The 57671-nt window shown below is 62.6% G+C and carries 52 protein-coding genes and 1 riboswitch (1 of these 53 running past the window's edge); of the genes, 24 read left to right on the forward strand and 28 right to left on the reverse strand.

What is annotated here, in order from left to right; genetic code table 11:
- Positions 1–269: 269 nt before the first annotated feature.
- A complete protein-coding gene (locus tag L981_RS04280) occupies positions 270–4280 on the forward strand; it encodes an AAA family ATPase (protein ID WP_043612047.1) in 4011 nt (1336 codons plus the stop codon).
- On the opposite strand, the gene L981_RS04285 is transcribed toward L981_RS04280, so the two are convergent.
- From L981_RS04285 to L981_RS04300, 4 genes are all read right to left on the reverse strand, one after another.
- Positions 4281–4781, reverse strand: coding sequence for an NUDIX hydrolase (locus L981_RS04285; RefSeq protein ID WP_197067094.1), 501 nt, complete (start codon positions 4779–4781; stop codon positions 4281–4283).
- Positions 4782–4986: 205 nt separating this feature from the next.
- A complete protein-coding gene (locus L981_RS04290; protein ID WP_043612049.1) occupies positions 4987–5940 on the reverse strand; it encodes a substrate-binding domain-containing protein in 954 nt (317 codons plus the stop codon).
- Positions 5941–6003: 63 nt separating this feature from the next.
- The gene (locus L981_RS04295; protein ID WP_043612051.1) at positions 6004–7014 is read right to left on the reverse strand and encodes an ABC transporter permease; all 1011 of its coding nucleotides are present in this window, start codon (positions 7012–7014) and stop codon (positions 6004–6006) included.
- Positions 7015–7087: 73 nt separating this feature from the next.
- Complete coding sequence (locus L981_RS04300; RefSeq protein ID WP_043612053.1) at positions 7088–8614, reverse strand: sugar ABC transporter ATP-binding protein; 1527 nt, start codon at positions 8612–8614, stop codon at positions 7088–7090.
- 162 nt (positions 8615–8776) lie between these two features.
- Here L981_RS04300 and L981_RS04305 point away from each other — a divergent pair, with 162 nt between their 5' ends.
- Together L981_RS04305 and L981_RS04310 are read left to right on the forward strand one after the other, a co-directional pair.
- Complete coding sequence (locus L981_RS04305) at positions 8777–9799, forward strand: LacI family DNA-binding transcriptional regulator (RefSeq protein ID WP_043612055.1); 1023 nt, start codon at positions 8777–8779, stop codon at positions 9797–9799.
- Between the two features lie 138 nt (positions 9800–9937).
- Positions 9938–10237, forward strand: coding sequence for a PRC-barrel domain-containing protein (locus L981_RS04310; protein WP_043612058.1), 300 nt, complete (start codon positions 9938–9940; stop codon positions 10235–10237).
- A gap of 157 nt (positions 10238–10394) precedes the next feature.
- On the opposite strand, the gene L981_RS04315 is transcribed toward L981_RS04310, so the two are convergent.
- A complete protein-coding gene (locus L981_RS04315) occupies positions 10395–10787 on the reverse strand; it encodes a helix-turn-helix domain-containing protein (protein WP_052201579.1) in 393 nt (130 codons plus the stop codon).
- Between the two features lie 215 nt (positions 10788–11002).
- On the opposite strand from L981_RS04315, the gene L981_RS04320 reads away from it, so the two are divergent.
- Entirely contained in the window at positions 11003–11452 is a 450-nt protein-coding gene (locus L981_RS04320) for a GFA family protein (RefSeq protein ID WP_052201580.1), read from the forward strand.
- A gap of 73 nt (positions 11453–11525) precedes the next feature.
- On the opposite strand, the gene L981_RS33195 is transcribed toward L981_RS04320, so the two are convergent.
- Positions 11526–12170, reverse strand: a complete 645-nt coding sequence (locus tag L981_RS33195; protein ID WP_052201581.1) for a TolC family protein — start codon at positions 12168–12170, stop codon at positions 11526–11528.
- Between the two features lie 98 nt (positions 12171–12268).
- Positions 12269–13072, reverse strand: coding sequence for a TolC family protein (locus L981_RS35940; protein ID WP_082005884.1), 804 nt, complete (start codon positions 13070–13072; stop codon positions 12269–12271).
- Between the two features lie 12 nt (positions 13073–13084).
- Between L981_RS35940 and L981_RS04330 the strand changes: the two genes are divergently transcribed.
- Complete coding sequence (locus tag L981_RS04330; protein ID WP_043612059.1) at positions 13085–13294, forward strand: DUF2892 domain-containing protein; 210 nt, start codon at positions 13085–13087, stop codon at positions 13292–13294.
- The gene (locus L981_RS04335; protein ID WP_043612061.1) at positions 13291–13809 is read left to right on the forward strand and encodes an RNA polymerase sigma factor; all 519 of its coding nucleotides are present in this window, start codon (positions 13291–13293) and stop codon (positions 13807–13809) included. The genes L981_RS04330 and L981_RS04335 overlap by 4 nt, the downstream gene beginning before the upstream one ends.
- 47 nt (positions 13810–13856) lie before the next feature.
- On the opposite strand, the gene L981_RS33205 is transcribed toward L981_RS04335, so the two are convergent.
- The 7 genes from L981_RS33205 to L981_RS04370 form a co-directional block, all read right to left on the reverse strand.
- The gene (locus L981_RS33205; RefSeq protein WP_082005885.1) at positions 13857–15242 is read right to left on the reverse strand and encodes a HAMP domain-containing sensor histidine kinase; all 1386 of its coding nucleotides are present in this window, start codon (positions 15240–15242) and stop codon (positions 13857–13859) included.
- Positions 15239–15910: a response regulator transcription factor gene (locus L981_RS04345; RefSeq protein WP_043612064.1), complete on the reverse strand. Its 672-nt coding sequence runs from the start codon at positions 15908–15910 to the stop codon at positions 15239–15241. The genes L981_RS33205 and L981_RS04345 overlap by 4 nt, the downstream gene beginning before the upstream one ends.
- A 434-nt stretch (positions 15911–16344) precedes the next feature.
- A complete protein-coding gene (locus L981_RS04350; protein WP_052201592.1) occupies positions 16345–17283 on the reverse strand; it encodes a DUF3313 domain-containing protein in 939 nt (312 codons plus the stop codon).
- A 414-nt stretch (positions 17284–17697) separates the two neighbouring features.
- A complete protein-coding gene (locus L981_RS04355) occupies positions 17698–18045 on the reverse strand; it encodes a DUF1801 domain-containing protein (RefSeq protein WP_371258821.1) in 348 nt (115 codons plus the stop codon).
- A 71-nt stretch (positions 18046–18116) separates the two neighbouring features.
- Positions 18117–18968 carry a GyrI-like domain-containing protein gene (locus L981_RS04360; RefSeq protein ID WP_043612068.1) on the reverse strand — a complete coding sequence of 284 codons (852 nt, stop codon included), beginning with the start codon at positions 18966–18968 and terminating at the stop codon, positions 18117–18119.
- A 343-nt stretch (positions 18969–19311) separates the two neighbouring features.
- The gene (locus L981_RS04365) at positions 19312–21426 is read right to left on the reverse strand and encodes a carboxy terminal-processing peptidase (protein ID WP_043612070.1); all 2115 of its coding nucleotides are present in this window, start codon (positions 21424–21426) and stop codon (positions 19312–19314) included.
- Between the two features lie 128 nt (positions 21427–21554).
- Positions 21555–22448, reverse strand: a complete 894-nt coding sequence (locus tag L981_RS04370) for an AraC family transcriptional regulator (RefSeq protein ID WP_043612173.1) — start codon at positions 22446–22448, stop codon at positions 21555–21557.
- A 721-nt stretch (positions 22449–23169) separates the two neighbouring features.
- Here L981_RS04370 and L981_RS04375 point away from each other — a divergent pair.
- From L981_RS04375 to L981_RS04385, 3 genes are all read left to right on the forward strand, one after another.
- Complete coding sequence (locus L981_RS04375) at positions 23170–28065, forward strand: putative Ig domain-containing protein (RefSeq protein WP_052201584.1); 4896 nt, start codon at positions 23170–23172, stop codon at positions 28063–28065.
- A gap of 90 nt (positions 28066–28155) precedes the next feature.
- Positions 28156–29781: a SulP family inorganic anion transporter gene (locus L981_RS04380; RefSeq protein WP_197067096.1), complete on the forward strand. Its 1626-nt coding sequence runs from the start codon at positions 28156–28158 to the stop codon at positions 29779–29781.
- Positions 29778–30395 carry a ParB-like protein gene (locus L981_RS04385; RefSeq protein WP_043612072.1) on the forward strand — a complete coding sequence of 206 codons (618 nt, stop codon included), beginning with the start codon at positions 29778–29780 and terminating at the stop codon, positions 30393–30395. The genes L981_RS04380 and L981_RS04385 overlap by 4 nt, the downstream gene beginning before the upstream one ends.
- A 31-nt stretch (positions 30396–30426) precedes the next feature.
- Here L981_RS04385 and L981_RS04390 read toward each other — a convergent pair whose 3' ends face one another.
- The 6 genes from L981_RS04390 to L981_RS04415 all read right to left on the reverse strand — a co-directional run bounded on the left by L981_RS04390 (position 30427) and on the right by L981_RS04415 (position 35361).
- Positions 30427–31233 (reverse strand): class I SAM-dependent methyltransferase, encoded by an 807-nt coding sequence (locus tag L981_RS04390; protein ID WP_052201585.1) that lies wholly within the window; start codon positions 31231–31233, stop codon positions 30427–30429.
- Positions 31230–31667 (reverse strand): pseudoazurin, encoded by a 438-nt coding sequence (locus L981_RS04395; protein ID WP_043612074.1) that lies wholly within the window; start codon positions 31665–31667, stop codon positions 31230–31232. The genes L981_RS04390 and L981_RS04395 overlap by 4 nt, the downstream gene beginning before the upstream one ends.
- Before the next feature lie 11 nt (positions 31668–31678).
- Positions 31679–32440, reverse strand: a complete 762-nt coding sequence (locus tag L981_RS04400; protein ID WP_043612076.1) for an ABC transporter ATP-binding protein — start codon at positions 32438–32440, stop codon at positions 31679–31681.
- Positions 32437–33489, reverse strand: a complete 1053-nt coding sequence (locus L981_RS04405; protein ID WP_043612078.1) for an iron ABC transporter permease — start codon at positions 33487–33489, stop codon at positions 32437–32439. The genes L981_RS04400 and L981_RS04405 overlap by 4 nt, the downstream gene beginning before the upstream one ends.
- On the reverse strand, positions 33486–34502 hold the full coding sequence (locus tag L981_RS04410) for an ABC transporter substrate-binding protein (protein ID WP_052201586.1): 1017 nt from the start codon (positions 34500–34502) through the stop codon (positions 33486–33488). The genes L981_RS04405 and L981_RS04410 overlap by 4 nt, the downstream gene beginning before the upstream one ends.
- A gap of 149 nt (positions 34503–34651) precedes the next feature.
- Positions 34652–34845: riboswitch (cobalamin riboswitch) on the reverse strand.
- Positions 34846–35037: 192 nt separating this feature from the next.
- Positions 35038–35361, reverse strand: coding sequence for a helix-turn-helix transcriptional regulator (locus tag L981_RS04415; protein WP_043612080.1), 324 nt, complete (start codon positions 35359–35361; stop codon positions 35038–35040).
- Between the two features lie 172 nt (positions 35362–35533).
- Between L981_RS04415 and L981_RS04420 the strand changes: the two genes are divergently transcribed.
- Together L981_RS04420 and L981_RS04425 are read left to right on the forward strand one after the other, a co-directional pair.
- Positions 35534–36235, forward strand: coding sequence for a DUF899 domain-containing protein (locus L981_RS04420; RefSeq protein ID WP_043612082.1), 702 nt, complete (start codon positions 35534–35536; stop codon positions 36233–36235).
- A 288-nt stretch (positions 36236–36523) separates the two neighbouring features.
- Complete coding sequence (locus tag L981_RS04425; protein ID WP_156133960.1) at positions 36524–37912, forward strand: hypothetical protein; 1389 nt, start codon at positions 36524–36526, stop codon at positions 37910–37912.
- Positions 37913–37980: 68 nt separating this feature from the next.
- On the opposite strand, the gene L981_RS04430 is transcribed toward L981_RS04425, so the two are convergent.
- Positions 37981–38481, reverse strand: a complete 501-nt coding sequence (locus L981_RS04430) for a DUF1801 domain-containing protein (RefSeq protein WP_043612087.1) — start codon at positions 38479–38481, stop codon at positions 37981–37983.
- 306 nt (positions 38482–38787) lie between these two features.
- Between L981_RS04430 and L981_RS04435 the strand changes: the two genes are divergently transcribed.
- The 6 genes from L981_RS04435 (at position 38788) to L981_RS04460 (ending at position 44101) form a co-directional block, all read left to right on the forward strand.
- Entirely contained in the window at positions 38788–39252 is a 465-nt protein-coding gene (locus L981_RS04435) for a hypothetical protein (RefSeq protein WP_043612090.1), read from the forward strand.
- Between the two features lie 683 nt (positions 39253–39935).
- The gene (locus tag L981_RS04440; RefSeq protein ID WP_043612092.1) at positions 39936–41024 is read left to right on the forward strand and encodes a porin; all 1089 of its coding nucleotides are present in this window, start codon (positions 39936–39938) and stop codon (positions 41022–41024) included.
- Between the two features lie 197 nt (positions 41025–41221).
- Positions 41222–42025 carry a GntR family transcriptional regulator gene (locus tag L981_RS04445; RefSeq protein WP_043612094.1) on the forward strand — a complete coding sequence of 268 codons (804 nt, stop codon included), beginning with the start codon at positions 41222–41224 and terminating at the stop codon, positions 42023–42025.
- A gap of 168 nt (positions 42026–42193) precedes the next feature.
- Positions 42194–42784, forward strand: a complete 591-nt coding sequence (locus L981_RS04450) for a TetR/AcrR family transcriptional regulator (RefSeq protein ID WP_043612097.1) — start codon at positions 42194–42196, stop codon at positions 42782–42784.
- Positions 42785–42834: 50 nt separating this feature from the next.
- On the forward strand, positions 42835–43317 hold the full coding sequence (locus L981_RS04455) for a Rid family hydrolase (protein WP_052201587.1): 483 nt from the start codon (positions 42835–42837) through the stop codon (positions 43315–43317).
- A gap of 154 nt (positions 43318–43471) precedes the next feature.
- On the forward strand, positions 43472–44101 hold the full coding sequence (locus L981_RS04460; RefSeq protein ID WP_043612099.1) for a flavodoxin family protein: 630 nt from the start codon (positions 43472–43474) through the stop codon (positions 44099–44101).
- A 31-nt stretch (positions 44102–44132) separates the two neighbouring features.
- Here L981_RS04460 and L981_RS04465 read toward each other — a convergent pair whose 3' ends face one another.
- Together L981_RS04465 and L981_RS04470 are read right to left on the reverse strand one after the other, a co-directional pair.
- Complete coding sequence (locus L981_RS04465) at positions 44133–44567, reverse strand: helix-turn-helix domain-containing protein (RefSeq protein ID WP_052201593.1); 435 nt, start codon at positions 44565–44567, stop codon at positions 44133–44135.
- Between the two features lie 116 nt (positions 44568–44683).
- Positions 44684–45586 (reverse strand): LysR family transcriptional regulator, encoded by a 903-nt coding sequence (locus tag L981_RS04470; protein WP_043612101.1) that lies wholly within the window; start codon positions 45584–45586, stop codon positions 44684–44686.
- Positions 45587–45750: 164 nt separating this feature from the next.
- Between L981_RS04470 and L981_RS04475 the strand changes: the two genes are divergently transcribed.
- The 5 genes from L981_RS04475 to L981_RS04495 all read left to right on the forward strand — a co-directional run bounded on the left by L981_RS04475 (position 45751) and on the right by L981_RS04495 (position 51429).
- A complete protein-coding gene (locus tag L981_RS04475) occupies positions 45751–46953 on the forward strand; it encodes an MFS transporter (RefSeq protein WP_082005887.1) in 1203 nt (400 codons plus the stop codon).
- Between the two features lie 284 nt (positions 46954–47237).
- Positions 47238–48578, forward strand: a complete 1341-nt coding sequence (locus tag L981_RS04480; RefSeq protein ID WP_043612103.1) for a sugar ABC transporter substrate-binding protein — start codon at positions 47238–47240, stop codon at positions 48576–48578.
- A gap of 66 nt (positions 48579–48644) precedes the next feature.
- Positions 48645–49676, forward strand: coding sequence for an aldo/keto reductase (locus L981_RS04485; protein WP_043612104.1), 1032 nt, complete (start codon positions 48645–48647; stop codon positions 49674–49676).
- Positions 49673–50617 carry a carbohydrate ABC transporter permease gene (locus L981_RS04490; protein ID WP_082005888.1) on the forward strand — a complete coding sequence of 315 codons (945 nt, stop codon included), beginning with the start codon at positions 49673–49675 and terminating at the stop codon, positions 50615–50617. The genes L981_RS04485 and L981_RS04490 overlap by 4 nt, the downstream gene beginning before the upstream one ends.
- A complete protein-coding gene (locus L981_RS04495; RefSeq protein ID WP_043612107.1) occupies positions 50614–51429 on the forward strand; it encodes a carbohydrate ABC transporter permease in 816 nt (271 codons plus the stop codon). Before L981_RS04490 ends, L981_RS04495 begins: the two co-directional genes overlap by 4 nt.
- 17 nt (positions 51430–51446) lie before the next feature.
- Here L981_RS04495 and L981_RS04500 read toward each other — a convergent pair whose 3' ends face one another.
- From L981_RS04500 to L981_RS04510, 3 genes are all read right to left on the reverse strand, one after another.
- The gene (locus tag L981_RS04500; protein ID WP_371258825.1) at positions 51447–52352 is read right to left on the reverse strand and encodes a DUF3313 domain-containing protein; all 906 of its coding nucleotides are present in this window, start codon (positions 52350–52352) and stop codon (positions 51447–51449) included.
- Positions 52353–52507: 155 nt separating this feature from the next.
- The gene (locus L981_RS04505; RefSeq protein WP_371258823.1) at positions 52508–53848 is read right to left on the reverse strand and encodes a sensor histidine kinase; all 1341 of its coding nucleotides are present in this window, start codon (positions 53846–53848) and stop codon (positions 52508–52510) included.
- A complete protein-coding gene (locus L981_RS04510; RefSeq protein WP_043612112.1) occupies positions 53848–54519 on the reverse strand; it encodes a response regulator transcription factor in 672 nt (223 codons plus the stop codon). The genes L981_RS04505 and L981_RS04510 overlap by 1 nt, the downstream gene beginning before the upstream one ends.
- A gap of 262 nt (positions 54520–54781) precedes the next feature.
- On the opposite strand from L981_RS04510, the gene L981_RS35750 reads away from it, so the two are divergent.
- Positions 54782–54904: a hypothetical protein gene (locus L981_RS35750; RefSeq protein WP_256364273.1), complete on the forward strand. Its 123-nt coding sequence runs from the start codon at positions 54782–54784 to the stop codon at positions 54902–54904.
- Positions 54905–55010: 106 nt separating this feature from the next.
- On the opposite strand, the gene L981_RS04520 is transcribed toward L981_RS35750, so the two are convergent.
- Positions 55011–55343, reverse strand: coding sequence for a hypothetical protein (locus L981_RS04520; RefSeq protein ID WP_043612118.1), 333 nt, complete (start codon positions 55341–55343; stop codon positions 55011–55013).
- Between the two features lie 285 nt (positions 55344–55628).
- Here L981_RS04520 and L981_RS04525 point away from each other — a divergent pair, with 285 nt between their 5' ends.
- The gene (locus L981_RS04525; RefSeq protein ID WP_245281569.1) at positions 55629–56942 is read left to right on the forward strand and encodes a DUF882 domain-containing protein; all 1314 of its coding nucleotides are present in this window, start codon (positions 55629–55631) and stop codon (positions 56940–56942) included.
- A 188-nt stretch (positions 56943–57130) separates the two neighbouring features.
- Here the strand turns inward: L981_RS04525 and L981_RS04530 are convergent, their stop codons facing one another.
- Positions 57131–57671, reverse strand: partial view of an SH3 domain-containing protein gene (locus L981_RS04530; protein WP_043612120.1) — the end only. It continues 2021 nt past the right edge of the window; the window shows 541 of its 2562 coding nt (coding positions 2022–2562); the start codon falls outside the window, past its right edge; it ends in the stop codon at positions 57131–57133.

The raw sequence follows: 57671 nt of genomic DNA on the forward strand, positions 1-57671 counted from the left end.
GATGCGTCTGACGCCTGAACTCGGTGTGCGAGCCGCGATGGCTCATGTCTTTCGATGCCCCAATAGGAGGCGTCGACATCCGGGAAGAATGCAAAAATCCGAAGCGTGTGCGGTTTGCGCCAATGCCGATCTATCGAAGTCGGCTAGCCCTCTTAGCGATTGCTAAATAATATGCGAGAGTCAGCAAATCGGCGAGGGATAAATGCACTTCTGCGCGAAGAGAGCCCCTGTTTCGCGCATTTCGTGATCAATCACCGCGCGAAGGAAACATGGAGACGGTCGCAAAATCGCTCGAAGGGTTTTTGCCGCTGAACCTGCTTGGCCGACTTTACGGCTCTGACGGAGAGCGGCCGGCGGCGGTCGAGTTTCCGGCCGCCGTGATCTTTGTCGACGTGTCGCGCTATACGGCCCTCGTCGAGCAACTGGCGCGACGCGGCAAGGAAGGGCTGGTGCAGATCCCGAAGCTGCTCGGTCTTTCCTATGCGCGCTGTGCCGACCATATCTGCGACCGCGGCGGCGAAGTCCTCCTCTTTGCGGGCGACTCGCTGCTGGGCTATTGGCCCGCCGACGAAACGGGTCTGGCGCGCGCGGTCAAAAATGCGGCCGAGTGCGCCGAGGCTATCTGCAAGGAGAGCCGCGAGCGGCGAGATCCGGGCGCAGGCGAAATCGGACCGACGCTGCATATCGGTATCGGCGCCGGGCAACTCTGGGCGGCTGCCATCGGCGGCCAGCCGGTATGGAACCTTGTCGCCGGGGGCGATGCCGTCGTCCAGGCTGCAAGCGCACAGACACTCGCCCACCGCTGGGAAGTCGTTCTGTCGCCAGAGGCGGCAAAGACGCTGACTGATGACGACGAAACGCGTGCGCCCGTCGTCGCACCAGCGCACGCGCAGATCACGCACGAATGGCTCGTCGCGTTCCTTCCGATGCAGCTTCAGGAATTGCTTGGCCCCTCGCCGACCAAGCCGGCAAGAGAACCCCCATCCCCCAAAACCTCGGCCGAAGGCAATCTCCATCGCGATGCGCGGCTCGACACGCTTGCAGAGATCAGGCCGGTGTCCGTCGTTTTCGTGCGGATCATCGGTCTCCAGCACCAGGATGCCCAGGCGCTCGTCCAGCACCAGAACCTCTGCGCCACGCTTCAGGCGATTTCGCACCGCTGCGGCGGCCCGCCGGGCGAGCTGCTCTTCGACGACAAGGGGCTCGTCTATCTCTGTGTTTTCGGGACACGCGGGACGTTTCACCGCGACGACCCCGCCCGCGCCGTGGATGCCGCCCGCGCCATCGGTCGCCACATCGCGGAGATGGGGCTTGCCGTCTCGGTCGGCGTGGCGACGGGCGAGGCCCTGTTTCGCGTCGTCGGCAGCGCGCGCCGTCGGCAGCTGATGGTTCTCGGCACGCCGGTCAATCGCGCCGCGCGCCTCGTCACGACCGTCTCCAATGATGTGCTGTGCGATGCGCCGACCGAAAGGGCAAGCCGGACGTCCTTCGATTTCGAGCAACGCGGAACCGTCCAATTGGCGGGGCTGGGCGACGTGGCGCCAGTCTTTCGTCCCCTCGAACCGCGGTCGCGGGCCCTGCCCGCAACAACGCTGATCGGCCGCGAGCGGGAACTTGCCTTCCTGCAGCATGCTTTCGAGGAGACGCGCAGCGGTTCGAGCCGCCTTGTCGTCATCCTGGGCGAACCGGGCATCGGCAAGAGCAGGCTGGCGGCCACCTTTACCGACAATCTTCACGCAGCCGGCGTTGCGATCGCCGTGACGCTTGCCGAACGGGACGACCGGCGAAGCTCGCTTCTGGCCTGGCGGCGCGTCCTTGAAACGCTTTTGGGATTGCCCGCAGAAAGCGATGGCCTCGTCCTGCTCGAAAGCATCACTGCCCGCATTCGCACGGCGCCATGGATCGCCGACCGCCTGCCCCTCCTCAACGACCTGCTGGCGATGGAGATCGAGCAGAACGAGGGAACGCGCCACCTGGAAGGAGCGCACCGCGCCGATGCGACCATGCGCCTCCTCGGCGATATCCTCGGCGTCCTGGCGCCTCGCCCGTTCGCCCTCGTACTCGAAGACAGCCAGTGGCTGGATTCCGCCTCCTGGCGACTGGTCGAATGGGTGCTCGGCTCCGTGCCGTCGCTGTTGCTGGTGCTTTGCGTGCGCTCCGAAGAGGTGCCCGAGGATCTGAAGCAATTGCGGCGACGGGTCGAGGCGGCAGGCGAGACCGGGACCGAGGCCGAGGAGCCGGCGCGGCGCTACCGCATCCTAGAACTTGAAGAACTCGACGATAGCACGGTTTGCGAACTCGTATCGCGCACGCTTGGCGAGGTGCCGCCGCAACAGGAACTCGCGCGCAGGGTCGCCGCCCTTGCCGGAGGCAACCCCTTCTTTGCCGAGGAGATCGCGCTGACGCTGAAGAGCGAAGGCCTGATCGCCGTGCGCGACGGCCTCTGGCGCTCGATCCGCCCGCTCGAGGACCTGCAATATTTCGAGGGCGTCGAGCGCGTCATCCGGGAGCGGGTCGATCGTCTCGACTCGATATCGCAGGACGTGATCAAGGCGGCGGCCGTCATTGGGCGCTCGTTCACTTTCGCTGAGCTGGAGGCGTTGCTGAAGGACGAGCTGAACGCAGAAGGGCTCGGCTCCGCCGTCGAAAGGCTGGTCGATGCCCATCTGGTGCGCCGGCTCGGTCAAGCCGGAAGCTACGAGTTCCGCCACGACCAGACGCGCGACGTGGTCTACGGATCGATGCCGGGCGACCTGCGCAGCCGTCTTCACGCGTCGCTCGCCCACTGGCTGGAGCGCAGCCGCATCGAGGCGATGGGTGGGGATCTGGCCGTTCTCGTCCAGCATTTCGAGGCGGCGGACAACAAGGAGAAGGTCGTAAAATATGCGGATCTGGCGGCGGCCAGGGCCCTGCAGGTAGGCGCCTTCCGGGAGGTCGAGTCCTTTCTCGGCATTTGCATGGCGCACGAGCCGAAGCCGCAGGACTGGACACCAGAACAGCGGCTGCAGGCGGTTCGCTGGCGGCGCAAACTGGCCGAGGCACACTACAGCCGCGGCGACATTCACGCACAGGGCATTGCCGTCAGGAACGCGCTGAAGGCGGCCGGCCAACCGGTCCCTGTCTCTTCGTCCGCGACCCTGATGCGGCTTGCCGCCCGCAGCCTGCGGCTTGCGGTGCAGCAGATGCTGCCCGAAACGGCGAAGCTTGCCCACCGCGAGGACCGGTTGTCCTGGGAGAGGGAAATGGCGCGTTGCCTGAACCAGGCAGCGCTGGTGGATTACTTCGAGCTGCGCTTCACCCGCGGAATGTGCAATCTCGTCGGCGCGGTGGCGCGCGCGGAACGGACCGGACGGACAATCGAAATGGCGGTTGCCGCCTCGCAGCTCGGCTGCGGCTTCGGGATGATGGGCTGGCGCTCGGGGTGCCGCTATTTCATGGAAAGGGCCGAGCGGATCGCAACCGAGCTGGCAGACACCGCGATCCATGCGCATGTCTGCAATCTCGACGCGCTCTGGCAGCTCGGGCGCGGCGAATGGGCGGGGGTGGACGCAAGGCTGGAGCAGGGCCAGCAGTTCTGCCTTCGGGCCGGCGACCAATTGCGGTGGTGCAATGCCCAGGGCATGCGCTTCTGGTCGCTCTATTATCGCGGCGAGCAGGCCGCGCTCGAACCGACGACGACCGCCCTCCTCTCGCGCGCGCAGAATGCCGGCAACATCCAGCAGGAAATCTGGGCGTTGCGCTGCAAGGCGTTGTGCGTGCTGCACACGGATCAGCCGCGCGAGGCCGTCGACATTCTCCGGCTGATCACCTCGGCGATGCTCGGGTCGGTCGATCTGGCGGCGCAGATATCGGCGAAGGGCGCGCTTGCGCTGGCGCTCGCGCGCACGGGGCGGCATGCGGAGAGCGTCCAGGCGGCCGCCGAAACCTTGCAACTGGTAAAATTGATGCGCCGGCCCTCGTCCCACAGCACGTTGGTCGGCATCTCCGGCGCCGCCGAGGTTTTCCTGCGCGGCCGGGAAGCCGGGCTCGCCCATGCTTACGAGGAATGGCCGCGCTGGGAGGGCCAGGCGCTGCGCGAGCTCAAACGTTATGCCCGAGCTTTCCCGATCGGCGCGCCGCAGCTTGCGCTTTGGTCGGGCGTATCACTCTGGCTGGAGGGCAAGGAGACGGGCGCGATGTCCGTGTGGAAGGACGGCATGGCGGCCGCGCAGCACCTCAGTCTTCGGCGCGACGAGGCCATGATCGCAGCCGAACTGCGCCGCAGGCGGGACCGGACGTGACTAGCCGGCGCAACGCGCGAGATTGTCGTCTCCAAGCTCGCCCAGCCGTTCGGTGAGGAGGGTTCTAAGGCCAGGCTGTCCGACAAGCGACGCCGCCAGGGATGCCGGCACCCATCGCATCGTGCGCGCACCTTTTTCCGGAAAGTCGGGCGCCATCGACGCAACGGCGATCAGGTGAACCTGGACGTGATAGACGGCGGCCTTGCCGACCTTGCTGTAGGTGTAGCCGCCGATTTCGTCGTTCAACGCCGTTCCGATGACGCCAGCCTCTTCGAACGCCTCCCGGACGGCAGCGCCAAGGGTGTCTTCGCCATATTCCAGGTGCCCTTTGGGAATGCCCCAGAGCCCGGTGGTGCGGCCGCAAATGAGCAGCACTTCAAACCGGTCCCCATCCGCTTCCTTGCGAAAGCAGATCGCGCCGGCCTGGTCGACGACGTCCGGCTCTGAGTCGGAAACGGTAATCGCGTCCGATGACAGACGTGACACAGCGGATGTTTGCATCATCGTTCACATATTGAACTGACTGGAGGCCAAGTGAGGGTCAGGCGGCTATGTGACAGTTTTATGACGAGTGAGGGTGAAATTCAACAGGACGCTAATGCAATTAAACGGCCGGAAAGACAGCCGTTCGCGAGCCAACATTTTCAGAGTTTGTGAAGCTGATGACGGCCCGCAAATCGCGGGCCGCCTTCGCATCGAAGCTTTATCAGAACGGCGAATCCGGGAAGTAGAAGTCCTTCGCATTGTCCTTGGTCACGAGCGTTGCATCGATCGTGTAGACGCCGCGAACCGGAACCTGGCCGTAGAAGTTGGCGACGGTCATTTCGAGTGCCGTACCGACCATTGCCGGCGGATAGAGCACGTCGACCGGGATCATCTTGTCGCCGTCCATGACTTTCTTGATCATTTCCTTCGAGCCGGCGCCGGCAACGACATACTGGATGTCGGTGCGCTTGGCCTGCTCGATCGCCTGCAGCACGCCGACGGCCATGTCGTCGTCCTGGCACCAGACAACATCAATCTTCGGGTACTTGGTCAGGTAATCCTGCATGACCTTGAAGGCGTCGTCGCGGTTCCAGTTGCCGTACTGACGGTCGAGAACCTTGACCTTGGAGCCTTCGATGCCCTTGTCGAAGCCGTCCTGGCGCTGCTGGTCGATCGGGATCGGCAGGCCGCGGATGACGACGACTTCAGCTTCCGGCGTCGTGGCCTTGATGTATTCGCCGGCGACCTGGCCAAGCGCCGGGTTGTTGCCGGCAACGTAGAGGTCACGCACCGAGTTGTCGTTGACGCTCGGCGCACGGTCGACGAGAGCGACGAAGGTCCCCTTGCCCTTCACTTCCTTGATGGCGTTGACCAGCGGATCCGGATCGGTCGGCAGGATGACGAGCGCGTCGATCCCCTGCGTCTCCAGATCCTGCACGGCGTTGGCCTGGCTTGCAGGATCCGGCGAGGTCTTGACGATGACGTTCAGGCCGGGATTGCGCTCCATCAGGATCTTGGCGACCCGTTCGGCATGGAACACCACGCCGGCCGTCCAGCCATGGTCGGCAGCCGGGATCGACACGCCGATGGTTACCTTCTTTTCCTCCTGCGCGTGCGACACGCCGGCAAAGGCGGTCATCGCCGCAAGGGTCAGGCCGAATAGCTTCTTGTTCATTAAGTTCCTCCCAAATTTCAGGTCAGCCTGTTCAAGGCCGGGAGACCTGTAGGCCCGGCCGTCTCACGACTTCCGCACCAGCGAGCGCTGGACGAGCATCGCAATGATGATGATCGCGCCCTGGATGGCACCGATCAGGTATTCGCTGATGAAGTTGGAGAGCAGCATGATGTTGCCGACCAACTCGAGGATGAACGCGCCGCAGATCGTACCCCAGACGCGGCCCGCACCGCCTTTGAGCGCCGTGCCGCCGACAACGACGGCGGTGATCGCCTGCAGCTCCCACAGAATGCCTGTCGTCGCCGAAGTCGAGCCGAGGCGCGGCACGTAGAGGAGAACGGCGACCGCCACACAGAGCCCTTGAATGACGAAGGCGATGGTGCGCACGCGATTGACGGAGATGCCCGAATAGCGGGCAACGTCGCGGTTGGAGCCGACGGCAACGACGTGGCGGCCGTAGCGCGTACGGTAGAGGATAAAGGCGGCAACAGCAGTCACCGCAAGGATGACGACGATCGGAACCGGCACGCCGGCGATCGTGCCGAAATAGGCCGGCCGATACATTTCCTGAAGCTCAGGTTCCTTGAGCGTGATGGCGCCGCCTTGCGAGAGCCAGGTCGTCAGCCCGCGATAGATGCCCATGGTGCCGAGTGTGGCGATGAAGGGCTCGATCTTGCCGACGGTCGTGATCAGACCGTTGGTGAGGCCACAGAGTGCACCGGCGACGATGGCAAAGAGGATTGCCGCCAGGAGCATGAGCACCGGATCGGCGATGACGCCGGAGTTCATGAACAGGATCATCAGGCTGGCGATGAAGGCGACCATAGCGCCAACGGAAAGGTCGAGATCCCCGGATGAAATCACGAAGGTCGCGCCGACCGCGATAATGGCTATGAAGGCGCTTCGGGTCGCGACATTGGCAAGGTTGGTAATGCTGATGAAGTTGGGATTGACCAGCGCGCCGACCAGGAGAAGCAACGCCAGCGCAACGAACGGCGCCACGGCCCTCAGATCGATGTCACGCCAGCTGCGGCGGCGGATGGCTTCCTGGCTGCCTTCCTGGTTCACGCTCATGTCCAATCGAACCTCCCCCATCTGTCGGGATTCTTGTTGTTGTCGTTGCCGGCGGCCGCGCCGTTGGCGCGGCTCAAGCCGCCGTCTTTTTCTTCAAACCTGCGGCGTAGCGCATGATCTCCTGTTCGGAGATCTCGTCGCCTTCGAGAATGCCGGCGATATGGCCTTCCCGCATGACCGCGACGCGACTGCAAAGGCCGATGATCTCCGGCATTTCCGAGGAGACGACGATGATCGAGCGGCCGTCTCGGGCGAGCGCCGAAATGAAATGATAGATCTGCTGTTTCGTGCCGACGTCGATGCCCCGCGTCGGCTCATCGATGATGATGATGCTCGGGTCGGTTTCCATGACCTTGGCGAGAAGCAGCTTCTGCTGGTTGCCGCCGGACATGCGCCCGGCGACGATCCTGTCGTCCCGCACCCGAATGTCGAAACGACGGCGCGCCTTGACCAGGGCCGCCTCTTCGCTGCCGGGGTCGAGATAGCCAAGACGGCTGTGGCGGCCGAGCGATTGTAGCGTCAGGTTCGCCATCATGCCGGCATTGAGCAGCAGACCCTTGGCCTTGCGGTCCTTCGTCATATAGGCAAGACCGGCCTTGTTGGCCGCATGCACGTCGCCGGATGGCACAGGCTCCCCGCGAACCAGCACCTCGCCGGCCGTGCGCGCACGCAAGCCGACGATGGCCTCCATCAACTCCGTCCGGCCCGAGCCGATCATGCCGGAAAAGCCAAGGACTTCGCCGCGACGGACATCGAAGCTTGCGTCGCGAACATAGCCGGTCGAAATGGCATCGACCCGCAGAACCACCTCTTCGTCGACGTCGGGCTCGTTCTTGGCGGGATAGAGGCTCGACAGTTCACGCCCGACCATCAGCTGGGCAATCGCCTCGCCATCGAGAATGGATGTCGGCGACGTCTTGATCCACTGGCCGTCGCGCAGCACCGTCACGCGATCGGTCAGTTCCATCACCTCGTCGAGCTTGTGCGACACGAAGACGAAGCTCGTTCCCTTGTCGCGCAGCTTGCGCACCAATCGGAACAGGAAGTTCGTCTCCTCGCGCGACAGCACGGCCGTCGGCTCGTCCATGAACACGACGCGCGCGTCGCGGCTGATGGCCTTGGCGATCTCGACCATCTGCTTCTCAGCGATCGACAGCGACCCGATCATCGCGCTCTCATCGACATGCGAACCGAGGAGATCGAGCACACGACGGGTCTCGGCGCGCATGAACTTGCGATCGAGCACACCGAAACGGGTTACCTCGCGGCCGAGAAACAGGCTCTCGGTGACGGTCAGATGTTCGGCGAGATTGAATTCCTGGTGGATGATGACGATGCCGAGTGCTTCGGCCGCGCCATTGGCCGGCAGCTTCGTCGACTTGCCGTCGAGAAGGATCTCTCCCGATGTCGGCTGCTCGAAGCCCGACAGGATCTTCACCAGCGTGGATTTGCCAGCGCCGTTCTCGCCCATCAGCGCATGAATCTCGCCCTGGCGAAGCTCGAAATCGACGCTGAAAAGCACCTGCACGCCGCTGAACGACTTGCTGATGCGGCGCGCCGACAGCACGACGGGAGCCCCGTCGACATGCTCCGTGCTCATTATCCCCTCCCTGCGGCCTCCACCGCTATTTCAATGATGTAAACCTTTACACTCGCCGATGTAAAGGTTTACATCATGCTTGCTCGACAATTTTTTTGGCTTCTTCGTTTGACCGTCGGGCGAACCTGTGTAACGTCCACGCAGCAAATCCCGAGGCCAAGCGTGTCCAATTCCCAGCCCGCAACCATTGAAGACGTCGCACGCATCGCCGAGGTGTCGATCGCGACCGTGTCGCGGGCCATCCACATGCCGGAAAAGGTTGCCAAATCGACCCGCCTCAAGGTCAACCAGGCGATCGCGATCACCGGCTACACGCCCAATGCGATGGCGCGCAGCCTACGGCTCGGCCGATCGAACATGATCCTCGTGGTCGCGCCCGATATCGGCGATCCGAACTTCTCCAGCATTCTGGTGGGTCTCGAAAACGAAGCGCGCGCCCATGGTTACGGCGTGCTGATCGGCCATACGCAGAACGACGCCCAGCGTGGCCTCGAATATCTGAAATTCTTCAATTCGAACCAGGCAGCGGGCATGATCCTGTTTACAGGCATTCTGCCCTTCGGCCACCAGACGTTGACGGCACGGCTCCCGCCGACCGTCGGCGTCTTCGAGCCTGTTTTCAACGGTGGCATTCCCTATGTCGGCGTCGATGACGTCGAGGGCGCACGCAAGGTCGTCGATCTGCTGATTTCCGAAGGACATCGGCGCATCGCCTTCATCGGCGATTCCAACACCCGACTCGCCTATGGCCGGCGACGGCAGGGATATGAGGCGGGGCTCGCGGCAGCCGACATTGCCATTAATCGGCGCCTGATCATGGAAGGCGATGGCACCGTGGAAAGCGGCAGGCTGGCGCTCGAGCAGTTGTTCATGCGCGACGACCTGCCGACCGCCTTCATGTGCGTCAACGACCAGACCGCGCTTGGCGTGACGCTTGGCCTGCGCGCCCGCGGCTACGACATCCCCGACGACTTTTCCGTCACCGGCTTTGATGATGTCCCGCAAGCAAGTTTCATGACGCCTTCGCTGACGACCATACGCCAGCCCCGCACCGCCATCGGCAAGCACGCGATGGCGCTGCTTCTGGAGTTGCTCTCGGATCGCGCAGCCTCCGAAACCGAAATCCTGCTGCGACCCGACCTGGTGATCCGCAACTCCGTCGGCCCGCCGCCGGCACGGCGATGACGCGACATTCCCATCCGTTCTGAAAGCGGCTGCCCGGGCTTCCGACGATGATCCACTGCCCCCGCGCCTGTAACGTCGCGATGGAACCGTTTGCGCTCAAATCGGTTCTCCCCGTGTGAAGTCAAAGGAGCAACGAAGATGGATCACACTGGTCACGTACGCCTCGCAGCCACCGAACTGACGCCGGCGATTTTGGAAGGGGCGACCGTTTACGGAGCGGACGACGATAAGGTCGGCACGGTCGACCACATCCACGGCGTCGGCACGGCGAGCACCGTCATCATCGACGTCGGCGGCTTCCTGGGCATCGGCGCAAAACCCGTTGCCGTGCCGCTTGCCGATCTCGATTTCATGCGTGACGAAGACGGCGACGTCCACGCCGTGACGACGTGGACCAAGGACCAACTCAAGGAAATGCCCGAGCATTACGACTCGTAGCGTGGTTCTTACACAGAGGCCTGGCCGGGAGACCTGAGCTTTCCAGCCTGTGGAGTTGCACAGAGAGTGCGGCGGCGGTCAAATGCATCCCCGGCCGCCGCATACGGCAGGACACTCCATCCCGCAGCGCGGTCTCCGCGGGAACCGACCCTCCTCATTACGCAACGATAACAGTCTCATCGTCGGCGAGGATCCGCGAACCGACGTCGCCGCGTCCTTCGCCCTTTGCGGCAAGCCTTGCCTCATGTTCCTTGCCCCACGTCGACAGGACCGTGACCGCGTCGTTGAGGGTCTTGCCAAACTCCGTCACCGAATACTCGACCCTTTGGACGGCGCCCGGGAAAACCTCGCGGCGAACCAGGCAATCGGCTTCCATTTCGCGAAGTTGCTGCGTCAGCACCTTTTCACTGATCCCCGGAAGAAGCCGTCGCAATTCGCCGAACCGGCGCGGCTCGATGTTGACCTCCCACAATATGAGCGTCTTCCATTTGCCGCCGATGGCATTCAACGCCGATGCAAAGCCACATTCATCCTGCTGCAACCGTTTCACGCGCCATGCTCCACTTCCGGCTTACCGCTTACTTTAAAGTGCGTAATTTACAGGCTCCGAAAACCGCTCCTATTAGACGGCAGCTTTCAATCGGAGTTGTCGTTCATGATCAATATAGGTGTTGCAGGCGATGGACGCACTGGCCCCGCGCGCGCCCGGATATTTGCAGCAAGTTATCCGCTGGATGAACTCGCGGCCCCGGCAAGGTATGCGTCATGACCACAAGCGATCGCCTTCAAGATAATGGACGGCCGCAGGACGCAGAGCGCGCCGGCAAGAGAACGGCAAGCTGTGCCTGCGGTGGCCTGAAGGTGACCGTGAGCGGCGCCCCCGCCCGCGTCTACGCCTGCGCGTGCCTGGAATGCCAGCGCGCGACGGGATCGGGCTTCGCTTACCGCGCCCGGTATTCCAGGGCGTCCATCGCCATCGAAGGGGAACGCCGGGTGTGGCGACGCGGCAGCGACGCCGGCCGTTGGGTGGACCAGACCTTCTGCCCGACATGCGGAACGCTCGTCTACATGGAGGCGGAGGCACTGGCGGACGCGGTGGTGATCTCCGCGGGCTGCTTTGCCGATCCGGACTTCCCGCCACCGGCCGCCATCTTCTGGGCCTCGCGCCGGCACAGCTGGTATGATCTGACAGAGGGCATCGAGACATTTGGATAGGCGGCCGATTACGAAACACGCGTCCAGCCCGTCCGCCGCGGCCAAGGCCCGCGGCGTAACATCGGCGCGCCGTTCAGCGCGTCTCGGTATCCGCCCGTCGGGCCACAAGCCCTAAGTCCTTGGCGCCGAGTTTGCCGATGGCGGAGAGGATTCGGTAACCTCCGACCACCGTGTCGCGCTCGGCATTGGCGAGTTTTACCTGGACCTTGATCAATTCAGCTTGGGCTTGAAGCACGTCGAGAAGGGTGCGCTGGCCGATTGCTTGTTCTGCCATCATGCCGTCCTTGGCCATTGTTGCCGCCTTGACGGATGCCCGGTTGGCGGACACGGTCGCAAGCGCTGCCTGGTATTGCGCCCAGGCAGAAGCCGCCTTCGCCTGAACTTCAGCGTGCTGAACGTCGACGGTGAAGTTCGATTTGCCAAGGTCTTCCTTCGAGCGCCGTATCTCGGCCTCCACCTTCCCTCTCTGATAAATGGGTACCTTGAGCTCGATGCCCGCCTTTTGCTCGGTCGCCGATCCATCGAACGCCATTGCGTCGATCGCGCTGTTGCGTTCACCTCTGCCGATCCCGATCGCACCCTTGACGGTCGGCAGGAGCTTTCCCTCGCTGACGGCGACATTGAACACCGCGCCTTCGACGAGGTGCCGCTTCGCCAGAAGGGCGGGATGCTGCTTGGCGGCGATCGCCAGCGCCTTATCGAGATTGGCGGGCAGCATTTTCACGGGGACCTTTCCGCCCGTGAGCTTGCCCGGTTCGTCGCCGATGATCTGCCTGTAGGTCGCCTGGACGCGCTTGGCTTCGGCATGGGCGAGGCTCAGTTCCGCCTCGGCCGCGGCGCGGCGCGCCTCGGCCTGCGCGATGTTCGTTCGCCGGCCTGGTGGCGGGCGATCTCGGATCGCTTGAGTTCCTTGAGGAAATCGAGGTCCTGCTTGCGCAAGACAACGATGCGGCGCGCCAGCACCACGTCCATATAGGCCTCGGTCGCCTCGAACAGGATGTTTTGCTCTGTGTTGCGCGTGTTCTCCTCGGCGGCGCGCTGCCGCGCCTTGTTGACCTCGACATTGTTGGTCGTCTGCAGTCCGTCGAAAAGCGTCTGGTCGAGCACGATGCCAAACGTGCCGCGATTGGTGGCCGCGCTCGAATCGTAGCCGATCCCACTGCGCCAGGTGATTTTCGGATGCATCGCCGACCGGGCGATGTCGATGTCGTACGCGCTCGCCCGTGCTCCGGCGCGCGCTGCATTGAGAGTCGGGTTGTTGCGGTAAGCCTTCGCCAGGGCACTTGAAAGCGGCTCGGCATGAGCCTCAGCCATGGCAATCGGCGCAATCATTGCAACCAGGGCCACCAGTATTCGTTTCATCGAACAGGTATCTCCGTTGGGACGCCGGATCGCCCGCCAGCAGGCGAGACAATCCGGATCGAGGGCACGCAGACGCTCGTCGGGCGGCGTCAAGGGATGGCCAGCAACCGAGTGGCGTTTGGCCGACGGGATCGGCAGGGATGGCACCGCTTGAATTTGTCGCCGCCGGACCCCTCGCGAAAAAATATCGTGCCGCCGCGAATCCTTTTTCGGGTTCGACGCCTCTAATGACCGAGACGACGGATCTCGGTTTTGCATCGGAGGTGTTGCATGGCATTTTTTCGCAAGAATATCGGTAGAGCGCAGCAGACAGTGCGGATTGGCCTTGGGATCGGCGCCGCTGTACTGACATACAGTTTCCTGAGTGGTTGGATCGCCCTCCTGGTGGGCGTATCGGCCCTCACCTTCGTCCTCACCGGCCTCATCGGCTACTGCCCGGCCTGCGCCGTTGCCGGGCTCCACGATCGGAGCAAGCCATGAACACCAAGGCGGTGACGACCGAAACGTTCGAAGCCGCCCGCCACGGCGATCGCAATGCGATCGTCCGGCTGCTCGAGCGGACCCACCCTGACATTCGCCGCTACGCCCGGGCAACCTGCCGTACTGCCGATGTCGACGATGCGACGCAGGAGGCGCTCTGGCTTCTGTCGCGCCATGTCGGCGCAATCCGGGCACTCGCGACCCTGTCGAGCTGGTTGTTCAGCGTGGTCCGGCGGGAGTGCCTGAGGCTCGCCAGACGCAGCGGTTTGGTCGCCGACATCGATGAAGACGCGCTTGAAACAAGCCTGGTCCAGCGGCCGGAACACGTGTTGCGTCTCGATCTTGCAGCGGCGTTCGAGGCTCTGCCCCAGCAGTATCGAGACGTCGCTCTGATGCGCGACCTCCAGGAGATGACGATCGACGAGATCGCCACGACGCTTCATCTTTCGAGACAGGCGGTGAAGGCGCGGCTGCACCGCGCGCGCCTGCTTCTGCGAGAATATTTGGCGGGCTAACCACTCAGGAAGATTGCTGCGTGGTCAGCTCCGGAAAGCCAGGCACGTCACGCTGCCACGGTCTCCTTCGCGATTTTCGGAAACGCCAGATCTACCACCAGGCCGCCGGCCGCTGCTTCTGCGAGTTCGACGGAGCCGCCGTGCGCCATCATGATCTGGGCAACAATGGCCAGCCCCATGCCGGTTCCCTCGGCGTTGGTGTTCCCGCGCACAAACGGCTTCAGCATTTTCTCGCGCTCCGCGGCCGGGATCCCCGGTCCTTCGTCGGTGACGCGCACGATGCGGGCTTGGAGAACCTCGACCATGAGCACCTCCGTCCCGCGTGCGTGTCGCATTGCATTGATGATCAAATTATCGAGGGCCACGCGGATAGCCGGCTCGGAACCGGAGACCATGACCCGCCCGTCCGCCTTGAGCTCGATCTCCATGCCTTGCTTCATCGCCAAGGGCACATGTTCAGCAATGACCGCGCGCGCAATGGCTGCGAGATCTATCATGGTGAAAGTCAATGCCTGGCCGGACAGACGCGCCAGCTGCAAGGATGTCGTGACGATCGACCCAAGGCGCGCCGTGTCGCGAACGAGGACCTCCCTCACCTCCGGGTCCTGCACCAGGTCGAGCTTCAATCGCAGCTTGGTCAGCGGCGTCCGCAGCTCGTGGGATGCATTGGCAAGAAAGTGTCGCTGCGCTTCGAACGCGTTGTCGATGCAACTGAGCGCGTTGTTGAACGCGGCCACCATCGGCTTCAGTTCTACGGGCGTGTCGCGGTCCGATATCCGGCGACCACCGGGCAGACCATCGATCTGCTCGGCGGAATCGACAACCCTTTTTACCGGGATTGCGATGGTGCGCTTGACCGCGAAGACAGCAATCGTGGTCGTGGCGACGAGAACAATACCCAGAAGGTGATAGAGCCCCTGCGGCCAAATTTCGCGCAGGATCAGGAGCAGCGTTTCAGCGTTCGAAAATGTCACTCCGCCGACAACAGCCAGTTTGGGGGGATCTTCTGCGCTCAGTTTTCGCAGACCCAGAAACTGCTCATCGCCCTTCTTATAATAAAACTGAGAGGAAAAGACCTGAGGAGAGGTGGTTTCGATGATGTTTCGCGCCGTCTCCGGCACGGTGCCATGTACGATCGTTTGCTTTCCGTCACTGAGAAAATACCAGAACTCGGGTTGCTCTTTGGAGAGCTCGAGGATCTTCTCAACGATGACCCCATCCACCTCAAGAACAAATTTCCCCGTATGGTCGTAATTCACTCCGTCCTGGAGAAGTTTGACGACGATGTCGAGTGCGAACTGTTTCCTGCTCTGCGCATCCATCAGCATGGACACCGTGATGGTGAGTGCAGTGCTGATCACCATCACCAGCACCATGCCCAAAACGAGCACGGTCGCCACCGGAAAGGCGATCGAATTTTGACGTTTCATCATTCCTGCACCAGCATGTAGCCGATCCCGCGAATGGTCCGGATCGTCGCGTTGCAGTTGCCCTCACGCAGCCGCTTGCGGAGCCGCGAGACATGGGAATCGAGCACGTTGGACTCGATCTCCTCATCGATGTTGTAGACGGCAGCTTCCAGGTTATCGCGCTGCACGACGCGGCCTGCTCGCCGGATCAGGGCTTCCAAAACGGCGAGTTCGCGCCTTGGCACGCACAGTGCATTCTCACCGATCATGGCGGAGCGGTTGACGAGATCGAACGACAGATTGCCGAACTGCGTGGAGCCGGTCTCATCCAGGCTATAGCGGCGAAGCACGGCGCGCGCCCGCGCAATCAGCTCCATCGGCTCGAAGGGTTTGCCGACATATTCGTCTGCGCCCTTGTCGAGCGCAGACACGATATCGATGGGATCGTCCAATGCGGTCAGAACGAGCGTCGCCGGCCTTGGGCGGAGTTGCCGCAGCGTCGGCAGCAGCGAAAGGCCGTCACCATCAGGAAGGTTGCGGTCGATGACGATGAGATCGAACTTGAAGGCAAGCAATGCCGCCTCGGCATCCGCAAGCGTCTCAAACACGTCCGCAACCCCGATCGCGGCTTCCAGCATGGCCTTGAGCGAAGACGCCAGTTCACGGTCATCTTCTACGATCAGAATTCGCATGTTGCCTACCAATATCGACTAGAATTGAGTTCTGAAGGCGCAAAGCTTTTTTAAAGGAAACAAAAGAGAACTCTAAACAACGTGCCATAGGTCATGTCGCGGGCGCCCGATTGAAACAGTTTTCTCTAAAACAGCTGGCGTCCCTGCGGATTAATCGTAAGCATACACCGGAGGATCGTAATCGCGTCCTCTGCGGCGTTCATAGGACATATCAAGACGTTGCACGCAATTGGCGTAAGCATCGGTTCCCGGCACGAATCCGTACTCCGCACAGCGGTTTCTGTATTCTACGGTTTCGCATCCCGCCAGCACGATCAGCAGGCCTGTTGCAATAAAAAGACGCATAAAGTGACCTCGGTTATTTCTCATCTTGTGGGTGCCTAGATCCCACTGCCACCTTGTGACAATGTTACGAGATGCAAGTGCAGTCCGCCTCAACGGCTGCCAATGGAAGGCTTTGTTTTTTCGGCAGAATCGGCCGCATCTGCCGCAGTCACGGGGAGCTTGCCTCCCTTGTCCGTCCAGGACGGAGGCGCGCCGATCGAGGCGCCGATCATGCCGACGACACCCGGCGCACGGCCGAAGTTCTCGCAGATCGCAGAACCCGGTTTCCCGCCAAACGACGTGCGAATGTCGTAGCCGGACGGCAGGCGCAGATCGAAATTTCCGGGTTCCTTGCCGGCGACGACCATTCTTGAGAAATCCTTGCCGAACGCGCCGGCCAGGTCGTAGGCGTCGCCAACCGGCGAAACGCGCGCTTCGCTTGTAAACGAGTTGGCGCCCTTCGACCAAACGATCGCCGCCCTTTGCTTGCCGTCTCGATCCACGGCCTCCGCTTCGACCGCGAGCCCGCCAAGCCCGAAGGGCAGTCGCGGTATGCCAACCGGCAGAGCCAGCGAACTGCCGATGGAAATCGCCTTGGCGGCACCGGCGACCGACGGCTCGGTCGGGACGATGTCCGTAACGGCCGTTCGAACCGTCAGATCCGCGGGCGTGCCGAACGGGACGATCTCATACTTCTCGCTCATGGTGATGCAAATCGCGCGGTCGATCGCGTTCGTTAAAAGCAGGCGATCCTTCTGCTTCTCGACACGCTTTTGCGCAGCCGGGGTCAAAGCCGTCGGCGCGATGCTCACGGTCTTGACGTCCTTCAGGCCGTCCTTGCTGAAGTAGACCCTTTTCTTTTCGAATTTCCCCTTGGGCGCGCTGAGGTTGCTGTAGGAAGTCAGCGTCCCGGCTTCCGTCAATGGAACGGTCGTACATCCGCCAAGAACGAGCATGATCGGCACCAGTATTGCGATCCCCTGACCGCCCGCCGCATCGGCCCTTTTTCTAGCCAGCTTGCCGCTGTTCTTCGTCTCACCACACGTCATTTGCCCGAAACCCTCGTTGTCGAAAACGAGCGCCGATTGGGGCCTTGCACCTTGTGAAAACATTACGAATTCAGATCGAGAGAACTGACGTCCACCTGAATTCGATATCCAGTATTCAGAAAATCAGCCCTCGGACAGCGTAATGTTCCTGCAAGAGAGCAATAAGACAAAGATGCACAGTGATTTTTACCCGGAGTATATTCATGTACCTCTTCATGTTTTTTAGCACGCTGATCGTATTCAGCATCTTATTTCTGAGTGCATGCTCGATTTACTTGGAACTCAGCGGCACAAACGCAAAACGACAAGCAGATCCCATCTGGCAGGACTGATGACCGTCCCGCCATCCTGGGCGTCGGATGTCTCGGACGGCGAGAATCCATTTCGGCAGCAGGAAGCCACCGACGCTACCTCTTACAGAAACCCGGCCTTCGACCGATGATAGGTCAGGGCCGCGCGCAAACAGAGCATCAGTGGCTCGCGCGATAGAGCGCCCGTGGCGGGCACGATGAGGGCGCGATTGCCCTCGAATGCGAAGTCATCGGCAAAATGGGCCCGGAACGTCTCAACAAGCGTTGTTTTACAGTTGAAAAGCACCGCGCATTTGTCCGGTGCCGATTTGGCGGTGCCCAGCCTGATGGTGCTCCCGCTCTTGCTTGCCTCGGTGAGATAGGCCGGCTCGCCCCATTTGAGCGTTTCGGTGAGCGCGCCGATATCGTTCGTTTCTGCGGCTACCGAAAATACAATCTCACGGATCTCCAACAGACGCGCTCGCACCGGTTCGGGGTAGCGCGATAGCGCTTCGGCAACGGGTCGGGGGAGAGGTGGCGCCTTCATGACACGGCCTTGAGGGGCAGGTAAATATCGGTGCGCAGTTCGTTTTGCGGCACTTCGCGTGGATCATTGAGATAGGATTCGAAGATCGGCGCATCGTCCGGCTCATAACCAGATGCAGGCAGCCATACGCCCAGAAGCCACCGATAGGCGCCGCGCATATCGGCATAGGGTCCCTTGTAACGCAACTTCGCATATGGCCCGCCGCGCAGAACCGTCTCCACCAGTGGCGCATCGATCGTGACGGACGTTGCCACCGGCAGGCAGGCGCGCGAATGCAACTCCGCCTCGGGTCCAAGATCAGGATCGTCGAAATACACTCCGAGCATGGCGGGCTCTGCCGGCAGGGAATGGCGGTCGACAAGCTCGGCAAAGAGCCGACCCATGGCGTGGTCGATTTCCATGTAGGAACCGATGTGATCGATTCCGGCGCAGCGGCGTTCCGGCAAGCTCTCGATCACGACAGGGAAGGCATCTGTCTCGCTGGTAGCATGTGCGGCCCTAAAGGCAGCGTGCGAGCCTGCCTCACGGTAGGCGGCCGGGCTCACGCCGAAGGCGCCCTTGAAAGCCCGCCCGAATGTGTCGGTCGAGCTATACCCGGCACGCGCTCTGACCGCTTCGATTTCGAGGTCGGAATTGGCCAGCCGATCGGCAGCGCGCTGGAGCCTCAGCCTGCGGATCGTCGCGACAATGGTTTCTCCGCGCATGGCCGAATAGATGCGGCTCCAGTGATAGGGCGAAAGGCAAGCGACTTCCGCCAGCCGATCGAAGGAAAGATCATCCTCAAGGTGGGCATAGACGTAATCGACGACCCGGTTGAGGCGTTTGTTGTAGCTTTCCTGGTTGCGCATAAGGGTCCCTTGTCATGCTTGAAATCATAGAAAGTCTTGCACGGCACGGGCAGGCAAATCCTGCGGAAATGAAACACGGCTAACGATACTGAGAGTTGAGCGGCTATGTCCTCACTTAGAGACAGGACGGTCGCACAAATCAATAGAGGTGAAGCCTCCCTCGCCCAGACACTCGAGCGCCTCCCAGGTCGGCCCATCCAGCAGAGATACTGACGCGCTCATGCCAGGGAACCACAACGGCTGAACGCCTGACAAAGCAGGAAACAAAAAGGCCGACAAAACGAATGTTTTGTCGGCCTTTCCTTTTGTGCCTGCGCATCACCGCGGCCATCGGCCGGGCACATTATTTTCCGGTCGCGCTTGCCGATGGCTGCGTGACCGCCTTCAGTTCGCCTTCCTGCAGATCCGCCTCATCGGCAAGAATGGCCGTCGCCTCCGTCAGCAGGACATCCTTTACGTTCTTGCGGGCTTTCTCCATGGCGATATCGGCACTCAGGCTGCGCTCGTCGGCGTTCAGACCATCGTCGTCACCGGCATCGTCCGCGTCGCTTCCCTGCCGAGACTTGAGCCGCGCTTCGCGATCCTTCATCTCCTTGCGACGTTCGGCTTCGTTGAGGGAGACAGTGCCCTTTTCACGCTGCGCCTTGATGTCGGCGATGTCTTCCAGCAGGCGCTGGAATTCCGGGTCGCTTGCGACACGGGCATCATGACGACCTTGCAGCGTAGGCAGCAGCGCCGTGACGGTGTTGGCGGGCGCATAGTCTGCCGGCTTGATCTCCGACCACGGCAGGGCATTGTCGTAGCTCGTCTCACCGAAGCGCGTTGGATCGGAAAGCCCCGGCAGGCTGATATCGGGCGTTACCCCGTGCAGCTGCGTGGTGCCGCCATTGACCCGGAAGAACTGGGCGATCGTCACCTTGAGTTCGCCGAATGCGGGTTTGCTGTTGCGAACCATCTGGTCGAGATCGACGACGGTCTGAACCGTGCCCTTGCCGAAGCTGGGTTCGCCGATGACGACACCGCGACCGTAATCCTGGATCGCCGCGGCAAAGATTTCGGAGGCAGACGCCGAGCCGCGGTTGATCAGGACCCCGACAGGGCCCGTCCAGATCGGCGCGGGAAACTCCGAGCTTGAGACCACGACCTTGCCGTCGCTGCTACGCTGCTGAACGACCGGACCAGAGCCGATGAACAGGCCGGTCAGGGCAATCGCCTCGTCCAGCGAACCGCCGCCATTGTTGCGCACGTCGATCAGCACGCTGTCGACCTGTTCCTGCTTCAACTCTTCGAGAAGCTTTGCGACGTCGCGGCTTGCGCTGCGATAGTCTTTCTCTCTTTTGCGTCGGGCCTCGAAATCCTCGTAGAAGGCCGGCAGGGTGATCACCCCGATCTTGCGCGTGGTATCGCCCGCCTTCACGGACAGGACGGTCTTCTGCGCCGCCTGCTTTTCGAGGCTGATCTTGTCGCGCACCAGGGTGATGATGCGATGGGCGGCATCTGCTCCCGCATCCGCCGGCAGGACGTCCAGACGCACGACCGATCCCTTTTTACCCCGGATCAGTTGCACGACTTCATCGATGCGGGTGCCGACCACTTCCTTTATCGGGCCGTCGTGGCCCTGCCCAACACCGGTGATGCGGTCTCCGACCGCAAGCTTGCCGGACAGCTGCGCCGGCCCGCCGGGCACGAGTTCGCGGATCGTCGTGTAGTCGTCGCGCTCCTGTAACACCGCGCCGATGCCGACCAGCGAAAGCTTCATCGCAATATCGAAATCGGCCGAGGCGCTGGCGCCGAAATAGTCCGTATGCGGGTCGACCGCGGTCGTGTAGGCGTTCATGAACGACTGGAAGACGTCGTCGCTCTTATACTTGTAAGCGCGCTCGAGCGCATTGGCATAGCGCTTGTCGAGCGTTTCGCGGATGTCGGCATCGGCCTTGCCGCTGAGCTTCAACCGAAGCCAGTCGCTCTTCACGCGCTTGCGCCACAGTTCGTTGCTCTCAGCTTCCGACTGCGGCCAAGGCGCCTTGTCCCGCAGCACGGAGTAATCCTCCTGCTTCGTGAAATCGAAGTCCTGCTTCAACAGCTCGCGCGCGTAATTCATGCGGTCGACAACACGCTTGCCGTAGACGTTGAAGATCGCAAACGGGATCTTCAGGTCCTTGTGCTTGATGGCATCGTCGATCTCGTTGCGGTCAGGCTTGAAACTGTCGATGTCGGCCTGCAGGAAGAGCCCGCGATCCGGATCGAGAGAGTCGACGAAGCTGTCCATGATCTTGGCCGACAGGGCGTCGTCGAGCGGAACGGGCTTGTAGCTGTAACGCGTCAGAAATTTTGCGCTCAACTGCGCGGCTTGTGCCTGCTGCTTCAGCGGCTCCAGAACAGGAGGCGAGGCAACGTCGGCATAGGCGGCCGGCGCGATTGCAAGAAATGCACCAAGGAAGACGTATGAAATGCGCATTCAGCGTTGACCCAATTCTTAATGCCGAGTGTCGAAGAGGATCTAGGTGAAGCAATTATGGCTTTTTGGCAACCGGATTGATCCGGTGTCGGGGCCGGCCTTCCGGCAAAGCAGGCTTCTACCCGGGTCTAATGGAGCGAGCCAGACGCCCGGAACTCGCCCGGCGCCATCCCGTAAGCGCCCGCGAAAAGTCGATAAAACGTTGCAAGACTATCGAATCCGCAGGCATAGGCGACCTCGGTGACAGGCAAGGCGGGCCGTTCGACCAGAAGCCGCCGGGCCTCTGAAATCCGCATCGATGCCAGCGTGCGGGCAAAGGTCAATTCCGCGTGTTCGAACACGACATGCAGCTGGCGCACGGAAATACCGAGCTCGAGCGCGACCTTTGCCGGCGTCAGTTTCTGCTGGTGTTTATCCCGTGCCATGATCTCCTCGGCGGCATAGCGCAGGCCCGAACGAAGGGCTGCGCGCACTTCGGGCATGCCGGGCGCCAGCCGACCGCGCGCCATGATCGCCAGCCTGGCGATATGGGCCACCTCCGCGTCAGGATTGGCCAAATGGGCATGCCTTTCGCTGATTGCGTTGAAAAGCGCCCGAAACGGCCGCGCGTATGCGGTCTCGGTGAACCGGGTGGCAAGCAGGTCGCGCGTCTGCCCGCCGAGCATCAGCTCATTGTCGAACGGCACCGTGATCACCCGGAAGTGGAATTCGTCATGACCGCCCGGCGTCGCGCGGTAGGGCAGATCGGAATAGCTGATCGCCATGTCACCGTCCTTGAAGGACTGGACGCGGTCGCCTCCCGTATCGAGAAGACCCCCGCCCTTCACCTGAAAGGCGATGCAGAGGCTGTCGCCGGCGATGCGGGCGATGTCTGCCTCGGTCCGGCTGACATGGTAGGCCGAGGCGCGCATTTCCGACGTCATGGCGCTGCCGACGCGATGCGCCTGGAACGCGCCCTTGAAGGCACGACGCTTCTCGGCAGCAAGCTCGATCGTCACGCCGAAAAGGCTCTTGCCGCGCACTTCGCGCCACTGATCGAACCGGTCTTCCGGGCCGATATCGTCGGTTGAGAAACGAATCATGTTGGTCTGGCGCACACCCCGATAGCGCCAGTCAGGCCGGCTGCGGCCCTACTGTTATCGTGGTGCCGGCAACCAGATCAAGAGACCCGCCGCGCCCGCGGGATGCCGCCCGGAATCGCCTCCGGGGTATGCCCCACATGCCTTTGGGAGGCCGCAAGCCCCCGCTCGCCAGCCAAGTGCGAATGCACCATTTTCGGGCTGATACCGCGTTGACCGGCTATCACCGGCCGTTGCCCGGGCTTGCACCCCTTGATTTCCACCGATTGCGGCCGGAATCGGACCTGTCGTCGTGGGTGGCCTCAAAGTTTCGCCTCTGCGCTCAATGAGAAGCGCGGCGATGCGGCACGCGGTATTGCGGGGCGGTCCTTTGCCAGGTTCCGGCCTGCGACGGACAGGCGAAGGGCGATGAGGGACTCGCCCGGACCGATTTTTTTGCAACGGGGCGGCGGCTCGATGCGCGGATACGCGGATACGCGGACGAAGCGTCCAATGAGGGGACTCCCGCGAGGGAGTGAGTGAGGTCGGCATGCATTTCATGGCAAGCGGCGCATCGTCATGCGCCGCAAGTTTTCTGCGCGCCAGGGTGTCCAGCCTTTTTGCGGCACCTTGCGTTCACGCCAAAAAGGCATCCATCCACTTGAGAGCAGCGTTAAGACGCTTCTTGCCGGCGACCACGATCATTCTTCTGGCCGTCTCGTCGGTCGTCACACTTCCCGATCGCGCCCGAGCGGCGGCGCCCCCCTCGATTACGGCACAGCCGACCGCTTCGACGATCTGTGCCGGTGCCAACACCATCTTCAGCGTCGGCGCGTCCAACGCCACCGGCTTTCAGTGGCAGGTGGACCAGGGGGCCGGATTCGCGAATATCAGCAACAGCGGGCAGTACGCGGGCGCAACGACATCGACCCTGACGATCACCACTGCGACGGCTGGTTTGAGCGGTTATCTCTATCGCGCGATCGTAACCGGTTCTGCCTCGCCAGACGCCACATCCGATCCCGCAGCGCTCACGGTTCGCAGTGGCCCGCGGATCACCGGGCAGCCGTCGGCGTCGACGATCCCGGTCGGAGGCAACACCACCTTCAGTGCGACGGCGAGCAGTGCCACGGGCTATCAATGGCAGGTGGACCAGGGGGCCGGCTTCAACAGCATCTCCAACAACGCTCTCTATTCCGGCGCGACTACGGCCACGTTGACCATTTCTGGCGCAACGAGCGGCATGAACGGCTACATGTATCGCGTCATCGCCGTTGGCGCCTGCACGCCGACTGCAGCCTCAAACAACGCCGCGTTGACTGTCGTGCCGCCGCCGACAGTGACGGGTGTCAGCCCCGCAAGCGGTCCGACGGCCGGCGGCACACGTGTTACCGTGACCGGCACCGACTTCACCGGCGCAACCGCAGTCCGGTTCGGAGCATCGGCAGCGAGCTTCACGGTGACCAGCCCGACCTCGATTACCGCGACAGCGCCCGTCAATGCCGCCGGTACATACGATGTTACGGTCACCACTCCCAGCGGCACGAGCGCGACCCTGGCGGCGGATCAGTACACCTATATTGCGCCGGCAACCGCGAACGCCGTTTCGGCAACCGTCGCCGCGAACTCGTCGGCCAACATGATCACACTGAACATCACCGGAGGTGTTCCCGACAGCGTGGCGATCGGCGCCAGTCCAAGTCATGGAACGACAAGCGTTTCGGGCGCCACGATTGCCTATACCCCGACAGCAGGTTATTCCGGAACCGACAGCTTCACCTACACCGCCACCAACCTGTCGGGAACCTCGGTGGCTGCGACTGTCTCGATCACCGTGACACGGCCGACCCTTGAGCTGACACCCTCTCCGGGCCCCATTCCTGGCGGCGTGGCCGGGCGGCCCTACAGTCAGAGCTTTTCGGCCTCGAACGGAACTGCCCCTAACACGTTCCAGATAACCGCGGGCGCTCCGCCACCCGGCATCTCCCTGGATCCGGCAACCGGCACGCTCAGCGGCGTTGCGACGGCAACAGGCACCTTCAACAGCAGGATCACGGCCACCGACGCCTACGGTGCAACCGGAGAAGCCAACTATTCTCTGACCATCGTCTGTCAGACGGTCTCCTTCACCCCCTCAAGGGGGAGCCTTCTGTCAGGCGCGCTCACGGGCGTTCCTTACAGCCAGAACATTTCCGCTTCGGGATCGGGGATTGGAGCATTCACCATCAGCTCGAGCTCCTGGCCGCCAGGGCTGACATTCGACCATGCAACCAACACGCTCACCGGGACACCGACACGAGCAGGCACATACGATTTCACCGTCGACATGACTGATGTCTATGGTTGCCCTCACAATGCAACCTACGCCGTCGAGGTCGCGCATCCGACGATCGCCATGGTGCCCGCAGCCGGCACCCTTCCAGGCGGAAAGACCGGCGTTGCCTACAGCCAGATCATCTCCACCTCCGGTGGGTCGGCGCCCTATACCTACGCGCTGACGGCGGGGACACTTCCGACGGGCGTCACCTTCGATGCGGCGACAGCCACGCTCAGTGGCACACCGACAACCATCGGCAACTCGAGTTTCACCCTTACCGCGACCGATGCCTATGGCGCATCGACCAGCGCGGCCTACGCACTGAACGTGTCCTATCCGACGATCGTCGTTTCGCCGGCAGCAAGCGCCCTGCCCGACGCCACGACCGGGATCGCCTACAGCCTGAGCCTATCCGCATCCGGTGGATCGGGCCCCTATAACTACGCCCTTACGGCTGGAAGACTGCCGGCAGGCCTGACACTCGAGCCGTTAACCGGCGTCATCAGCGGCACGCCATCCGCATCGGAGAGCACCAGTTTCACCGTCACTGTAACGGATGCCTACTCCGCCTCGGCGTCTGCAGCCTATACGATAGCCGTCGCGTTTCCGACCATCGATCTCAGCCCCTCAGCCGGCGCCTTGCCGGGCGCCACCATCGGCGCTGCCTACAGCCAGACCATATCCGCCTCGGGCGGGTCGGCTCCCTATAGCTATGTCGTCTCGGCGGGACATTTGCCGGCAGGCCTGACGCTGGACGGTCCAACCGGCGCGCTCAGCGGCACCCCGACGACCACCGGGACCGCCAACTTCACGGTGACCGCGACAGATGCCTACGCCGCATCGACGACGGCGAGCTATTCGCTGACCGCAACGTTTCCGACTGTCGTTGTCACCCCTGCCGCCGGTGCGCTGCCCGGGGGTACCACCGGCGTCGCTTACAGCCTGGCCATCTCCGCATCCGGCGGGTCGGCGCCCTATAGCTACACGCTTGCGGGAGGATCCCTTCCCGTCGGCCTGACGCTCGATCGGGCAACCGGCATGTTGGCCGGCACGCCGACGGCGGCCGGAAGCAACGCGTTTACAATCGCTGCGACAGACGCCTACGGCGCATCGACGATGGCGAGCTATTCGCTGACCGCAGCTTTTCCGGTTGTTGCCCTCACCCCTGCCGCCGGTGCGCTGCCCGGGGGCACCACCGGCGTCGCCTACAGTCAGGCCATCACCGCCTCCGGCGGGTCGGCGCCCTATAGCTTCACGCTTGCCGGAGGATCGCTTCCCGCCGGCCTGACGCTCGATCGAGCCACCGGCGTGTTGGCCGGCACGCCGACGGCGGCCGGAAGCAACGCGTTTACGATCGCCGCGACTGACGCCTATGGCGCAACGGATGGAGCCGCCTATTCGCTGACCATTGTCCCGGCCCTCAGTGCACCGATCGTCCATGCTGTTTCCGTAACGGTTGCGGCCAAATCCTCGGGCAATGCGATCCCGCTCAACATCACCGGCGATCCGGCCGACAGCGTTGCGGTTGCTTCGCAACCGTCCCATGGCACCGCAAACGGCACGGGAACGACGATCAGCTACACGCCGGCTGCCGACTATTCCGGTTCGGACAGCTTCACCTACACCGCAAGCAACGCCGCCGGCACATCCACCGCGGCGACGGTGACGATCACCGTGAGCGCGCCGGCCTTCACCTTTACGCCAGCTGGCGGAAGTCTTGCCAATGCCATGGCCGGCGAAGATTACCGGCAGCAAATCACCGCCGTGGGTGGACGGGCGCCGATGCTCTACAGGATCGCGTCGGGCGCACTGCCTGATGGCATGGTCCTCAACGTCTCGACCGGTGAACTGACCGGACCGCTTGGCCCCAGGAGCGAAGGCGAATACGCCTTCTCGATCCGGGCGGAGGACGGCAACGGCGCGACCGGAACCGAGACATACAGACTGACGGTCACACCGCCTGAGATCACCGTCGGCGACAAGGTGATCGACGTTCCGGCCGGCGCGACGCCAGCCGACGTCTACCTCAACCGCGGCGCAACCGGCGGGCCTTTCACCGAAGCGCAGCTGAGCTTCGTCGAGCCGGCGAGCGCCGGTACGGCGGCGATCATTCGTGGCCAGCTCGCACAGGCCGGGCCGGTCGGCACACCAGTCGGATGGTATCTGCAGTTCACGCCGAACCCTGCCTTTTCCGGCAAGGCAAGGGTGGGTTACCGCCTGACCAGTGCGCTCGGCGTCTCGAACACCGGCACCATCACCTACAATCTTTCCTTCGGTGCACAGCAGGTGGCGGAAGACATCGACGCCCTCGTGCGGGGCTTCGTCGCCACCCGGCAAGACCTCATCGCGACAGGCATCTTTGTTCCAGGTCTCCTGGAACGGCGCCAGATGGAGCGGGCGGCCGATACGATCACGGCGCGAATGTCGCCGTCCGAAGACGGCATGACCGCGAACCTCAGCACCAGCCTGGCGCAGCTCGACGCCGCGCGGGATGCCGCCGACGGCATCTCCGACGCCCAGCCAAGGGCCTTCAATGCCTGGGTCGATCTCGCTTTCCTGGCGCATAGCCGCGACGAGAACGACGGCAAGTGGGGCAGCTTCGCAATGCTCAACGTCGGCGCCGACTACCTGCTGTCGGAAAAGGCGCTGGTCGGCCTGTCCTTCCACTACGACCGGATGACGGACCCGACCGACGCCGATGCCGAACTGACGGGAAACGGCTGGCTCGCCGGCCCCTATGCATCGCTGGAACTCGGCAAAGGCGTGTTCTGGGATACAAGCCTGCTCTACGGCGGCTCGGCCAACGACATCGACACCGCCTTCTGGGACGGCACGTTCGACACGACGCGATGGATGGTCGATACGGCGATCGAGGGTCAGTGGGATCTCGATCCATCGACCGTGCTGACGCCGAAGCTGCGCGCCGTCTACTTCTCCGAAACGGTCGACGACTACACCGTGCACAACAGCGCCGGCGACAGGATCACCATCGACGGCTTCGACCAGGAGCAGTTCCGGGTGAGCCTCGGCGCCGAGATCGAACGGTCTTTCCTGCTCGAAAACGGATCGACGCTGACGCCGAAGCTCGGCGCGACGGCCGGCTATTCCGGGCTCGACGGCTCCGGCCTGTTCGGCAATCTGACGGCGGGGATCTCGCTGGCAACCGCCGATTTCTGGCTGCTCGATCTCGGCCTGCTCCTCAACGTCGGCGAAGACGGGGAGAAATCCGTCGGCGGACGCGCCAGGGCCTCCCGGCAGTTTTGATGCTGGGCGGCGTCCCCGGGCGCGCTATGGATTTCGCCTGGCAATCCGCTAGATTCTCTGGCGGGCAGCAGGAGAAAGGTTGCGACGAGCGTGGGCAACAGGGACTGGATCGCGGGTCTGTCCGTCGCCGGATTGATGCTGCCCGAAGCTGTTGCCTATGCCGGTATCGCCGGCCTGCCACCGCAGCACGCCGTCGTCGCGGCTATCGTCGGTTGCCTGACCTATTCCATCCTCGGCCGCAGCCGTTTTGCCATCGTATCCCCGACATCGTCGTCGGCCGCCATTCTTGCGGCGACGATCGCGGCGTTGCCCGGTTCGACGGCGGACAAGATGGCACTGGTGACGGTGATGGTGGCGCTGACGGGTCTGCTCTTCGTCGTGGCCTCCCTGCTGCGGCTTGGAAACCTCGCAAGCTTCATCTCCCGCCCCGTTCTTCGTGGCTTCGCCTTCGGGCTGGCGGTCACCATCATCGTCAGGCAATTGCCTACCGTTACCGGCATCGAGGTGCCGGTAACCGACATCGTCCATCAGATCGCCGGGCTTTTTGCGGCGCTGCCCCGGTGGAACATGGTGAGCATCGCCGTCGGCGTCGCGTCCCTTGCCGCCCTCCTCGTGCTGCGGCGCGCTCCGTTTCTTCCCGGCGCTTTTCTGGTGCTTTGCGCCGGCATCCTGGCTTCCAGGCTGCTGGACCTTGCGGGCCACGGCGTGGCGGTGGTCGGACCGATGTCGATCTCGATGACCTTGCCGTCGCTCTCGCTCGTCGAATGGAGCCAGATCCGGCAGCTTGTTCCCTACACCTTGCCGCTCGTTCTCATCCTCTTTGCCGAATCCTGGGGCACGATCCGGTCGCTTTCATTGCGTCACGGCGAAAGCGTGACGGCCAATCGAGAACTGCTGGCGCTCGGCGCTGCCAATGCCGCCTCTGCCATCGCACAGGGCATGCCCGTCGGCGCCGGTTTTTCGGCGGGCTCCGCGGCCGAGGCTGCTGGTGCGCAAACCCGAATGACGGCGCTCGTCGCCGCAGTCGGCCTTGCGCTGCTCGTCGTCCTTGGCGCCGATCTGCTTCAGAGCCTTCCCGAGCCGGTCCTTTCTGCCGTCGTCATTGCCGCCCTGGCGCATGCGCTCGATCCTCGGCCGCTTTTGCGGCTGTGGAAACTGAAACACGACGTTGTCATCGCCCTGGCAGCGGCAGTCGGGGTCATCGCCTTCGGCGTCGTCAACGGCATCACCATTGCTGTCGCACTTTCGCTCGCCGTCTTGCTGCACAGGCTGGCCACACCCTATGTCGCCTCCCTTGGTCGCCTGGGACAAGGCCATGACTTCGTCGACATCGCCCGCCACGCGGACGCGCAAACGATGCCGGGCATCGCCATCTGGCGTCCGGCGCAACCTCTGTTCTTTGCCAATGCGGATGCCATCCTGACCGAGACGGCCGCACGGATCGGCCACGATCAGACCGCACGCGCCGTCATCCTCAGCCTCGAGGAAAGCTTCGACCTCGACAGCACCGCGCTCGATGCGCTGATCGAATTCGACACGCTTGTGCGCGCCCAGGGCAAGCACCTCTATTATGCACGGGTGCATGACCGGGTCCGCGACATGATCGCCCTGGCCGCTCCCCCGCTTCTCACCTATCTCAGCTACAGCGTCGATGATGCCGTAGCTGCCGCCTCCCAACCCGAAACGACCGCGTCCCTACCCGGAGCCGTTCGATGACCCCAAACTATGAGCCGCAACTGCAACCGATCGACATCGCCGAACTTCGCCCGACCCAGATCACCGTCGGCTTCCTCGAAGTCACTGAAAAACGGCGGGAATGGCGCAAGACTGCCAAGCGGCATGGCGCGGAATTCCTGGGACATCATATGGTACCGGTGGTGCTCGGCCCGAAGGAGCGACCGTATCTGGTCGACCATCATCATCTCGTGCGCGCCCTGCACGAGGAAGGCGTCGCGCATGTGCTGACCAGCATCGTGTTCGATCTCAGCCACCTGTCCAAGGACGAGTTCTGGTCGGTCATGGACCACCGCCACTGGATGTATCCGTTCGACGCACAGGGCCTGCGGCGATCGCACCAGGACCTGCCGCGCACGATCGCCGGCCTCGTCGACGACCCCTACCGGTCGCTTGCGGGCGCGCTCCGCCGCGCCGGCGGTTACGCCAAGGACGCAACGCCCTACAGCGAGTTCATGTGGGCAAACTTCCTGCGCTCGCGCATCGATGCAAAACGCATCGCCAATGACATCGACAAGGCCGTGCACGACGCGCTCGATCTTGCCCACGGCAAGTCCGCCAGCTTCCTGCCGGGTTGGTGCGGCGTCACCGATTGAACCAGCGCCTCGCGGTTCAGGGCACTGGGGTCTAGCGCGCAGTCGACGAATGCGCGGTCAGGATGAAGCGCCTGTAGACGAAGGTGCGGAGGCAGTTTCGCAGGTTGGCCGACTTGCGCTGGGCACGAGCGACCGGCGCATGGGACATTTTCTCGATCCCTTTGAAGCCCGCCTCCTCCAACAGACCGGAAAGCTGCTCGAACCGCAGCCCGCGACCGAAAGGCAGGGCACGCATGATCTCGGCATGGCGTTGGCTCAACGACCCGTCGTAATAGGGATCGGGCCCGGAAAACCTGTCGATCAAGGCCACCAGGCGTTCGGCGAGACGTCCGATCGGAGAAGGCTGCGCCCAGTCCCCGTCATAGATCACCAGCTTCCCACCCGGTCGCAGCAACCGGTGCCACTCGCGAAAGGTCGCCTCGGGCTCGGTAAGCGTCCAGACGAGGTGGCGACAAACGATCGCGTCATAGGCGGCATCCGGCTCCATGGTGTTTTCGGCATCGGCAAGGATGAAGCGCAGCCGCGGTTTGCCGGCGTGTTTCGCCTTGGCGACGGAAAGCATCGCTTCGGAGAAGTCCAGCGCCGTAACCTCGTGACCAAGATCGTGGATGAGCCTTGTGACCTCGCCCGTGCCGCAGGCAAGTTCAAGCACGCGCAGCGGCTTCACGCCAAGGGTGGCGCGGATCGGTTCCTGCCAGGCGGAAAACTCGGCTTCAGACAGGATGCCGTGGCCGAAAGCGAGATCGAAGGTCCTCGCGCGCTCCGACCAGTAGCTGCGGATCGCTTCCTTCAGATGAAAATTCGCGCGCCCTGCCCCTTCTTCGGTGTCGTTCGTCACTTTCCGAAACCGTTCCTGGCAAGGATCTCGTCAAACCGCTTGCGCGCCCGGGCCGGAACCTTGGCCGCCGCAAAGCCTGTGTCGACCTTCGCGTCGCCGACACGGATCACTATCACCATTCCCATCGCAAAATGGGGCGAGCACTTGATCCCGTAGAACCCCTCCGCGTCGAGCGTGACCTCGATCTCCTCGTTGATCCCGCCCTTGAAACCAGCGGTACCTTCGGGAACCATGCCGTCGACCGTCGCCGCGTTGTGGCCGCTGGTGGCAGCGATGAATTTCACCGTGTCGCCGGGGGCGATCTGGAGGAAGTCTGGCTCATAGACCATCGGTCCCGAAGCGTTACGGTTGAGCATCTTCACCTCGTGCATTTCGGCTTGGGCGAACTGGAAAGCGGTGAGAAACAGGGACAATCCGAGGAGAAGCGCGCGCATGTAAATCCTTGCTAGGCTGAATGAAAGCGGAAGATGGAGGTTCCGTCCTCGGGGTCGACGACGATGCTCGCACGAACACCGAAGACGGCGGCGATCCGTTCGACGGTCAGGACTTCACGCGGCGGCCCCAGCGCCACCAGCCGGCCGGCGGACATCATGCCGACGCGGTCGCAGCCAAAGGCCTGGTTGAGATCGTGTAAGGCGACGACGGAGGTTATCGGCAGGTCAGCCACCAGCTTCAGGATCGAAAGCTGGTGCTGGATATCCAGGTGATTTGTCGGCTCGTCGAGCAACAGGACCTGCGGCTGTTGCGCCAAGGCCCGCGCCAGGTGAACCCGCTGGCGTTCCCCGCCGGAAAGTGTTGCCCACGAACGGTTTTCGAAGCCCGCCATATCGGTATCGTCGAGCGCTTGCCTGACGATCCGGTCGTCTTCCGCCGACCAGGGCTGCAGCGGCGTGAGCCAGGGCGTGCGGCCAAGTTCAACCGCATCGCGAACCGAGATCGCTTCCGTCGTCTCGGCTTGCTGCTCGAGGAAGGCGATCAACTGGGCAGCCTGGCGGCGTGGCATGGCGTGCAGCATCTGCCCGTTGATCCGCACCTCGCCCGACGTCGACCGGACGATGCCGGCCAGCAGCCGCATCAAGGTCGATTTGCCGGAGCCGTTGGGGCCGACAAGGCCGAGTGTCTCTCCCTGCCGCACGGCGAGATCGACATGGGAAACGATCGCCTTGCCGCGGACGGACCAGCCGAGATCGCGTGCTTCCAGGATCATGATCGGTGCCTCCCGCGGATAAGGATCAGGGCAAAGGCCGGTGCCCCAACCAGGGCGGTGATCACGCCGATCGGCAGCACCTGGCCAGGAACGATCGTCCGCGACAGGATATCCGCCGCGATCAGAAAGACCGCCCCGATGAGGGCGGTTGCCGGGCCGAGCCGGCCATGACGCACACCAACGAGGAAACGGGCCGCATGCGGTATCACGAGCCCGACGAAGCCGATGGAGCCGACGATGCTGACCATCACGGCCGTCACCAGCGCGGTAAGGCCGATCAGCACCACCTGGACGGCCCGCACGGGTACGCCGAGCGACGCGGCGGATTCCGCCCCGAAGGAAAAGGCGTCGAGCGCGCGGGCATACCAGATGCAGGCGCCGAGCCCGACAAGGGCCACGGGCACGGCCAGCCAGACGTCCGGCCACCGCGCACCGCTGAGGTTGCCGAGCAGCCAGAACATGATGCCCCGCGCCTGCTCCGCATTGGCCGACTTGGTGATGATGAAAGAGGTCAGCGCGTTGAACAGTTGCGATCCGGCGATGCCGGCAAGCACGATCTGCCCTGTTCCGCGCAGAGTGACCCCGCCACCGGCGGCACGGGCGAGGATCGCCACCATGAGGAAAGCCGTCACGGCGCCGACAAAGGCGCCGAGCGACATCGAGACCGCGCCAGCCCCGAGGCCGGCGACGGTAACGGCCACGGCGCCGGTCGAGGCGCCGGCGGAGATGCCGAGAAGATAGGGATCCGCCAGGGCGTTGCGCAGGAGGGACTGGAGCACCATGCCCGAAACCGCGAGGCCCGCCCCGCAGCAGGCGGCAACGATCGCCCGCGGCAGGCGGTAGTTCCAGATGATCCCGACATCGATGGGATCGAGCCCATAGGTCGCGCCGAAAATCTTGTTCCCCAAGGTCTGGAGAACCGTCAAGACGGGTATCGGCGTTTCACCGATGCAGGTTCCGGCAAGAACGGTGGCAAACAGAGCCAATGTCCCCGTGGCTGCCCGGCCAAGCCGGGAAGCAGGGGCGCGCCGCGAGAGGCCGGTCTTCACTTCGCCAACCCGAAATCCTTAAGCGCAGCGGAGAGAACTTCAATACCGGCGACCGTTCTGATCGTGGCGTCCATCGCGTGCGCATCCATGACGACGATGCGGTTGTTCTTCACCGCATCCATCTGGCTGGCAACCGGATCGGTCTTCAGGAACTCGATCTTCTTCAGGTAGTCGTCGGCCGGAAAGCGCCGGCGATCCATCTTGGCGATGACGATCATGGTGGGGTTGGCCTTGGCGATCGTTTCCCAACCGACGACCGGCCATTCTTCGTCCGAGCCGACCACGTTGCGGATGCCGAGCTTATCCATCATGTAGGCAGGCGCTCCCTTCCGGCCGACCACATAGGGATCGATGTCCATCTCCGCGCTGGAGAACCAGAAGGCCGCAGACACATCCTTCAAATTGAGCGCCTTGGCCTGCTCAATGGCGTTGGCCTCACGCTTGGCGAGTTCTGCGACGAATGCCTCGCCTTTGTCTTGAACATCGAAGATCTGCGCGAGTTCACGCACGCCCTGATGGATGCTGGCAGTCGAGAAGAGCGCGCTTCGCGTGCCGTCCACACCCACCGAGTTGTCCTTGGCGACGCAGTCGGCCGGAAGGACATAGGTCGGAATTCCTACTTCGTGGAACTGGGTTCGGGTCGCAACGATCCCTTCGGGGCCGACGTGCCAGACGAACTGCACGGCGACGAGCCCCGGCTTCTTGGCGACGACGCTTTCAAAGCTCGGGTCGTTGTCCGCCAGGCGCGGAACCTTGGCATTGACCTCGGCAAATTCCGGCAGCACGTCATTGAACCAGACCGACGTGCCCGTAACCTTGTCGCCGAGGCCGAGCGAATAGAGAACCTCGGTTGCCGCCTGCCCGACGGTCGCCGAGGTCGCCGGCGCCTTGTCGAAGGTGATCGTCTCGCCGCAATTGTCCAGGGTCAGCGGATAGGCGGTGGGTTCGGCAGCAGCGGCGGTGGCGAAGAAGGCGAAGCCAGAGGCGGCAAGCAGGAAACGCGAAGCGGTCATGGCACATTGTCTCCGATCTGTTGATCGCGCGGATCGGAGGGGACGAGCCAGGACGCAATGATCGAACCGATGTTCAAGAGAACATCGACAGCCGGCACTTGTGGCGCGACCAACGACATCGACAACCTCCCCGGACACCCCGCCCGGCTTGTTCAGTTACAGGTGTCGGTAGGTCTCCTGACTGGCGGGTCTTGGCTCCCTCTCGGCCTTCCCGGACCATCGCCCAGTGGCATTTTCGAGAGAGGACTGGCCGCCTACAGTTGCGGGGGCAGTTTCGTTTCGCGGCGAGCCGCGGCGAATTCCCTGTTATTTCCTTTCGGAAACCGACGAGAATTCCCTACTCAACGAACGAGTGGAGCGCAAGCATGAAAGCGACGCTTTCGAAACACTTGCCAGGAAAGGTAGAAATTCTTTCGCGTCTCGTAATTTCACTAAATATCACTCCCCTCAAATAGGCAGAACATTGTCGATTGTCGGAAAACTATACACAAATGAATACTGTTTAAGTGATCCGTAATTCACACTATCTTCAGATTTACCCTTCGAGATCGGTCTTCAGCCTGTCGAGAATGGTCACGGCATGGGCGGCATAGTCGCTGATCCAGCGGTCGTAAATGTGCTTGATCGGCAGCGCATTGAGATAATTCCAGCGCTCGCGTCCTGCCCAGCTGACGATGATCAGCTCGGCGTCCTCCAGCACCTTCAGATGCTGCATCACGGTGCAGCGATCCATGTCTGAAAAGGCCGCGCAGAGCATGCCCGTGGCCTGCGCCTCGCCCTTGAGACAATCGAGCATCGCCCGCCTGCGCGGGTGAGCCAACGCCTTGAAAACCAGATCTTCGTCCTGCTTGCTTGACATGTTATGTTTTTGCAACATATTGAAACTGGACGCAACGGAGACGGCGCCGATGAGACCTGTTTGCGAGCTTTCGCGAGAACTGCAACCGAGCCTGACGGCTGGATGCCGTCGATCGGAGTCAGCTTTGCACCGACACCTCCAAGCAAACCGCGGAAAAGGGAGATGATTGAGAATGCTGCCTAAAATCGCTTCAATGGATGAGTGGCAAGTCGCACTCGAACAACAGATTGCCAGGGAGAAGGCACTTACCCGCGCACGCGATGAAGTGAGTGCCGCGCGCCGACGCTTGCCGATGGTCAGGATCGACAAGGACTATTCGTTCGAGGGGCCCGAAGGCACGGTAAGCCTCGCCGACCTCTTCGACGGACGGCGACAACTGATCGTCTATCACTTCATGTTCGCGCCCGGATGGAAGGCGGGCTGCGACGGCTGCTCCTGGGTCGTGGACGCGATGACCCATCCGGCGCATCTCAACGCACGCGATACGTCCATCGTGCTGATTTCGCGCGCGCCGCTGGAGACGCTGCAGAAATACCAGGCCCGGATGCAGTGGCAGCACCCAGTCTGGTACTCGTCCATGGCGAGCGACTTCAACCACGACATGGGAGCCACGGTCGCCGATCCGGATGACCCGACAAGGACCAGCGAGCGCCATGGCGTCAGCGTCTTCCTCAGGGACGGCGATCATATCTACCGCACCTATTTCAACGGTGCGCGTGGCGTCGAGTATCTCGGCAGCATGTGGACCTATCTGGATCTGACGCCCTACGGTCGCCAGGAAACATGGGAAGCCTCTCCCGCGGGATGGCCGCAGACAGAACCCTATGTCTGGAACCGGCGGCACGACGAATACGGGACCGAACCGGCTTTTTGATTTTCCGCGGCGGCGAACATGGAATTGTCGAGCCGCCGTTCCTACGTCTTGTCTGGCCGATCGCCAGACCTGCGTCATTGTCGCGCGCCCGAATAGGGATCGCGGCAATGGTGAAGGGATGCCGCCGGCCCGGCAGGGAGCGCCGAACGTGGGGATGGATCGCGCTTCTAAGAGGCGCGCCGATGGGGGCGGCAATCGATGGGAAACGAGACGCAAGACCGCAAGGACGGTCCGGCACCGAGCGGCAAGAAGTTTTGGCGGCGACGCGGCGTTCGGATTGCATCGATCATGTTGGCCGCCCTGCTTCTCCTGGTGGTCGCGCCGCTTGCCGTCATTCTCTACCCAACGCTGAAGACCTATCCCCGGAGCGACTTTCCGGCCGCAGCCTCGCAACTGGAACGCAACAGGCAGGACCTTGCCCATCTGCGGCGCCTGATCGAGGTTGACCGAAGCTTTTCGCCAGCCGCCCAGGCAGCGTTTACGGGCTCCCTTGATGCGATCGAACAACGGGCCGGCGATCTCGACCGCGCTGGCCTGGCGATGGCGGCTGCAAAGGCGGTCGCGCTCGCCGACAATGGGCACACCAGTGTCGTCGGGCTTGTCGGTGGTCACAGTTTCAATGCGGTTCCCGTCCGGCTCGGCTGGTTTGCCGAAGGCCTGTTCGTGATCGCAGCGACAGGCGAGCAATCGCACCTTCTGGGCGGAGAGATCCTTGAGGTGAATGGACGGGCGACGGAGGCCGTTGTCGATGCGCTGCGGCCCCATTTCGGCGGACCCGCCAATCTCGGCAGGGAATTCGTCCCGAATGTCGCAATTTCGCCGGAACTGCTCCATGCCGCCGGCCTTGCCGAAAGCCCGCAGGAAAGCGCCTATCTCATCCGTCTTAAGGATGGAAACGTCGCGCAAATCCCTCTTCTTGCCACGCCCGGCGCGCCGGAACCGTTAACCGCCCATGTCTGGCCACGACGCGATTTCAGTCCCCTGTCGCAGACCGGTCGCGACGTCGGGTGGCGGCACGTGCTCGACGACGTCACGCTGCCGGCCTATCTCACGCGCCCCGACGCCAATTATTGGCACCACTACCCCTTGCCCGATCTGCTCTATGTCCAGATCAACCGCATCAGGGATGCCACGCCGGAAGGCCTTTCGCAGGGGCTCGCCAAGATGCTGGATGAAGCGGAGAAAAAGCCCATACGCAATGCAGTCGTCGATCTGCGGTTCAACAATGGCGGTAACTACGAATTGACCGCCGATTTCTCGCAAAGGCTCCCGGCCATCCTGCCGCCTGACGGACGACTGTTTGTGCTGACCAGCGCAAATACCTTTTCGGCGGCGATCAGCACGGCGGCGCGCCTGAGGCATTTCGGCGGCACGCGCACGGTGCTTGTCGGCGAGCCGATGGGAGACCGGCTGCAGTTCTGGGGTGAAGGCGGCCGCACGGTTTTGCCGAACTCGAAGATCAATATCCGCTATTCGACGGCCTATCACGACTGGGAACACGGATGCAGCCTGTCGGAGATCAGGACCTGTTTCCTCCTGAATTACGCCTATGACGTTCCGGCAGGCCCGCTTCAGCCGGACATCCCGCGCTCGACGAGCTTTGCCGACTATGCCGCCGGCACCGACCCTGCAATGGCCGCAGTCATGCAGGTCCTCATGGTGGGCAACGCCGATTGAGGTGCCGCTTGGAAGCAAGCCCGGCCCGGCCATTCCGGTCGGCGGCGGATTCGCGCTGCGGCGACGCTTTACATTTTTTCGCCCGGTAGCTCGCTGGCTTGTTTGACCCAGTCCAGAAACTGCGCCTCGTCGAGTTCGTCGGCCTCATAGATGTCGAGATAGCGCACATCCGGCTGTTTCGACGTGCCGGGCGGCATGGGGCTAAACTGCGCGCCACGGAAGAAAGCGACCTTCACGTATTTCGTCATGCAGTGAAAGCCGAGGAACCAGACATCCTTTTCCATGCCATAAAAGGGAGAGTTCCACTTGACCGCCTTTTCGACACCGGGAACGGCCTCAACGATCAGCCGGTCAAGACGTTTGCCCAGATCGCTTTTCCATCCCGGCATCGCAGCGATGTATTGCTGTATCGGGGCGTCTCCATAGCCCTTGGCGATCTGCGGGTTGCCGCCGGTCAGGAGGACGACGCCATCGGCCGACTTTGTCGGCGGAGTCTTGCGTCCGCTCGTTGCCCTTGGCGCAGCGGAAGCAGCTTTCGATGCGTTCTTTCCGACTTTCTTCTCAGACATGCGCGGACCTCGACTGTTCCGTCAGTTCGTCGCGGGTCGGATCCTCCGACACGGTCACGGAGTCCATACCCGAATGGCTATGCACGACACATAGCCATCCAGCTATGCATTGGTCAAGGATGAACCTCCAGCTTCAGCTGCGTTGCGGACTGCAACTCGATCCGCAAGCCGCTTCGCCAAGTATTGGCAATCGGCACGGCATCTCTCCATCGCCGTAGGGTCATGGCATGCAGACGGTCGGGATCCCTGCGATCCCGGACATGTGCAGCAGAGGCTCGTAAAGAGCCACCATTCGGGATCTCGAGCGTGCTCTCCATCAATACCTTGACCGCCGGACACCACCTTGATGCCGTCATCCTCAGAGTGCTGAAAGAACGGATTGCCGTTGCAACGGCGAACGCGCGCCGACCGGTCGAAGCGCCGGACAAGCTCGTCGACCACCTTCTCGACCAGCACCGCCTCAGCCTGCACTTCCTGAGCCTGCACGTGTTGACGGCCGCATCGCCTCGCCGCGAAGCCCTGCTTCTCGCCATCGATCGACCGGTCTCCCGCAAACATCTCCGACGGCTTCAGGGCATCGTCGGAGGTATCATCGAGAACGGCGTCCGCGACGGCCACTTCAAGGCACAGGATCATCATCTGTCTGCCGATCTTTTCACGGCGCAAACGAAGCCGATCTGGGATCCCATAGCCATCGTCGCGCGCCTGCAGGGATCCGAGTGCTACAGTCCTTATGAGCATGCCCGAATGGCCGTAGCCCGCCTGGGCTGAAAAAGGCGGCTTCTGCCCACACGGCTGCGGTTGCAGTCGTGTCCGCGCGTTCGCGCTCCACCAGCACAACGCCTGCCCGATCCCGAAGCTTTCCGATTGGAACCGGCACAACCGTTGCGGAAACCGGACGCCATCTTTCCGGCAGCGCTTGTTGCCCGCCCTCGTCGATCTGCAGCGTCGGGCGATGGCCAGAGCCCGTTCCCTGCCGCCCGCTTGCGCCGCTCCAGCAACGTGCCGAGGCGAGACGATTCGCGTTGCCGCGGAGCCAAAAGCGAACGCCGCCAGTCGCAGGGATGGACTGGCGGCGTTGACCACTTGGAGATCGCCTTCTTCTCAAGGCAGCGTTTTTCTAACACCGCACGATTCAAAGTCAATACATAAAAATATGAATCTCAATTCAGATTATAGCAACCATGAAAGCAAACGCCCCACCAACGGAATTCAGTCTGGCGAAATGCTAATATGTAGCAATTTTGCAATATGGATCGATCATGCTGTAATTTTGAATTGAGATTATAAATTTTATGAATTCACTTTCGGGAAAATCGTGATACCCGATTGCACGCGCTGGCCAGCCGAAGATCGGGTGGCGCCAACAACCACAGCGCGAAGCAAGTAGGTCGCGGATCCACATCGGGTGATGCGGCCGTCTTGCCTGATCGAACAATGAGAGGGATTTTCCCATGACGATGAAAAGCATACTTTTGGGATCGGCTGCCGCGATCGCGGCGACGTCCAGCGTCCAGGCGGCAGACGCAATCATCGCGGCCGAACCGGAGCCGACGGAATACGTCCGTGTCTGCGACGCATTCGGCACCGGCTTCTTCTACATTCCCGGAACCGAAACCTGCCTGCGTATCGGCGGTTATGTACGCTTCCAGACGAACTTCGGTCCGCGCGAAAGCGCTGGTCGCTGGGAAGGCAAGCAGTCGACTTCAGACTGGGATGCTTTTGCCCGCGCGCAGCTGATCCTCGAGGCGAAGAACGATACGGAATACGGCGCGCTCACCAGCTACATCGCCATTCAGGCCGATACCGACAACGACGCCCACAACAACTTCAAGCTCGACGAAGCCTACATCCAGCTCGCGGGCTTGCGTGCTGGCCACTTCGCCAGCTGGTGGGACAAGGGTCTGAACGGCGAGACCGACATCAGCGGTAACGACACGACCGTCTTCAACTCGATCTCCTACACCTATGACGCCGGCGCGTTCCAGGCAGGTATCGCCATCGACGAGCTCGAAGGCCTAACCTCGAAGAACAACGGGGTTGGCGTCGAAGGCATCGTTTCGGTCTCGCTCGGCGGCGCATCCTTCGACCTGCTCGGCGGTTACGACACCGAGGTGAAGCAGGGCGCCATCCGCGGCCTGGTGTCGGCGGATCTCGGCCCGGGCGTGCTCCAGGGCTTTGCCGTCTGGTCGTCGGACCCGAACTCCTACTGGTCCACGTCCAAGTGGAGCGTTGCGGCCTCCTATCGCCTCAACGTCACCGACAGGCTGGCGATCACGCCCGGCGCTCAGTATTTCGGCGATCTGCGCCGGAACGTTCTCTTCAACGCGGCCTGGAGAGGCGCTGCATCGCCCAACGAAAGCTTTGGCAACGGCAATGCCTGGAAGGTCGGCGTCACGGCAGACTACAAGATCACCGAAGGTCTTGATGTCCGTACAACCGTAAATTACGTCAAGGTCGACTACAACGACACCTTCAAGGGCAGCAAGCCCAAGAACGACGACTACGTGTCGGGCTTCGTCCGCCTGCAGCGTAGCTTCTAACGGAAGAGATTGATTGAAGACAATATGCCCGCAATCTGTATCGGTTGCGGGCATATTTTCGTGGACCTTTCAGCAAGGCTTCCCGTGTTTGGCCCGTTCACTCGATCCGAAACCGCGCCACCGGGATAGTCTTCCTCCCATCTCGCAATCGGAATCCATCGATACAGTTTGGCGCAATACATCCGACAACGATTGATTTGCTGCTGCTGAACCATGTAAAGCTTATCGAACGCCTTACGGAAATCGGGTCCCGGATGCCAAAGTTCAACTACCTCTCTCCCGCCTTGCAGAGCGAAGATGCCGCATTGATGCAAAGTGCATCCTTGAGTGGCATCGAGGCGAAGATCCACGTTGACCTTTGGAATGCCATTATCGACCGCAAGCTGAAGCCAGGGGTCAAGCTGGAAGAGCTCGTGATGTGTGACATCTACGGGATCAGCCGCACGGTCATGCGCAAAGTTCTCATGATCATGGAACAGGACGGGCTGGTGTTCCTGCCGCCCAACAAGGGCGCCTACGTCGCATCCCCATCGCTGCAATCGGCTTTCGAGATGCTTGAAATGAGCGAGGCGCTGCAGACATTCGTCGTCCAGAAAATCGCGGCGAACCACGCATCCATCGCCGCCTCCCAGTTCGACCGGATCGCGCAACACGCCAAGGCGGAAGAAAAGGCCGAGGCAGCCCATGATTTCCGGCTTCTGCGCCGGTTCGACATCGAGTTTGGAAGCCTGCTTTGCCTGGTTCATGGCAACGGGACGCTTGCCCGAGAATGGGAACGAAACGCCTCCTGCCTCGCGCTCGCACTTTCGCTTCACCAGAGCGTGCAACCGGCAGGCAGGCAGTCGGATTACTCCCGGCAGATCCTCGCGCGCCTGACGGATGGAGATGCGGCAGGCGCGCTTGCCCTTGTCCGCGAGCGGATAGGCCAACTGAAAGCCTCGCTGGACACCCAGTCCGATGGCGAGAATGTGAACCTGCGCGAGATCCTGGGCCTGAATTGAGCCCCATGGGCGAACGCGGCGACCCCGCTCGCATCCGCGGCCCCTTCGTGCCATTTGCTCAAGCTTGAATTCCATAATCCTGACTACATAAAATCCGCGCATCCGCTTGTTTCCCGCGCAGGGCTATTTATATAAATCTTACTACATAAATCACGACGGACGGACATCATGGCGATCCGCGGACGACCGCGAAGTTTTGACCGCGATCACGCGCTTCGCCTGATCATGGAAGTGTTCTGGTCGAAGGGCTATGAGGCGACGCAGCTCAACGATCTGACTGCCGCGCTCGGGATCACGCCTCCGAGCTTTTATGCCGCGTTCGGCTCAAAAGACGCAGCCTTTCGCGAGGCGGTCGATCTTTATGTCGAAACCGTCGGTTCGGGCACCCGGCGCGCACTCGATGCCGGTAAGACGGCCCGCGAGGCGATCGTTGCGATGCTATCAACCAGCATCGACGCGGCTCTCGGCGCGCCACAATCGGGGGGCTGCCTGCTGATCCTCGGCGTGGTCAATTGCCAGACCGACTCCCTGCCGCTGCGCGACCTTCTCAGACAGATTCGCAAGGAGACCGAAAACCATATTCTTGTCCGGCTGCGGCGCGGCGTCGCCGAGGGTGATCTGCCGCCATCGGCCGACGTCCAGGCTTTGGCCAGGTACTACGCCACGATCATGCAGGGCCTCTCGATGCAGGCGCGCGACGGCGCCACAAGGGACGAATTGCAGGCCCTCATCGCCCCATCGATGGCCGCGCTCTCATAACGGACGACCGTAAGGCGCACACCCCACAAACAATCCTGAAAGAGAAAACCATGAAGGATCAAAACATCGTCACCATTCACACCCATGCGACAACAACAGGCCAGGTCGTCGTGCCTGCCGTGCTCAAGGACGATGTCGATCAATTCCACTACGCCCCGGCGCGTCGCGCCGGAGACTTCGTCTTTCTGTCGGGCATTGTCGCCTGCAACCGGCAGCCGACGCCGATGGATGCCGAGCAATTCCGCACCGAACTGCGACATGCGTTCACGCTCATGGAGCAACTGTTGGAAGCGTCTCAGGCGGGTCTTGGCGATGTTGTGGAATTGCAGATGTTCCATGTGTTCGGCAGCGATCGGCTGGCGCTCGACAAGGGCGGGCAGCTCGCCACGATCGCCGAGGTCCGGGACGAATTTTTCCCGGCGCCCTACCCGGCATGTGTCGAACTGGCCGTCGCGGAATTGAACCCGGAGGGCGGCTTGGTGGAAATCAAGGCGACCGCCTTTGCCCCGCTTTCACGCGGAGGCCGGGCCTAGCATCGGCACGAACCGAATAGCGGAAGAGCGGGAGTGCCCGCGACATAGGCACCCTAAGGTGCGTACTTGTAAGGCGGCCCCTGTGCCCGATACGCCTGCAGCAAAGCCCTGGAGTTTCACTTTCCAGGTTACCCGCAGTTTGAGGATGATATCGATGAAGGCAATGGTTCTCTGCTCCAGCCCGCGACGCGACGGAAACTCGGCGACAATGGCGAATGCCGTCGCCGAAGGCCTGCGCGAGGCGGGCCACGAAGTCGAGACGGTGCGCGCCGACGACATCCTGTCGGGGCTGCTTCGAGACTGTCGCCAATGTCGCATGCCCGATGGCGAGTGCGGAATCGACGACGGTTTCCGGCGGGCGTTCTTCGGTTCCTACCTACCCGCCGACGGCTTCATCGCCGCAAGCCCGATCTACTGGTATGGCGTCTCTGCGCAGTTGAAGGCGTTCTTCGATCGAATGTTCTGCTACGTCGCTGCGTCGCATCCGCAATCGGCGTCCGTGGTCGCGCAGATGACCGGAAAACGGATCGGCCTCGTCCTCAGCTCGGAAGAGACCTACCCCACCGTTTCGTCCGGTCCGCAGCATCAGTTCCAGGAATTCAGCCGCTACACGCGCTCGACCTTCGTTGGCGTGGTGCACGGCCATGGCAACGCACGCAGCGACATACACCGCGATCCGAGCGACCCGGTCGCGCGAGCGCGCCACTTCGGCCGGACCTTCTTCAGCGCTCACACCTCCGACTACCAGATCGACACGCCCCGATCGGGTCGCGTCTGGGCGTGAGCCGCCTTGCGCGGCGCGCAATATCCTTCCGCTACGGCAAGCGAATCTTGCGCCGCCTGGCTGCCTTTGCTTCGCTCGCGGCCGTATCGTATTTTTCCCTGAAGCGGTCCAGCTCCGGAAAGTTCCGCTCCGCCCATCGGTCGAGGCTGATCAGCGTCTCGCTGAGAGACAGGCCGACAGCGCTCAGGCTGTATTCCACATGCGGCGGGTTCGTCTGCTGATCGTGACGCTGCACCAACCCGTTGCGCTCGAGGTCCTTCAGCGTCTGGGTCAGCATCTTCTGCGAAATGCCTTCGACCTTGCGCAGCAACGCACCATTGCGCATCGGACCCGCCGCAAGCGCAGACATGATGAGGATCGCCCATTTCGTCGATATCAGTTCGAGCGCGTGCCGGGCCGAGCAGGAAGCGTCGAACACGTCGGGATTGCTTGCAGACGGAGCGCCGGCTTGCGGGGGCAGTTTCATCATCACCTCAAGGACATGCCGTTGCGGCGGCCGCTTTTCACGCCTCACAGGTAGTGCGCGCGATTGCGGCTCACAAGTTGCGAGCCGCAAAGCCGAAGGCAGGACGGCGTCCGGAGTTATGCCCAGGGCGCACCGGCCGCCCATTCCGCCCGAATGGCCTCGATGAAAAGGCGGACTTTTGGAGAAACATGCTTTCGCGTCGGATAGACGACGCAAACCGGCGGCTCGTCGCGCTCGAATTCTTCGAGTAAGGGCACAAGCCTTCCTTCCCTGATGTCGCGGCCCACCAGGAATGCGCCCAGTTGCGCAACACCCATTCCGGCGAGGCAAGCATCGCGAATGGCTTCGGTGTTTCCGAGACGCAAGTTTCCCTGAACGCCGACGTCCCGGTCTTCGCCGCCCACCTTGTAGTGCCACGGCACTGGTCCGCTTGCGTGCTTGAAGCCGATCCTGTCGTGGCGCGTCAGCTCGTCGATCGTGCGCGGCGTTCCGCGTTGCTGCAAATAGTCAGGCGCAGCGCAGGTTATGAGCCGGTGCGAGGCCAGGACCCGCCGCACGAGGCGACTGTCGGTCGGCCCGCCGATACGAACGGCAACGTCGATGCCGTCGCCGACGATGTCGCGATACTCATCCGAAAACGAGACCTCCGCGTCCACCTCGGGCCAGCTGTTCAGGAAGCGCTGGAGAACGGGCAGGATATGCAGCCTGCCGAGGGCGATCGGCACGTCGATGCGAAGGCGCCCTGTTGGCGCCTGGTGCCGTTGTGCCAGGGCGGACTCCGCGTCGTCCACTTCCGACAGGATCCTGATCGCATGCTCGTAAAAGAGCCGGCCCTCTTCGGTGAGGCTGACGCTGCGGGTCGTCCTATGAATGAGCCGCGTTGCCATATTGTCTTCAAGACGCGCGACGCATTTGCCGACCGCCGAACGGGAAAGACCGAGCCGCTCGGCCGCCAAGGTGAAGCTCTGGTCGTCGGCGACCCGAACAAAGGCGCGCACATCGCCGAGATGGTCCAGCATCGCAAGATCCTATTGGGGACGAATCGTCCCTTTTGTTTCCATGGCACGACAGTTTATCCAACTTTCGGAAACAGTAAACAATGCCTCGCAACGTCCCGGCAACGGGACATGGGATGGGCGCGGCGCCACATCGCGGCACGCCCCCGAATGAACGAGGCAAGCGAATGAAACTCCAGGAAGAAACCGACGGTCTGCAGTTGAAGGAAGGCACAAAGAGGGAAAATTGGCTGCCGGTCTATGCCGCCAGCCTGGCGACCTTCTGTGTCGTAACGACCGAAATGCTGCCCGTCGGATTGATGACGCCGATCGCAGACGACCTTCAAACGTCGATGGGGACCGCCGGCCTGACGCTCTCGCTGCCGGCACTGCTTGCCGCACTCTTTGCGCTGACCGTGGTGCTCGTGGCCGGCAGGATCGACAGAAGGCGCATCCTGACCACGCTTCTGCTGCTGCTCGTTGTTGCGAACATCGTTTCGGCGCTCGCCAACACCATCGGCTTGCTTCTGGCGGCGCGCATCCTTGTCGGCTTTTGCATGGGCGGCATCTGGGCCGTTGCCGGCGGCCTTGCGCCACGGCTGGTGCCGGGCCGGTCGGTTGGCGTCGCAACGGCGATCATTTTTGGTGGCGTTGCGGCAGCGTCGGTTCTTGGCGTCCCGGTCGGGGCCATGATCGGTGATGCGGCGGGCTGGCGCTTCGCGTTTGCCGCGATGGCGGTCTTTTGCGGGATCGTGCTCGTGGTCAATCTCTGCGCCTTGCCTGCTCTGCCTGTCCATCAGTCCGTCCGGCTCGGCCAGTTCGGCAATCAGCTCTCGAACCGCCGGATCCAGCTTGGTCTGGCCATCACGTTCCTGTTCGTTGCAGGGCATTTTATGGCCTACACCTTCATACGTCCGCTTCTGGAAGTTGTTTCCGGCATCGGCACAGAATGGGTCGGGCTCATGCTGTTTGCCTATGGAGCGGCCGGGATCGGCGGAAACTTTGTTGCCGGCCCCGTCGCCGCCAGGCGCACCGGCGCGACCTTGCTGTGCATTGCCACAGCTCTTGCCGCCGTCCTCTTCGGTTTTGCCCTCTTCGGACACTCGCCTCTTGGCGGTATCATCGTCCTCATCTTGTGGGGCATCGCCTATGGCGGCGTCTCGGTCGCCTTGCAAACCTGGATGATGAAGTCGGCACCCTCCGACGTCGAAGTCGCAACGGCGCTGTTCGTCGCGATCTTCAACATCGCCATTGCCGTCGGATCCTTTGCCGGTGGGCGCATTGTCGATCAGTTCGATCTCGGCACCAACCTGCTCCTGGCGGGCATACTGCCGTCCCTCGGGATTCTGCTCGTGTTGAAAGCGCAACGTCCAGCCATTGGCCAAGGCTGATGGACCATCGGAGGCTTGGCGAGCGGATCGCACTCTTTCCGCCGGCGTGGACCGGGACGGCTGTCGTCCCGGCTCCAGCGGGCCGGACAATCTCTCGAAGAAATTCCTACTCCAGCTACGGGGAGAGAGCAGCAAAATCATTCCACAATAATACATAAAACACATAGACTATATGTGTAATCATCGGGACTTCTCGCCCATGATGCTGGCAACACGTGAGCCGGACCCGCTCCGCCCGCGAGGATGATAACGCTGGCTAAGCCCAGATTTCGACGGAGGATCCCATGCACAGTTCCATTTTCAGCCAGGCGTATCGCCGCCGCAGTGTGCTGAAAACGCTCGCCGCTGCCGGCGCCCTGCCCTTCGTCGCGCCGCTTGCCTCCTCGACGGCGCTTGCATCCGGTACCAAATATGCCGGCCGCACGGTCAATCTCCTGATCATCCAGCCGCACGTCGTGACGGGCAAGAAGATCGCCGAGGATTTCGAAAAACTGACCGGAGCCAAGGTCAACGTCACGGCGGTGCCCTACGACCAGGTCAGCGTCAAGGCAACGCTGGACGTGCAGTCGGGCGCCAACCAGTTCGACGTCATCGACTATTTCTATACCTACAAGGGGCAGCTGGCCGACGATGGCGTGATCGAGGACGTCACCGATCTCATCGAGCGCGACAAGGCCGAGATCCAGCCGGAAGACTTCATCCAGACCATCTACGACCAGTACACGCTGCATGACGGCCGCCGTTATGGCTTGCCCTATGACGGTGACAGCCATCTGCTTTTCTATAACCGCGAGCTGTTTGACCGCTACGGCCTGAAGGCGCCGGCCACCTGGGACGAATACAACGAGAACGCTCGGGTGATTACCGAGGCGGAATCGAAGAACGGGATCTATGGTGCGGCGGTTCTGGGCGCGAAGATCCCGGTCATCATTCTGTCCACCTACGCCAACCGGCTCACCGGCTTCGGCGGCAACTTCCTGAAAGCGGACGGCACCTCGGCGCTCGACAGCACGGAGGCGGTCGAGGCTCTGAAGTCGCTTCTTGCGTCGGCACCCCACGCGCTGCCGACCCCACTCGAAACCCGCTTCGAAGAGGGGCTGCCAGCCTTTCTCAACGGCAAGGCGGCGCAGATCGACTTCTGGACTGATCTCGGCGGCTATGCGCAGGATCCCAAGGGCTCGAAGATTGTCGACAAGTGGGGCGTGGCGCGCATTCCCGTCGGCGGCAGCAACAAGACACCCCGCCTCGCCTTCAATGCCGGCTTTGGCTTTGCGATCACCAGCGGATCGAAGAACAAGGATGCCGCCTGGGATCTGATCAAGTTTGCGACCGGCAAGGACTACCACCAGGAGCTTCTGGCGCTCACCGGATCGGGCATCGACCCGGACCGCCAATCGGGGCTGAAATCGCAGAAGTTCAAGGACTTCCAGCCGCTGGTGCAACCGCTACTCGATGATGGCGCATTGGAAAACAGCCTGGCCTGGCCAACCGCCGTCTACGCGCCGAAACTCGAAAATGCATTGACCGACGAACTGGCCCTGGCGCTCGCCGGCACCAAAAACGCGGAACAGGCGATCGCCGACGCCCACCAGGCCTGGACCGAAATCATCGAGACCAACGGCTGATTGCTTGCGGGGTGGCGCTTCCTCCCGGCGCCGCCCCGCCACTTTCTTTCAACGAGGCAAAAGACCATGAGCGCAAGATCCTTGCCGAAGCGCAGGCTCGGCCGAACCGATTTCGACATCACGCCCGTTGGCTTCGGCGCCTGGGCCATCGGTGGCCCCGATTGGGGATGGGGATGGGGAAGCCAGGACGATACCCGGTCGATTGCCGCCATCCGCCATGCGGTCGAGCGGGGCATCAACTGGATCGACACGGCACCCGTCTATGGCCTCGGCCATTCCGAACAGATCGTGCGCGAGGCTCTCTCGACCATCCCGCGATCCGAACGTCCGTTGATCTTCACCAAGGCGGGGCTGATCTGGGACCCGGACAACCGCAACGCCCTTCCGGCTCGCATCGGCAATGCCCAGTCCATTCGCCGCGAGTTGGAGGCTTCCTTGAAGCGGCTCGGCGTCGACGTCATCGACCTCTACCAGGTGCACTGGCCTGCCAATGACGGCACGCCGGTCGAGGACTACTGGGCGACGTTTGCCGAATTGAAGAAAGAGGGCAAGGTTAGGGCCATCGGGCTTTCGAACCACGATCGGGCGCTTCTCGAGCGCGCGGCAACGGTCGCGCCCGTCGATGTCGTGCAACCACCCTTTTCGGCGATCAAGCGCCAGTTCGCCAGAGCAGAGCTGCCCTGGGTGCAGGCGCATGGCAGCGGCGTCATCGCCTACAGCCCGCTGCAATCGGGCCTGCTCACCGGCGCCTTTACGCCGGCGCGCGCTCGGGCCCTTCCGCAGGACGACTGGCGATCGCGCGACGAGGAATTTTCAGGCGAAGCGCTTCACCGCAACCTCGCCTTCACCGAAGGCTTGAGGCCGATTGCCGCGCGACACGAAACGACCGTCGCTGCGGTCGCCGCCGCGTGGGCGATTTCCTGGCCCGGCGTTACCGGAGCCATCATCGGCGCGCGCGAACCGCTACAGATCGACGGCTGGATCGATGCCGCAACCCTTGACCTCACCCCCCGCGACCTCGACGATATTGAGGATATGCTGCTTGCCACCCGGGCCGGCAGCGGGCCGACGCGCCCGGATCTGGCCGAGGCTGCATGACCGCCTTTGCCGTCGAGGTGCTGGAACCCGCCGGTGCGGCCGGTGTCGCCGCGCGCAGCCACGCCCTTCGGGCGCGTCTCGGTCGGCTTGCCTGGATCGCGCCGGTCCTCGTCGCGCTGGTCGTCACGACGCTCTACCCGACCGTCTTTCTGTTGGCGCTTGCCCTCAGCAAGAGCACGCTCGGAAAGCCGTTCCGCGGCTTCGTCGGAATCAAGCACTTTGCAACGGCGCTTCAGGATCCGATCTTCCTTGCAGCCATCGGCAGAAGCGTCGCCTATGCGCTTGCCACCTCGCTGGTACAGCTTGCACTCGGCTTCCTGATCGCGCTGCTTTTTACGTCCCTGTTGAAGGCCGGCCGCTTCCTGATGAGCCTCGTGCTGTTGCCGCTGATGACCCCGCCGGTCATGGTCGGCATCGCCTGGAAGCTGATCTTCGCGCCGGCAGGCGGGCTCTTGAACGGCACCCTGATTACCTACGGCGTGATCTCCGAGCCGATTTCCTTTCTCGGCCACCCGACGCTCGCCTGGCTGGCAATCGGCGTAGCGGATCTCTGGCAATGGACGCCCTTCATCGTCATTCTCTGTTTTGCGGCCCTTTCCACGGTGCCTGAGAGCGTTCACGAGGCGGCGATGGTGGACGGGGCCAATGGCTGGCAGCGTTTCTGGCACATCACCCTGCCGCTGGTCGCCGCACCGCTTTCGTCGATCTATCTGCTGAAGCTTATTTTGTCGTTCAAACTCTTCGACCTCGTCTACATCCTGACCTTCGGCGGGCCCGGCTTCGCGACGACATCGGCCGGCTTTGCCATCTATCGGCGGGCGATCGAACAGTTCGACGTCGGCCGCGCCGCAGCCGAGACGATGATCTACGCGTTGGTCATCGGACTTGTGACCTTGCCCGTCGTGCGACTGCACCAGCACTTCGAAAGGCGCGAACTATGAAACCCGCCGCGCGACATCTATGGCTCGGGCTTGCGGCAGCGCCGGTCGTCAGCTTCTTTGCCCTGCCCTTCCTCTACCTCATCGCGGTTTCCTTGAAGACGAAGGACGACGTGCTCAACGGCCGCTTCTGGCCGACGACGCCGACGCTCGCGAACTGGCCGGCAGCCTTCGACGCGGCCAACATCCTCGGGTTCATTCTGAATTCCGTGATCGTGTCGCTGGTCTCGGGCCTGGTCACCATCGCACTGGCGCTGCCGTCGGCCTATGCCGTCCTGCGGCTGAAGATCGGTGGCAAGTGGCTGTCGGACGTTACGCTCTCGAGCTACATGGCCCCGCCGATCGTGGCGCTGATCCCGCTGTTTTTCCTGCTGAAGACAACCGGACTGCTCGATACGCGCGCCGGGCTTGTTCTCATTTACGGTTTCGCCAACGTGCCCGTCGCCTTCTGGTTGCTGATGCCGTTCCTGCGTCGCATGCCGATCGAAATCGAGCAGGCAGCGGCGATGGACGGCGCCGGTCCGTTGCGCACGCTGCTGCAGATCGTCGTGCCGATCATCGCGCCGGGGATCGTCGCAACCTTCATCATCGTCACGGTCTTGTCCTACAACGAGTTCCTGTTTGCTTCCGCCTTCACCTTCTCCGACGCCACGCGGACCTTGCCGGTCGGCATCTCGCTCTTCCAGGGCGACCGGCTGGTGAATTTCGGCCAGATGGCAGCCGCTTCCCTGGCGGGCATCGCGCCGGTTTATCTGGTCGCGCTGTTCATGCAACGCTACCTCGTGAGCGGGCTTGCCCATGGCGGCGTGAAGTAGGGAGCGCCGGCGGCAAGCTACCGGGCAATGGGAGGGTTGAGCACCTGCTCCGCCCCGGCTTTCGGCTTCTTGTCGGTCCATTGAGGCGGTGCGCCATATTTGGCTGCGATAGCGCCGACAAGGCCCGGCGCCCGCCCGAAGGCATCGCATGCGGCATATTTGGGTTTGCCACCCAACCAGGACTGCACGCGCTGCCGGGTTGGCAGCGAGATATCCAAGGCCTTCGGTTCCTTGCCGGAAATCAGCACCTGAGAAAATTCGTTGGCGAATTTCGTCGCAAAGCTATAGGCGTCGCCGACTTCGGAAACACGGGGCTTGTCGAGGATCGAATTCGCCCCCCTCGCCCAAAGCATCGCAGCGCTTTGCGCGCCACCGGCATCGACAGCTTCGGCCTCGACGGCCAGGCCCCCGAGGCCTACAGGCAATCGCGGCACGCTGACGGGGAGCACGAACCCGGTGCCAACGGTCACTGCCGTCGAGACCCCTGCGAGCGCCTTGTCTGTCGGAACAATATCGGCGACCACGGAGCGAACCGTCAGATCAGCAGGCTGATCGGCGGAAACCATCTGATATCTGTCGCTGAGCGCGACGCAGAGCGCGCGGTCGAGAGAGTTCGAGACCAGGTCGCGATCGGCACCGGACTTGATCTTGGAGGCGGCGGCAGAGGAAAACATCGTCGGCGCGATGCGGATGGTTCTTACGCCGGCCAGGCGTTGTCCGTCGACATAGAGGCGTTTCTTCGCCACCATGCCTTTCGACGGGCCGAGCTTGCTATAGGAGGTCAGCGTCCCCGCCTCCTTCAGCGGAACCGATTGGCATCCGGCCAGGGCCACCGAGAGTAGTCCTGCCAGGCCCACCGCGCGGGCCGGGACGAGTACTGAAGAAACCCTATTAAGAGATTGAATAAAATATTGTTTTAGCACGTTCCATGATCTCCGTTGACATGCAACGGCGACCTTGGGGATGGACAATTGCTACAGAATTACAAGCTGGTTCGAGCTGTCACCCGGAAAAGCTGTCGTGGCGAAGGGCCCGGGCGCAAGGGTGACGCTGACACAGTGTGGAAGCCTGTCGCCGATCAGAGGTGGACGGCAACCTTGGTTCCGTTCGCTGTACTCGTGAGGCTGACGCGGCCCCCGTGGTTGGAAACCACCTGCTTTACGAGGCTCAAACCAAGACCCGCGCCCGTTTCTTTGGGAGAAGCCCTGTAAAACGGCTCGAAAACGAGTTCCTGATGCTCGGCAGGTATGCCAGGTCCCTCGTCGGAAACCTCGACGCGCCCATCGCTTGAGACGGAGACGGCAATCCGGCCGGCATTGCCGCCGTGATCGATCGCGTTTCGGACGAGGTTGGTGACCGCGCGCAGCACGGCAGGTGGATTGCCCTTTCGCGCAAGCGTCTCCACGTCACTGTGGAATGACACCTGATAACCTCCCGCGATCGCCAGCGGGGCGAGATCGGCGACGGCCGATCGCGCGATATCGACCAGATCCATCGGCTCGTCCAGAACGAGCGCCTGGTCGTTGCGCTCGAAATCCAGAAGCTGCTCCGCCGTTTCTGCGAGCCGGGCAACGTCGTCCATCAGGCGCGTTCGCTCCCGGCCCTCCGCCATGCCGTCGATGCGCGTCTGCATGATCGCAATGGGGGTTCGCAGTTCGTGGGCCGCATCGACCAGAAAGCGCCGTCGCTTCCTGGCCTCGTCTTCGAGGCGCTCGAGTGCGCCGTTAAAGGCGACCAGAACCGGGGCGACCTCGTTCGGGATACCTGCGAGCGGCAGGCGCGTCCCGTGGCGGCGCGGATCGATCCGCGATGCTTCGTCGGCAACCTCGCTCACCGTCGCCAGCGCGCGACCGACGATATGGGGAACAGCAAGAAAAATCGCCGGAAGCGCACTGGCGATCAAAGACAGGTAGATCGGATAGGCCTTCGCCAAAAGAGCCAGGGCACCCCAACCCTTGTCCGCCACGCCGCCAAACAGGATCCGCACTTCGCCGGCCGGCGTCTTCGCGTTTTCGATCGTCGCAATCTCGCGGGTGGTTGCGGCTCCCCTGATATCGGCTTCGTCGAACAGGTGGATTACCTGAGGCAATGCGGCATAGGCAGGCGGAATAGAGCCATAGGAGGCGAAGGCACCACTGGTGGTCGCGACCACGAACCACAAGGCACCGTTTTGTGCCTTGAGCGCCGCCAGGTCTTCGGTCTCCGAAAGCTGCATTGCACCATCGCTGCCCCGGCCTACGGCACCGGACACGACCGAGACGACCGTCCCTTCCATCGCCGTGTTCGGCGACATGATCGTGGTTGCCCAGATGCAGAGCCCAATGATCACCGAGGCGACGACGGCGGTGATCACGAGGCTCAACTGCCAGCTAAGCCGCCACCAGAGCGATGGATTGCGTCTTGCCGCCTGGCCCATCATCACTCTTCCTTCAGCAGGTAGCCGACCCCACGGATGTTGTGGATCGAGACGCCGGCGCCAGCATCGGCCAGCCGCTTGCGCAGCCTTGAAATGTGGGCGTCGATCGCGTTCGACTGGATCTCTTCTTCGTAGTTGTAGACGGCAGCTTCGAGCGTCGAGCGAAGAACGGTCTTGTCCCGGCGCCTCGCAAGCGCCTGGAGCACGAAGAGTTCGCGCCTCGGGACGTCGAGCTTCACGTCATCGACGGTCACGGTGAGGTTAAGCGGATCGAGCGCCATGCGCCCGACCTTGATCTCAAGTTCAGCGAGTGCCGCGGGACGGCGCAACACGGCGCGCAGGCGTGCCATCAGTTCCTCGACGAGAAAGGGCTTGCCGAGATAGTCGTCCGCCCCGATGTCGAGGCCTTCAACCCGCTCCATCGGCTCGTTGCGCGCCGTCAAGACGATGATCGGCGCGTCCTGGCCAATGCGCCGCAATTGCGGGATGAAGCTGAGCCCTTCGCCGTCGGGCAAGCGGCGGTCGAGAAGAATAGCGCCGTAGTCGTTCTGACGGGCAAGCTCGGCTGCGTCGGCGAGATGGGTCGTATGGTCGATGACGATGCCATATTTGCTGAGCGCCACGGCCAGCGCCGCCGCCAGTTCCCTCTCGTCTTCGATCAGCAATATCCGCATCGGCACCCCATGGCTTCGGCCTTCCGAATCTGCCGCAAGAATTACAGCAGCATTACGGAAACCACGGGGCGGCCGAGCGTAACATTGCTGCAATTGTTGGCACCTAGCAAACGCGTCGAGCCGCCCTCGCGAGATCTGCACGAGAGGGGCGGCCTTCAACGAACCGGAAAGGAAAAGGAAGCATGACGGCGTCAAAAGCGGAGTGCGCTTCCGGAACGGAATTGCAAACGGTCAATCGGCGGAATGCGTATCGGGCCGCCCGATGACCCGCAGACCCCTGCTGCGCTTCCTCCTGCGCTCGTTCCTGTCGGCCCTTTTTCTCGCCGCCTTCCTGGCGGGCCCGGCGATTATTCTGATCCTCACGTCCGATCGAATTGCGATGTAGCGCGCCGTGGATCAGATCCCCGGCGACCATCTGACCGAACCGCCAATTAGAACGTCGCCGCACGAATTGAGGTCGGCGGCCATCGCTCGAATTGCTTCGGGCTCGTTCACGACTCTTGGCTGGTATCTTCGCCGGACGCGGGTGCTGGAGCATTTTTGGCTTCCATCGCCGCTTCGATCTGCTTGATGACCTTGACGGCCTCCTGGAGGATTGCCCGCATCTCGTCGTCGTAGAGATGCACCGGCATGCCGCCGGCGCGGATGACGTCCATCGTTTCGGCTGACTCCACGATGCGATCGGGCTGCCCCAGCAGCTCCCAACCTTCCTTGATCGTGACATAGGCCCGGGAGACAAGACGGAGCTTTTCGCCCTCCGTCAGCATGTGAACATCGCGCGCGGCGCGGGTCAGTTCGGCAATGACGTCTTTCGTGCTTTTCATGAGACACCTTGGCGATGCAAGTACCGCGGTGCAACCAACTCATCCATTCATAGTAACTAATGTATAGATTGCGGAAAACAAGGCCCAACACCTTCACGCGACCGATCTGGTATGGGCAAGCCGAGGCCCTGAAATCCAGTCGCGTCCCAAAAATGCGTCACCGGGAAACACGTCCAATCGCATCAACCGCTTCTTAATCCTTTGTTGACCATAATCTCCGTTGAAGAGCCGAGCCGCCGGTCGTGACCGCCGGTGGATTGTACCTCGTTTGAATCGGAAGCCGCTGTGTCTGAGTATCCTGTAACTGCGTATCCAGAACCTGCCTCGCCTGCCGTCGTCAGCGGCGTCAAGCGTATCGCCCGGTGGGCCGCACGAGCGGCCGCAGTCACCGCCCTTGCAGCGTCCGCCATGGCGTTCACCAGCACGGCGGCGTCGGCAGAAGTCCGGTCGCTTAAGCTATTCTTCACGCACACCGGCGAGCGCGCGACGATCACCTTCAAACGGGACGGCAAATACGACCAGAAGGGGCTGGCGCAGATCAACCGTTTCCTGCGCGACTGGCGCCGGAACGAGCCTGCCCGCATGGACCCGCGTCTCCTCGATCTCGTCTGGGAGGTCTATCAGCGCGCCGGTGGCAAGGACTACATCAACGTCGTCTCGGCCTACCGTTCCCCGGCCACCAACAGCATGCTGCGCGGCCGCTCGCGCAGCACCGGGGTCGCCAAGAACAGCCAGCACATGCTGGGTAAGGCGATGGATTTCTATATCCCGGGCGTGAAGCTTACCCGGCTGCGGGAAATCGCCATGCAGATGCAGGTCGGCGGCGTGGGCTACTACCCCACGTCAGGATCTCCCTTCGTGCATCTCGACGTCGGAAACGTGCGGGCGTGGCCGCGGATGTCGCGGCAGGAACTCGCCCGCGTCTTCCCGAACGGAAAGACCCTCCATCTTCCCGCCAGCGGCGGGGCTTTGCCAGGTTATGACCAGGCGATGGCCGACTACAAGCGACGGGTCAAGGCAACCTCGATCGTCGCTGCAAACAGCGCCGGTCCGGCAAAAGTCAAAGGCAGAGAGACCTCCGACAACACGCTGCTGACCGCGATGCTTCCAACCCGCAAGAGCCGCGGAGAAGAAGCCCTCGAGCTTCAGACCATGCGGAAGGAGGCAGCCGAAAAGTCGCCGTTCTTCGACCTTGCGGCGATCAGCGTCCCGCTGCCGACGCTGCGCGCCACGGCGACCGCCGCGACCGTTACGCCCACCCCCACGCCTGAGCGCGCGCTTCCCACGAACGTCTCGGCTTTCGTTCCCTCCTCGTCGTTCAAAGTCGCGCTTGGCGTGGGCATGATGCGCCATCCGGCTGCAGGCGAAAGCAGCCTCACCGGCCCGGCGTCTGCAAAAGCCGAATGGACAATTCGCGACACCGCGCTCTTCAAATGGGCGCTTGCGCCGGCCAAGGAGCTGGAGCGACTGGCCCTTCCGGCGAACCTGGAGCTTTCGGTGGCAAGCGCCGACGATACGCCGCGCGTTCCGAAACGCGCGTCCCCGGCCGGCAAGGAAGACAAGAGCTTCAACAAGGAGCGCTTCTGGTCGGACGGCTGATACCGGACCGATTGTCAGCGCTGAAGGCTCGATGGTCGGGTCCGCCGTACCACCAAGCCTGCGCCACACCGGCAGACGATCCGATGATCACGCCGCTGTTCTTCGCCTGAGCAGGCGCGACCCCGCACCCGCCATTGCCGCGCCTATCGCGGCCGCTCGGGAAAACGTGCCGGAACGGCCGTGTTTCCTCAGCGACCGCGACCGCCGCCGCCACGCCCGCCACCGCCGCCGCGGAAGGCAGCTCCACCGCCGCGCCCGCCTCCTCCGTGGAAGCTGCCGCGGTTGCCACCCTGGAAACCGCCGCCGCTGTAACCGCCACCACGGTCAAAGCTCTGGAAGTTCCGGCCGGACTCCTGATAGAGCCGCCCATAATTGCGGCTGAGTTCGTTCTGGTTGCCGAATTGCCGTCCGGCACGATCGAAGGACAGATGATCCGGCGCCCGTTGGCGAACCTGCGGGCTGCGGCGCGGTGTCGTTCTCGTCTCGGCCCGGTTCTGGATACGCTGTGCGGCTTGGGGCCGGTTGGATATCGCGCCTTGGGCGGCATTGCGCAGGTTTTCCCCGTTCGGCCGCTGAACCGGTTGCCAGCCATCCGGCGTGTGCTTCTGCCATTGGCCGTCCTGACGGCGATAGACGCTGCCATCTCGGCCGGCATAGACGTCACCGCCCTTGCTGCCGACGATGAAGCCCTTGTCGCCTTCCGAATTTCGCCAGCGCAGGCCGCCGGCA

This window comes from Ensifer sp. ZNC0028 (assembly GCF_000799055.1).
In the GTDB taxonomy this organism is placed as follows: domain Bacteria; phylum Pseudomonadota; class Alphaproteobacteria; order Rhizobiales; family Rhizobiaceae; genus Ensifer.

Excerpts from the sequence above, each read along its gene's own strand:
- L981_RS04280 (WP_043612047.1), top strand. The coding sequence starts at position 270 with ATGGAGACGGTCGCAAAATCGCTCGAAGGGTTTTTGCCGCTGAACCTG.
- L981_RS04285 (WP_197067094.1), bottom strand. The coding sequence starts at position 4,781 with ATGCAAACATCCGCTGTGTCACGTCTGTCATCGGACGCGATTACCGTT.
- L981_RS04290 (WP_043612049.1), bottom strand. The coding sequence starts at position 5,940 with ATGAACAAGAAGCTATTCGGCCTGACCCTTGCGGCGATGACCGCCTTT.
- L981_RS04295 (WP_043612051.1), bottom strand. The coding sequence starts at position 7,014 with ATGAGCGTGAACCAGGAAGGCAGCCAGGAAGCCATCCGCCGCCGCAGC.
- L981_RS04300 (WP_043612053.1), bottom strand. The coding sequence starts at position 8,614 with ATGAGCACGGAGCATGTCGACGGGGCTCCCGTCGTGCTGTCGGCGCGC.
- L981_RS04310 (WP_043612058.1), top strand. The coding sequence starts at position 9,938 with ATGGATCACACTGGTCACGTACGCCTCGCAGCCACCGAACTGACGCCG.
- L981_RS04320 (WP_052201580.1), top strand. The coding sequence starts at position 11,003 with ATGACCACAAGCGATCGCCTTCAAGATAATGGACGGCCGCAGGACGCA.
- L981_RS33195 (WP_052201581.1), bottom strand. The coding sequence starts at position 12,170 with ATGCTGCCCGCCAATCTCGATAAGGCGCTGGCGATCGCCGCCAAGCAG.
- L981_RS35940 (WP_082005884.1), bottom strand. The coding sequence starts at position 13,072 with ATGCAAAACCGAGATCCGTCGTCTCGGTCATTAGAGGCGTCGAACCCG.
- L981_RS04330 (WP_043612059.1), top strand. The coding sequence starts at position 13,085 with ATGGCATTTTTTCGCAAGAATATCGGTAGAGCGCAGCAGACAGTGCGG.
- L981_RS04335 (WP_043612061.1), top strand. The coding sequence starts at position 13,291 with ATGAACACCAAGGCGGTGACGACCGAAACGTTCGAAGCCGCCCGCCAC.
- L981_RS33205 (WP_082005885.1), bottom strand. The coding sequence starts at position 15,242 with ATGATGAAACGTCAAAATTCGATCGCCTTTCCGGTGGCGACCGTGCTC.
- L981_RS04345 (WP_043612064.1), bottom strand. The coding sequence starts at position 15,910 with ATGCGAATTCTGATCGTAGAAGATGACCGTGAACTGGCGTCTTCGCTC.
- L981_RS04350 (WP_052201592.1), bottom strand. The coding sequence starts at position 17,283 with ATGACGTGTGGTGAGACGAAGAACAGCGGCAAGCTGGCTAGAAAAAGG.
- L981_RS04360 (WP_043612068.1), bottom strand. The coding sequence starts at position 18,968 with ATGCGCAACCAGGAAAGCTACAACAAACGCCTCAACCGGGTCGTCGAT.
- L981_RS04365 (WP_043612070.1), bottom strand. The coding sequence starts at position 21,426 with ATGCGCATTTCATACGTCTTCCTTGGTGCATTTCTTGCAATCGCGCCG.
- L981_RS04385 (WP_043612072.1), top strand. The coding sequence starts at position 29,778 with ATGACCCCAAACTATGAGCCGCAACTGCAACCGATCGACATCGCCGAA.
- L981_RS04395 (WP_043612074.1), bottom strand. The coding sequence starts at position 31,667 with ATGCGCGCGCTTCTCCTCGGATTGTCCCTGTTTCTCACCGCTTTCCAG.
- L981_RS04400 (WP_043612076.1), bottom strand. The coding sequence starts at position 32,440 with ATGATCCTGGAAGCACGCGATCTCGGCTGGTCCGTCCGCGGCAAGGCG.
- L981_RS04410 (WP_052201586.1), bottom strand. The coding sequence starts at position 34,502 with ATGACCGCTTCGCGTTTCCTGCTTGCCGCCTCTGGCTTCGCCTTCTTC.
- L981_RS04415 (WP_043612080.1), bottom strand. The coding sequence starts at position 35,361 with ATGTCAAGCAAGCAGGACGAAGATCTGGTTTTCAAGGCGTTGGCTCAC.
- L981_RS04420 (WP_043612082.1), top strand. The coding sequence starts at position 35,534 with ATGCTGCCTAAAATCGCTTCAATGGATGAGTGGCAAGTCGCACTCGAA.
- L981_RS04425 (WP_156133960.1), top strand. The coding sequence starts at position 36,524 with ATGTTGGCCGCCCTGCTTCTCCTGGTGGTCGCGCCGCTTGCCGTCATT.
- L981_RS04430 (WP_043612087.1), bottom strand. The coding sequence starts at position 38,481 with ATGTCTGAGAAGAAAGTCGGAAAGAACGCATCGAAAGCTGCTTCCGCT.
- L981_RS04440 (WP_043612092.1), top strand. The coding sequence starts at position 39,936 with ATGACGATGAAAAGCATACTTTTGGGATCGGCTGCCGCGATCGCGGCG.
- L981_RS04450 (WP_043612097.1), top strand. The coding sequence starts at position 42,194 with ATGGCGATCCGCGGACGACCGCGAAGTTTTGACCGCGATCACGCGCTT.
- L981_RS04455 (WP_052201587.1), top strand. The coding sequence starts at position 42,835 with ATGAAGGATCAAAACATCGTCACCATTCACACCCATGCGACAACAACA.
- L981_RS04460 (WP_043612099.1), top strand. The coding sequence starts at position 43,472 with ATGAAGGCAATGGTTCTCTGCTCCAGCCCGCGACGCGACGGAAACTCG.
- L981_RS04465 (WP_052201593.1), bottom strand. The coding sequence starts at position 44,567 with ATGAAACTGCCCCCGCAAGCCGGCGCTCCGTCTGCAAGCAATCCCGAC.
- L981_RS04470 (WP_043612101.1), bottom strand. The coding sequence starts at position 45,586 with ATGCTGGACCATCTCGGCGATGTGCGCGCCTTTGTTCGGGTCGCCGAC.
- L981_RS04475 (WP_082005887.1), top strand. The coding sequence starts at position 45,751 with ATGAAACTCCAGGAAGAAACCGACGGTCTGCAGTTGAAGGAAGGCACA.
- L981_RS04480 (WP_043612103.1), top strand. The coding sequence starts at position 47,238 with ATGCACAGTTCCATTTTCAGCCAGGCGTATCGCCGCCGCAGTGTGCTG.
- L981_RS04485 (WP_043612104.1), top strand. The coding sequence starts at position 48,645 with ATGAGCGCAAGATCCTTGCCGAAGCGCAGGCTCGGCCGAACCGATTTC.
- L981_RS04490 (WP_082005888.1), top strand. The coding sequence starts at position 49,673 with ATGACCGCCTTTGCCGTCGAGGTGCTGGAACCCGCCGGTGCGGCCGGT.
- L981_RS04495 (WP_043612107.1), top strand. The coding sequence starts at position 50,614 with ATGAAACCCGCCGCGCGACATCTATGGCTCGGGCTTGCGGCAGCGCCG.
- L981_RS04505 (WP_371258823.1), bottom strand. The coding sequence starts at position 53,848 with ATGATGGGCCAGGCGGCAAGACGCAATCCATCGCTCTGGTGGCGGCTT.
- L981_RS04510 (WP_043612112.1), bottom strand. The coding sequence starts at position 54,519 with ATGCGGATATTGCTGATCGAAGACGAGAGGGAACTGGCGGCGGCGCTG.
- L981_RS35750 (WP_256364273.1), top strand. The coding sequence starts at position 54,782 with ATGACCCGCAGACCCCTGCTGCGCTTCCTCCTGCGCTCGTTCCTGTCG.
- L981_RS04520 (WP_043612118.1), bottom strand. The coding sequence starts at position 55,343 with ATGAAAAGCACGAAAGACGTCATTGCCGAACTGACCCGCGCCGCGCGC.